General features: G+C 69.5%; 47 protein-coding genes and 1 pseudogene. 25 read left to right on the forward strand and 23 right to left on the reverse strand.

The features are described 5' to 3' along the window. Positions 1-256: 256 nt before the first annotated feature. The 5 genes from QH290_RS21750 to glf are packed head-to-tail and all read right to left on the reverse strand — an operon-like array spanning position 257 to position 7041. Entirely contained in the window at positions 257-2197 is a 1941-nt protein-coding gene (locus QH290_RS21750; RefSeq protein ID WP_280384846.1) for an arabinofuranosyltransferase AftB family protein, read from the reverse strand. Positions 2198-2249: 52 nt separating this feature from the next. Next, positions 2250-3179: a decaprenyl-phosphate phosphoribosyltransferase gene (locus QH290_RS21755; protein ID WP_280267774.1), complete on the reverse strand. Its 930-nt coding sequence runs from the start codon at positions 3177-3179 to the stop codon at positions 2250-2252. 1 nt (position 3180) lies between these two features. Further along, positions 3181-3780, reverse strand: a complete 600-nt coding sequence (locus tag QH290_RS21760; protein ID WP_280267773.1) for a phosphatase PAP2 family protein — start codon at positions 3778-3780, stop codon at positions 3181-3183. Further along, positions 3777-5831: a glycosyltransferase gene (locus QH290_RS21765; protein WP_280384806.1), complete on the reverse strand. Its 2055-nt coding sequence runs from the start codon at positions 5829-5831 to the stop codon at positions 3777-3779. The genes QH290_RS21760 and QH290_RS21765 overlap by 4 nt, the downstream gene beginning before the upstream one ends. A gap of 10 nt (positions 5832-5841) precedes the next feature. Further along, entirely contained in the window at positions 5842-7041 is a 1200-nt protein-coding gene (glf, locus tag QH290_RS21770; RefSeq protein WP_280267771.1) for a UDP-galactopyranose mutase, read from the reverse strand. 151 nt (positions 7042-7192) lie between these two features. Here glf and QH290_RS21775 point away from each other — a divergent pair, with 151 nt between their 5' ends. The 4 genes from QH290_RS21775 (at position 7193) to QH290_RS21790 (ending at position 9747) form a co-directional block, all read left to right on the forward strand. Further along, positions 7193-7597 carry a hypothetical protein gene (locus QH290_RS21775; RefSeq protein WP_280267770.1) on the forward strand — a complete coding sequence of 135 codons (405 nt, stop codon included), beginning with the start codon at positions 7193-7195 and terminating at the stop codon, positions 7595-7597. Then, complete coding sequence (locus QH290_RS21780; protein WP_280384807.1) at positions 7594-8526, forward strand: NAD-dependent epimerase/dehydratase family protein; 933 nt, start codon at positions 7594-7596, stop codon at positions 8524-8526. Before QH290_RS21775 ends, QH290_RS21780 begins: the two co-directional genes overlap by 4 nt. Before the next feature lie 4 nt (positions 8527-8530). Beyond that, complete coding sequence (locus QH290_RS21785) at positions 8531-9175, forward strand: DUF4304 domain-containing protein (protein ID WP_280267768.1); 645 nt, start codon at positions 8531-8533, stop codon at positions 9173-9175. 98 nt (positions 9176-9273) lie between these two features. Beyond that, on the forward strand, positions 9274-9747 hold the full coding sequence (locus QH290_RS21790; RefSeq protein WP_280384810.1) for a hypothetical protein: 474 nt from the start codon (positions 9274-9276) through the stop codon (positions 9745-9747). Positions 9748-9771: 24 nt separating this feature from the next. Here QH290_RS21790 and QH290_RS21795 read toward each other — a convergent pair whose 3' ends face one another. The 4 genes from QH290_RS21795 to QH290_RS21810 all read right to left on the reverse strand — a co-directional run bounded on the left by QH290_RS21795 (position 9772) and on the right by QH290_RS21810 (position 12946). Then, a complete protein-coding gene (locus tag QH290_RS21795; protein WP_280267766.1) occupies positions 9772-10323 on the reverse strand; it encodes a hypothetical protein in 552 nt (183 codons plus the stop codon). Positions 10324-10459: 136 nt separating this feature from the next. Then, positions 10460-11248 (reverse strand): MerR family transcriptional regulator, encoded by a 789-nt coding sequence (locus tag QH290_RS21800; RefSeq protein ID WP_280267765.1) that lies wholly within the window; start codon positions 11246-11248, stop codon positions 10460-10462. A gap of 73 nt (positions 11249-11321) precedes the next feature. Next, positions 11322-11966, reverse strand: coding sequence for an NAD(P)-dependent oxidoreductase (locus QH290_RS21805; protein WP_280384811.1), 645 nt, complete (start codon positions 11964-11966; stop codon positions 11322-11324). A gap of 50 nt (positions 11967-12016) precedes the next feature. Further along, a complete protein-coding gene (locus QH290_RS21810; RefSeq protein WP_280384814.1) occupies positions 12017-12946 on the reverse strand; it encodes an EamA family transporter in 930 nt (309 codons plus the stop codon). A 104-nt stretch (positions 12947-13050) separates the two neighbouring features. On the opposite strand from QH290_RS21810, the gene QH290_RS21815 reads away from it, so the two are divergent. Beyond that, positions 13051-13551 (forward strand): MarR family winged helix-turn-helix transcriptional regulator, encoded by a 501-nt coding sequence (locus tag QH290_RS21815; protein WP_280267762.1) that lies wholly within the window; start codon positions 13051-13053, stop codon positions 13549-13551. Here the strand turns inward: QH290_RS21815 and QH290_RS21820 are convergent. After that, on the reverse strand, positions 13544-15025 hold the full coding sequence (locus QH290_RS21820; protein ID WP_280384816.1) for a SpoIID/LytB domain-containing protein: 1482 nt from the start codon (positions 15023-15025) through the stop codon (positions 13544-13546). The two genes, QH290_RS21815 and QH290_RS21820, sit on opposite strands and share 8 nt — an antisense overlap. 209 nt (positions 15026-15234) lie before the next feature. Between QH290_RS21820 and QH290_RS21825 the strand changes: the two genes are divergently transcribed. Together QH290_RS21825 and QH290_RS38190 are read left to right on the forward strand one after the other, a co-directional pair. Then, positions 15235-17598 carry an N-acetylmuramoyl-L-alanine amidase gene (locus tag QH290_RS21825; protein ID WP_280267759.1) on the forward strand — a complete coding sequence of 788 codons (2364 nt, stop codon included), beginning with the start codon at positions 15235-15237 and terminating at the stop codon, positions 17596-17598. Between the two features lie 33 nt (positions 17599-17631). Next, a pseudogene (locus QH290_RS38190) lies at positions 17632-17706 on the forward strand (AAA family ATPase); the annotation flags it as partial. Between the two features lie 119 nt (positions 17707-17825). Here QH290_RS38190 and QH290_RS21835 read toward each other — a convergent pair. After that, the gene (locus QH290_RS21835; protein ID WP_280267776.1) at positions 17826-18626 is read right to left on the reverse strand and encodes an HAD family hydrolase; all 801 of its coding nucleotides are present in this window, start codon (positions 18624-18626) and stop codon (positions 17826-17828) included. A 271-nt stretch (positions 18627-18897) separates the two neighbouring features. Here QH290_RS21835 and QH290_RS21840 point away from each other — a divergent pair, with 271 nt between their 5' ends. Genes QH290_RS21840 through QH290_RS21865 form a run of 6 tightly spaced genes read left to right on the forward strand, consistent with a single transcriptional unit; the run spans position 18898 to position 26750 of the window. Further along, positions 18898-19878: an ABC transporter permease gene (locus tag QH290_RS21840; protein ID WP_280267758.1), complete on the forward strand. Its 981-nt coding sequence runs from the start codon at positions 18898-18900 to the stop codon at positions 19876-19878. Then, positions 19875-20834, forward strand: coding sequence for an ABC transporter permease (locus QH290_RS21845; protein ID WP_280267757.1), 960 nt, complete (start codon positions 19875-19877; stop codon positions 20832-20834). The genes QH290_RS21840 and QH290_RS21845 overlap by 4 nt, the downstream gene beginning before the upstream one ends. Continuing rightward, entirely contained in the window at positions 20831-22714 is a 1884-nt protein-coding gene (locus tag QH290_RS21850) for an ABC transporter ATP-binding protein (RefSeq protein ID WP_280267756.1), read from the forward strand. The genes QH290_RS21845 and QH290_RS21850 overlap by 4 nt, the downstream gene beginning before the upstream one ends. A 9-nt stretch (positions 22715-22723) precedes the next feature. Then, entirely contained in the window at positions 22724-24400 is a 1677-nt protein-coding gene (locus QH290_RS21855; RefSeq protein ID WP_280267775.1) for an ABC transporter family substrate-binding protein, read from the forward strand. A gap of 29 nt (positions 24401-24429) precedes the next feature. Then, positions 24430-26100 carry an ABC transporter family substrate-binding protein gene (locus QH290_RS21860; RefSeq protein ID WP_280384818.1) on the forward strand — a complete coding sequence of 557 codons (1671 nt, stop codon included), beginning with the start codon at positions 24430-24432 and terminating at the stop codon, positions 26098-26100. Next, positions 26097-26750, forward strand: a complete 654-nt coding sequence (locus QH290_RS21865; protein ID WP_280267754.1) for a hypothetical protein — start codon at positions 26097-26099, stop codon at positions 26748-26750. Before QH290_RS21860 ends, QH290_RS21865 begins: the two co-directional genes overlap by 4 nt. Before the next feature lie 81 nt (positions 26751-26831). Here QH290_RS21865 and QH290_RS21870 read toward each other — a convergent pair whose 3' ends face one another. Further along, positions 26832-27848: an agmatine deiminase family protein gene (locus tag QH290_RS21870; RefSeq protein WP_280267752.1), complete on the reverse strand. Its 1017-nt coding sequence runs from the start codon at positions 27846-27848 to the stop codon at positions 26832-26834. Between the two features lie 370 nt (positions 27849-28218). Further along, a complete protein-coding gene (locus QH290_RS21875; protein WP_280384820.1) occupies positions 28219-29088 on the reverse strand; it encodes an NAD(P)H-binding protein in 870 nt (289 codons plus the stop codon). An 87-nt stretch (positions 29089-29175) separates the two neighbouring features. Here QH290_RS21875 and QH290_RS21880 point away from each other — a divergent pair, with 87 nt between their 5' ends. Next, positions 29176-29979, forward strand: coding sequence for an AraC family transcriptional regulator (locus tag QH290_RS21880; protein WP_280384822.1), 804 nt, complete (start codon positions 29176-29178; stop codon positions 29977-29979). Positions 29980-29998: 19 nt separating this feature from the next. Here QH290_RS21880 and QH290_RS21885 read toward each other — a convergent pair whose 3' ends face one another. Beyond that, on the reverse strand, positions 29999-30598 hold the full coding sequence (locus QH290_RS21885; protein WP_280267749.1) for a TetR/AcrR family transcriptional regulator: 600 nt from the start codon (positions 30596-30598) through the stop codon (positions 29999-30001). Positions 30599-30740: 142 nt separating this feature from the next. Between QH290_RS21885 and QH290_RS21890 the strand changes: the two genes are divergently transcribed. Further along, positions 30741-32111, forward strand: coding sequence for an MFS transporter (locus tag QH290_RS21890; RefSeq protein ID WP_280384824.1), 1371 nt, complete (start codon positions 30741-30743; stop codon positions 32109-32111). A 22-nt stretch (positions 32112-32133) separates the two neighbouring features. Here the strand turns inward: QH290_RS21890 and QH290_RS21895 are convergent, their stop codons facing one another. After that, positions 32134-32886 (reverse strand): lysophospholipid acyltransferase family protein, encoded by a 753-nt coding sequence (locus QH290_RS21895; RefSeq protein ID WP_280384826.1) that lies wholly within the window; start codon positions 32884-32886, stop codon positions 32134-32136. Between the two features lie 35 nt (positions 32887-32921). Beyond that, the gene (locus QH290_RS21900) at positions 32922-33704 is read right to left on the reverse strand and encodes a lysophospholipid acyltransferase family protein (protein WP_280267746.1); all 783 of its coding nucleotides are present in this window, start codon (positions 33702-33704) and stop codon (positions 32922-32924) included. Between the two features lie 69 nt (positions 33705-33773). Between QH290_RS21900 and QH290_RS21905 the strand changes: the two genes are divergently transcribed. Then, the gene (locus tag QH290_RS21905; protein WP_280384828.1) at positions 33774-34643 is read left to right on the forward strand and encodes a hypothetical protein; all 870 of its coding nucleotides are present in this window, start codon (positions 33774-33776) and stop codon (positions 34641-34643) included. Positions 34644-34687: 44 nt separating this feature from the next. Then, entirely contained in the window at positions 34688-36226 is a 1539-nt protein-coding gene (locus QH290_RS21910; protein WP_280384830.1) for a Rieske 2Fe-2S domain-containing protein, read from the forward strand. 3 nt (positions 36227-36229) lie between these two features. Here the strand turns inward: QH290_RS21910 and QH290_RS21915 are convergent, their stop codons facing one another. From QH290_RS21915 to serS, 4 genes are all read right to left on the reverse strand, one after another. Beyond that, complete coding sequence (locus QH290_RS21915; protein WP_280384832.1) at positions 36230-37276, reverse strand: Gfo/Idh/MocA family protein; 1047 nt, start codon at positions 37274-37276, stop codon at positions 36230-36232. A 19-nt stretch (positions 37277-37295) separates the two neighbouring features. After that, positions 37296-38297, reverse strand: a complete 1002-nt coding sequence (locus tag QH290_RS21920; RefSeq protein ID WP_280384833.1) for a DMT family transporter — start codon at positions 38295-38297, stop codon at positions 37296-37298. Between the two features lie 3 nt (positions 38298-38300). Next, on the reverse strand, positions 38301-40091 hold the full coding sequence (locus tag QH290_RS21925; protein WP_280384834.1) for a putative bifunctional diguanylate cyclase/phosphodiesterase: 1791 nt from the start codon (positions 40089-40091) through the stop codon (positions 38301-38303). A 212-nt stretch (positions 40092-40303) separates the two neighbouring features. Continuing rightward, positions 40304-41566 carry a serine--tRNA ligase gene (gene serS, locus QH290_RS21930; RefSeq protein WP_280267740.1) on the reverse strand — a complete coding sequence of 421 codons (1263 nt, stop codon included), beginning with the start codon at positions 41564-41566 and terminating at the stop codon, positions 40304-40306. A 98-nt stretch (positions 41567-41664) separates the two neighbouring features. Here serS and QH290_RS21935 point away from each other — a divergent pair, with 98 nt between their 5' ends. From QH290_RS21935 to QH290_RS21960, 6 genes are all read left to right on the forward strand, one after another. Next, positions 41665-43419 carry an aldehyde dehydrogenase family protein gene (locus QH290_RS21935; protein WP_425303635.1) on the forward strand — a complete coding sequence of 585 codons (1755 nt, stop codon included), beginning with the start codon at positions 41665-41667 and terminating at the stop codon, positions 43417-43419. A gap of 119 nt (positions 43420-43538) precedes the next feature. Further along, positions 43539-44666, forward strand: coding sequence for a septum formation family protein (locus tag QH290_RS21940; RefSeq protein ID WP_280384838.1), 1128 nt, complete (start codon positions 43539-43541; stop codon positions 44664-44666). Between the two features lie 22 nt (positions 44667-44688). Next, complete coding sequence (locus QH290_RS21945; protein ID WP_280384840.1) at positions 44689-45042, forward strand: metallopeptidase family protein; 354 nt, start codon at positions 44689-44691, stop codon at positions 45040-45042. Positions 45043-45291: 249 nt separating this feature from the next. Further along, the gene (locus QH290_RS21950) at positions 45292-45606 is read left to right on the forward strand and encodes a PE family protein (protein ID WP_280267736.1); all 315 of its coding nucleotides are present in this window, start codon (positions 45292-45294) and stop codon (positions 45604-45606) included. Positions 45607-45650: 44 nt separating this feature from the next. Then, positions 45651-46817: a PPE domain-containing protein gene (locus tag QH290_RS21955; protein WP_280267735.1), complete on the forward strand. Its 1167-nt coding sequence runs from the start codon at positions 45651-45653 to the stop codon at positions 46815-46817. Next, positions 46814-47650 (forward strand): ESX secretion-associated protein EspG, encoded by an 837-nt coding sequence (locus QH290_RS21960; RefSeq protein WP_280384843.1) that lies wholly within the window; start codon positions 46814-46816, stop codon positions 47648-47650. The genes QH290_RS21955 and QH290_RS21960 overlap by 4 nt, the downstream gene beginning before the upstream one ends. A 24-nt stretch (positions 47651-47674) precedes the next feature. On the opposite strand, the gene QH290_RS21965 is transcribed toward QH290_RS21960, so the two are convergent. From QH290_RS21965 to QH290_RS21975, 3 genes are read right to left on the reverse strand one after another with little or no spacing between them, the layout of a single operon-like run. Beyond that, complete coding sequence (locus QH290_RS21965) at positions 47675-48367, reverse strand: histidine phosphatase family protein (RefSeq protein WP_280267733.1); 693 nt, start codon at positions 48365-48367, stop codon at positions 47675-47677. Then, positions 48364-49284 carry a prephenate dehydratase gene (gene pheA / locus QH290_RS21970; protein ID WP_280267732.1) on the reverse strand — a complete coding sequence of 307 codons (921 nt, stop codon included), beginning with the start codon at positions 49282-49284 and terminating at the stop codon, positions 48364-48366. Before pheA ends, QH290_RS21965 begins: the two co-directional genes overlap by 4 nt. A gap of 10 nt (positions 49285-49294) precedes the next feature. Then, a complete protein-coding gene (locus QH290_RS21975; protein ID WP_280384844.1) occupies positions 49295-49753 on the reverse strand; it encodes a hypothetical protein in 459 nt (152 codons plus the stop codon). A 100-nt stretch (positions 49754-49853) separates the two neighbouring features. Here QH290_RS21975 and QH290_RS21980 point away from each other — a divergent pair, with 100 nt between their 5' ends. Further along, the gene (locus QH290_RS21980; RefSeq protein ID WP_280267730.1) at positions 49854-50618 is read left to right on the forward strand and encodes a DUF2470 domain-containing protein; all 765 of its coding nucleotides are present in this window, start codon (positions 49854-49856) and stop codon (positions 50616-50618) included. A 27-nt stretch (positions 50619-50645) separates the two neighbouring features. Further along, positions 50646-51440: a CPBP family intramembrane glutamic endopeptidase gene (locus QH290_RS21985; protein ID WP_280267729.1), complete on the forward strand. Its 795-nt coding sequence runs from the start codon at positions 50646-50648 to the stop codon at positions 51438-51440. Positions 51441-51803 lie beyond the last annotated feature (363 nt).

A 51803-nucleotide genomic window follows, 5' to 3' on the forward strand; every position in this document is an offset into this window, starting at 1 on the left:
CCGGTACCGTCTCACCGGGGCCGGGACCCCCGGTTTTCCGCGCCCCCACCCCACTCCCACGCCTCCAATTTTGTGTCCGCTCTTCCCGTGGGGCGGCGGGCCCGGGCCGCTTCTTGCGGATCCCCGTCGCAACGCATGCGAACACACGCCCCCGACGGACGTACTCATGGGAGCCTATCGCTTCGACGATGCCTCCGCGTTACCAAATTGAGACAGAGTGGCGAAGACCGCAGGTTTTGCGGTGACGCACTCCTGCTTAATTCGGAACCGGGGGTGGGATCGGATCGACCAGATCGCAACGCTGGATCTCGTACTTGGGCACCCGCTCGATGCGGTACTTCGCGAAATCGAGCGACTGGATGATGTTGCTCTTGAACCGCTGGAACGTCAGCGGCGCGCGATAGGACGCGAGCAGGTCCTGGGTGGCCGGGCAGCTCAGCGCCGTGCGGGCCTGGATGACCCACTTCTCGTCCATGAACCAGGGCATCCAGGGGTGCCGGTCCACCATGCCGGTGTCCACGAGCACCCAGTCCGGGTAGAGGTTCTTGTCGTGCCCGATGCGCCCGTCGACCAGCCGGTCGGTGTGCGCGGCCAGCGGGTAGGCCAGGCCCTCCTGGTCGATCACGCGCACGCTCAGCGGGACGTTCATGCTCGTCATGCCGAGGTTCAGGAAGTACACCGTATGCCCGGCGCCGCCCTCGGGGATCGGCAGCGGCGGCGGGGCGACGTACCACATCATGAACGACGGCGAGTTGATCAGCAGCCCGCCGTCCGGGGTGTTCTCGATGGCCTGCACCATCGCGCGCATGCGGGGGTAGTCCAGGTAGTCCTCGGCCAGGATCGGATGGTCGTGACCGCTGTTGAGGACGTAGTAGATCCGCTCGTCGACGATGCCGGTGGCGCTGAGCTGGCTGCCGGAGGTATTGGCGACGGTGCCGGACACGTACAGGGCCCAGCCGACTGTGGCCACCCAGGCCGCCACGGGCACCGCGAACGACCAGTGCACCCACCGCGCGCCGCCCCGCGCGCGGTCGGGCAGCCGGATCGGCAGCACCGCCACCGGCAGCAGCAGGATGAACAGCTGGGGCAGCAGCATCCGCCCGTGCATGAAGTCGCCGCCGACGCGAATGTTGAACAGCACCAGCAGCAGTCCGCCGACCAGCATCAGGGTGACCACGGCAGCGGGCGTGCGCAGCCACCGCTGCAGGCGGCGCGACCGGCGCTCGATGCCGTTGTCGAGGTCGGAGGCACCCGTCGCACCGGCGGATCGCCGCGAGCGCACGAGCAGCACCGCCAGCACCGCCAGCACCAGCAGCGGCAGCCACAGGAAGTACGGGCCGACCAGATCCCAGAGGTAGGTGAAGCCCTGCGCCCACTTGGCGCCCCCGGCCTCCTTGGCCACGGCGGTATTCGGATAGGGCAGGCCGTAGTAGCCCATCCGCCAGATCTGATAGCCCACCGGCACGGCGCCGCCGATCGCCACCAGCAGGGCTCGAATCACGAGGGGCCGCAGGCGCTCCGGCAGCCACGCGTATCGCAGCGCGTCCGGCATCGGCGCGCAGAAGACCAGCAGCAGCGCCAGGCCGCCCAGGACGGTCATCTCCGGGCGGACCAGCCACGACAGCCCCGCCCAGAACACCAGCCCGAAATAGCTCGGCAGGCCGGGCCGCCCGGCCTGGCTCCAGCGGATCAGCAGGTACCACAGCACCCCGAGCCAGAAGATGACCAGGCAGTTCTCCAGCCCCGAACTCGCGTAGTCGCGGGCCGGGGGCACCGCGATGTAGACCAGGGCACCCGCAGGAACGAGCAGGTGGCCCGCGGAGCTGCCGCCCCACAGCCGGGCCGACCCCAGCATGGCGAACACGACCGCCAGCACCGACAGCACCAGCGCCACGGCGAGCACCACGTACTCGAGCCGGGCCTGGGTGAGCCAGCTGAAGAACCAGACGACGTAGGTCCAGGCGGCGCTGGTGTTGGTCTCCACCCGCTCGTCCGCGTTGAAGACCGGGCCGTTACCGGCCAGCAGGTTGCGCACGGTGCGCAGCACGATGAGCCCGTCGTCGGCGATCCAGCGGCGCTGCCAGGCGCCGGTCGCGAACAGGACCCCGGTGAGCACGATCCCACCGACGAAAGTGGCCCGGGACAACCGCGCGAAGCGGGAGGCGCTCGCCTCCCGCTCGTAGTCGCCGACCGCCAGCGTGCTGGTCGGCGGTCCGCCTTCGCGCTCTTCTCCCGCTACCAACCTCTCGTCAGGTGAGATAGACAGCGACACCTACCGCTCCGATCCAGGCGATGGCCAGTACTTGCAGTACGCGATCCCCCAGGGCGATCTCTTCGGGTTCACCGGCCTCGCCACCATCGACGTCGACCGCATAGCGCAGGATTGCGATAGTAAACGGGATCATCGAGATCGCGAACCACTGGTTGTCCTTGTGATCGGATTCGAAGGCCCACAATCCATAGAAGACGACCACCGCGGTGGCCGACAGGGTCCAGATGAAGCGCAGGTAGGTCGGCGTGTAGTACTGCAGCGACTTACGGATCTTCGCACCGGTGTCGAGCGCGATCTTCAGCTCCGCGTAGCGCTTTCCGGCCGCCATGAACAGCGAGCCGAACGCCATGATCAGCAGGAACCATTGCGACAGATGGATATTCGCGGCGGCACCGCCGGCGACCGCGCGCAGCAGGAAGCCCGACGACACGATGCAGATGTCGAGCACCGCCTGATGCTTGAGCCCGAAGCAGTAGGCCAGCTGGATGCCGATATAGATCGCCATCACCACGGCCAGCTGCCACGACGCCACGAACGACACCGCGATGGACCCGACCAGCAGCACCACCGACAGCGCGTACGCGATGTTCACCGGGAGGACCCCGGCGGCGATCGGCCGGTAGCGCTTGGTCGGGTGCGCCCGGTCCGCCTCCACGTCCAGCGCGTCGTTGATCAGGTAGATGCCCGAGGCCGCCATGCAGAACACGACGAACGCGATGCCGACGTGCCCGAGCACGGACGCGCTCGACACCGCATCCTTACCCGCCGCCAGCGGAGCCGCCAGCACCAGGACGTTCTTCACCCACTGACGCGGGCGGACGGCCTTGACGATGCCACCGGCCAGGGACTTCGGCGGTCCCTTGATGACGGCCTCGTCCAGGTCGACGCTGGTCGGCTCTTCACTCATATCAACGAGGGTTCTTTCCTGTGCGGTCACGGGCGGTTCTCTTTTCGGCGGCTAGCACGGCAGCTGCGGATACGGCGCCCAGCGCGGATCCGGCGAGCACGTCCGAGGGATAGTGCACCCCGAGCACGACCCGGGACAACAGCATCGGCGGCACGAGCACCGCAGGCAAGGGTAGCCCGGTGAGTCGCCCGAGCAATACCGCCGCCGCCGTCGTGGAGGTCGCGTGCGAGGACGGGAAGCTCAGCTTGCTCGGCGTCGACACGTTGACCTGCACCGACGGGTCGTGCGGGCGGGGGCGGCGCACAATGCGCTTGATGATCACCGACGCGGCGTGCGCACCGAAGGCGCCCACGGCGACACCGGCCCACTGGCGGCGGCGAGGCTTGTCCAGCAGCGCGCCGACGGCGCCGATGCCCATCCAGCCGAGCGAATGCTCGCCGAAATGCGACATGCCCCGCGCGGCCTTGATCACCGCGGGGTTGCCGCCGATGGTCCCCTGTACCGCATTGATGATCTTGACCTCGGCCGGTGATCCCGTTGCCGGTTCGGGGACGACGCGCAGGTGCGGGGCGTCGACCGGCTCGGGCGCGGGTGCTGTCATTGCTGGCTGTCTTTCTCGTCGAGGCGTCGGGCACCGATCCCGAAGGCGTTCTCCCAGGCCGCGGTGCTGGTCAGGCGCGGATGTGCGGCACGATACTGGTCGCGCAGCGCGGGGAAGCGGGCGGCCAGCTCGCGGCGCAGCCGCATCGCCTCCTTGAACAGCCCCCAGGCCTGGCGCGGATCGCGCTTGCGGTAGACCACGCCGCGGCCGTCGGCGGTGGTGACGGTGACGCCGTCCACCTGCGAGAGCAGGAACCAGCGCGCGTCGAGGGTCGGGACGTTGAGCTGCGGCCGCTCGTGGTGTTCGTTCTTGGCCGGGCGCAGGTTGTGCAGCACGCCCTTGCCGAGCCGGACGATCTTGGCGATCGGATTGCCCGGCTCGCCGACCGCGCCCACATCCGCGCCGCTGGCCAGCGGCAGCTCGGTGGACGAGGCCAGGGTCACCGCGTCCGGGAAGTCCTTGCGCATCTGCGCCACGCTGCCCAGCGCGGTCGGCAGCAGGTCGAACAGCCGGTCCGGTCCGGCCATGAAGTCGCGGATCGCCTGGTTCTGGATGGCGACCGTCGAATACTCCAGGCACAGCAGGTGTTTCAGCGTGGCCTTGATGGTGTTGAGCACCATCGGCCGGCCGTCGTTGGGCAGGTGCAGGGTGGCGACGACGAGACGGTTGCGCAGATGGAAGTACGCCTGCCAGTCGATGGCGTCGTCCTTGTCGCTCCACGCCATATGCCACACCGCCGCCCCGGGCAGCGTGACGGTCGGGTACCCGGCGGCGCGGGCGCGCAGGCCGTATTCGACGTCGTCCCACTTCAGGAACAGCGGCAGCGGCTGGCCGAGCTGCTCGGCGACCACGCGCGGGATGACGCAGGTCCACCAGCCGTTGAAGTCGACGTCGATGCGCCGGTGCAGCAGCTTGGAGTTGTCGCGGTCGCGCAGCGGATACTTCGAGAAGTCGTGGTCGTATTCGACATTGGGCGCCGCGGTCCACATCCAGATGCCGCGGTCGACCACCTCGCCCATGGTGTGCAGGTGCGAACGCTCCTGCAGGTTCAGCATCTGACCGCCGACCAGCGTCGGCGTGCGCGAGAACCGGGCGAAGGCCAGCGCGCGCAGGATGCAGTCGGGCTCGATCTCGATGTCGTCGTCCATGTAGACGATGTACTGGGCGTCGGTGGTCTTCAGCGCCTCGTACATGACCCGGCTGTAGCCGCCCGAGCCGCCCAGGTTGGGCTGGTTGTGAATGGCCAGCCGATCGCCCAGCACCGCCGCGGCCTCGGTGAAACCGGGCTCGTCGACCACCTTGCGGGTGCCCTGGTCGGGGATGATGACCGCGGTGATCTTCTCCAGCACCAGCGGGTCCGAGCCCAGGGCCGCAAGGGTGTTGACGCAGTCGGTCGGGCGGTTGAAGGTCGGCATGCCGACCGCGATGCTGCCCTCGCCGGGCGCCTCGAGCGGCGCGTACCAGCCGCCGCTGCGCAACTCGACATGCGAGTCGGAGGTGATGTCGAACCAGATCCACCCACCGTCCTCGAACGGACCGAGGTCCACCTCGAATTCGACATGAATTCCGGCCGAACCCGCGCCGGAACCGAGCGAGTCCGCCTCCCTGTCCCCGGCATCCCCACCCACATTCCCGGCAAACGCATCCCCACCCACATTCCCGGCATGCTTTCGGCCGGGATCCCCCGGACTGCTGAACTCATTGCCCTGCACGTGAATTCGCGAACCGTCGGCCTTGGACCGGTACACGTCCACGCGGCCGTGGCCGGACAGCTCCAGCCGCAACACCACCGACGGCAGGATCGTCCAGCGCCGCCAGTAGCTGGCGGGCACGGCGTTGAAGTAGGTGCAGAACGACACCTCGGATTCGGCGCCGATCGACAGCGACGTGCGCGAGGTCGCATGTGCGCGACGGGCATTGGTCGCCGACTCCTCCAGATAGAGGGTGCGCACGTCCAGCGGTTCACCCGGCCGCGGCAGGATGATGCGCTGCAGCAGGGATTTCGCGCGGGTCTCGGTGGTTGTCGTCATCTCTTCCAGCGTCGTCGTCATTCGGCCGCGCTCAGCCTTCCTGATCCGTCAGTGGCGCACCGGATTCCAGATGCGGGCGCAGCACGTTGTCGAACATGCTCAGCGCGCTGCCGATCGCCATATGCATGTCCAGGTACTGGTAGGTGCCCAGGCGGCCACCGAAAATCACCTTCGCCGCGGCGGTTTCGGCCTTGGCGCGATCTCGGTAGGCCAGTAGCTTCTCCCGGTCCTCGGGGGTGTTGATCGGGTAGTAGGGCTCGTCGCCGGTCTTCGCGAACCGCGAGAACTCGCGCTGGATCACGGTCTTGTCCGCCGGATAGTAATCGCGCTCGGGGTGGAAATGCCGCGGCTCGATGATGCGGGTGTAGGGCACATCCGCATCGTTGTAGTTCATCACCGACGTGCCTTGGAAGTCACCGGTTTCCAGCACCTCGGTCTCGAAATCGATGGTGCGCCAGCCTAGTTCGCCCTCGGCGTAGTCGAAGTAGCGGTCCAGCGGGCCGGTGTAGACGACCGGGGCGTCCGGGTTCTGCGCGCGGATCTCCTCGCGCACCTCGAACCAGTCGGTGTCCAGCCGGACCTCGATGAGGTCGGATTCGGCCATCCGCGACAGCCACGCGGTGTAGCCGTCCTTGGGCAGGCCCTCGTAGGTGTCGTTGAAGTAGCGGTTGTCGAAGGTGTAGCGGACCGGCAGGCGGGTGATGATGCTGCTGGGCAGGTCCTTCGGATCGGTCTGCCACTGCTTGGCGGTGTAGTCGCGGATGAACGCCTCGTAGAGCGGGCGGCCGATCAGCGAGACCGCCTTCTCCTCCAGGTTGGCCGCGCGCTGGGTGTCGACCTCGGACGACTGCTCGGCGATCAGACGGCGGGCTTCCTCCGGGCTGTAGTAGCGGCCGAAGAACTGCGAAATCAGGCCCAGGCCCATCGGCAGCGGGTACGCCTGACCCTTGTGCATGCCGAACACCCGGTGCTGGTACCCGGTGAACTCGGTGAACTGGTTGACGTAGTCCCACACCCGCTTGTTGGAGGTGTGGAACAGGTGGGCTCCGTATTTGTGCACCTCGATACCGGTCGCCGGATCGGCCTCCGAGTACGCGTTGCCGCCCAGGTGGTAGCGGCGCTCGACCACCAGCACCCGTTTGCCGAGCTGGTTGGCGGCGCGTTCGGCGATGGTCAGCCCGTAGAAGCCGGAGCCGACGATGATGAGATCGAAGGGGGATGCGACGGTCACGGGAGCCCAGCGTATCGGAAGTCTCCCGCGCCGCCGGGTGGAGTCGCGCAGTCCGGCGTTGTGCAGGTCACAGTCGCCGCCCGTCACGCGCACTCGCGCTCCCTCGTCTGTAGCTCGTAACCGCGTTTCATACCCGGCAAGGAGGCCACAGATGAATCGCTTCGTCACCGTCGTCACCCTCATCGCCGCCGCGTCGATGATCGGCATCGGAGCCTGGTGCCGCATCGACCCGAGTGGTTTCGCCGAATGGGCCAACTGGCCCGATCACGAGCACTTCCTGCACGACGCCGGGGTCTTCCAGATCGGCATCGGCCTGATGATGGTCGCCGCGCTGCTGTGGCGCGATGTGATCGCCGTGGTGCTGGGCGGCTTCCTGATCGCCAACACCCTGCACGCGTACAACCACGCCGTGGACCACGGCGGCGGACACGACTCCGATCCCTGGTCGCTGCTGGCGTTCTCGGCGCTCGCCCTCGCCGCCCTCGTCGTCCGGCTCCGCGTGCTGCGCGCACGCGCCGCCTCCCCCACCGCCGTCTCGGAGGTCCGAATCCCATGAGAATCCTGCTCGCCGGGGCCACCGGCACCATCAGTTCCGCCCTGATCCCCCAACTGATTTCGGCCGGGCACACCGTCTACGGGCTCACCCGCAACACCCGCGGCGCCCAGCGGCTCACCGAATCCGGTGTGCGGCCGGTGGTCGCGGACATGATGGACGCCGAAGCGCTGCTCACCGCCGTCGACGGGCTGCGTGCCGACGCGGTGGTGCACCAGGCCACGGCGTTGACCCGCACCCCGACCCGGCATCGCGACCTGTACGCCACCGACGCGCTGCGCGACGAGGGCACCGGCAACCTGCTGCGGGCGGCGAAAGCCCTGGGGGCACAACGGTTCGTGACCCAGTCGTTCTTCCTCGGCTACGGCTGGCGCGACCACGGCCCGGCGCCGCTCACCGAGGACCGGCCGTTCGCGCAGGTCGAGGGCGGGCCGTTCGACCCGCACCTGAGGTCGCTGCGGTCCAACGAGGATCAGGTGCTCGGCTTCGGCGGGATCGCCCTGCGCTACGGGCTGTTCTACGGTCCGGAGCCCGCCACGTTCGGCATGATGGACAGCCTGCGGCGGCGGAGGCTCCCGGTGCCGCGGCACGCCGCGACCCTGCATCCGATCCACATCGAGGATGCCGCGTCCGCGACCGTCGCCGCGCTGGAGCGCGGGCGCCCCGGCCGGGCGTACAACATCGCCGACGACGAACCGGCCGATATGGGCGACTACCTCGACACCCTCGCGGCCACCGCGGACGCCCCGCCCCCGCGCCGCATCCCCGGCTGGCTGCTGCGCACCACCCCGTACCTGCACGCCCTCCTGGTCCGCAGCCATATCCGCCTCGACACGACCATGGCCAGGCACGAACTCGGCTGGGCACCGAAGTACCCCACCTATCGCGAGGGTATGTCCGGGCTTCCCACTGCTGGCACAACAAGACAATGACCGGATGGAGTACTTCGATTGCCGCGCGGCGTACAGGGCGGCGCTGCGCGACCGAGTGCGGCCCCTGCTGCGGGCGCGAGGTTGGCGCGGAACCGCCCCGACCTGGACCTTCACGAACGAGGTCGGCAACAGGGCCATCGTGAATTTCCAGGCCAGCCGGTATTCGAATCGCTGGGATTACATGTTCATGGTCAATCTGATGGTCCAGCCCCGCCCTTGGATCGAGTATTGGAACGAGCAGCCCGGAGGTGAAGTGGGCACGGATTGGGGTCTGTGGGGGAGCCACCTGAGCGGCACCTGCGGGCTCAACCGCGGTCATTCCTCGATCGATTGGGGATTTCGGACCGAAGCCGAATCGGTCGCCTGCTTCGACGAGGTGATCGAGCGGCTCACCGACGAGGCACTGCCGACGCTCGACCGCATGCTCGACAACGACCACCTCCTCGACCACTTCCGCCGTACCAGCAGGAACGGGCTGAGTCACCCGCTGCTGCTCGCGGAATACGGTCCCAGCGAGGAACTCACCGCGGCATGCCGGGTATTGATCGACACACCGGAGGACGCCGACTGGCCGACGCCCTTCGCGGACTCGCTCCATGCCTGGATCATGGACAGGGTCGGTGGCTCACCTCACGAACGGCCTGCGTGACCCGAGAATTGCGGCCATGTGGGGAGCCTGCGATGTCGTTAGCCTGGTCCGAGATCGGTTTCGGCAGTTCGACGAGTTCGCCATCGAGAGGATCCGAGATGTCCTTCAGTTCGTTGTCACGCGCACTCGCCTGCGGTTTCGCCGGTGCCGCGGCACTTTTCGCGATCGCGCCGACCGCCGCGGCGGACCCGCCCGAATGGGAGGTCCCGAAATCCTGCTCCGGGACCTTCCCGACCAGCGATGGTGCGGCAGATGTGGAGTCCTGCCTCTACCTCTACGAGGGAGCGCTGCGCGCCTACGGAAGTCTCACCGCCGAGACCGGCGGATCGACCGTCGACAACTGCACGATGGTCGTGACGGTGATCGACAAGGACGCGTACGCGAGCGGGCTGCCCACCGAGATCATCGCGACCAGCAACGCCATGCCCTGCTTCAACGGCAGCTACCCTTCGCCCCCGTTGACGATCGGCAAGGACCGGGTAATGCCCGGCCACCGCTACACCAGCTTCACCGAAATCACCCACAACGGCCAGGGCGTAGCCCGCATCTACAGCCCCGAGCTGATCCCCTGATCCCGCGGCGGTCGCCGGATCCCCTCAGTAATAGGGGTAGGGCGGGTATTGAGGCTGACGCCCCTCGGCGCACCAGCGCTTGGTGGAACCGGCGAGGGTCAGGGCGAGCATCAGGACCGCCAGCAGGACGCCGACGGCGCCCGGGATCGCCGCCGCGGGAACCGGGGAGGTCAGCCCGGCCACCGTGCCGCCGAGCCCGCCGAGCAACCCGAGGCTCGACAGCGTGATCAGGATGACCCGACCGCCGTTCCTGCGGTTCATCAGCAGAATGCCCCCGATCAGCCACAGCAGGACGACCAGGCCCTCGATCCCGATCATCAGGAAGAACACGGCCGCGGTGCCGTCACCTCCGCCATACCGGTCGTCGTGTAGCTCGTTGGCCACACCGACCGTGGCGACGATCCCGAACACGCCGAGCAGTGACAGCAGAATCGCGAGAATCCCCGCCGTGATGGCGGCCCCACCGCTCGCCGGTGGTTGCGGCGGATAACCGGGGTACGGATAGCCCGCGCCGTACGCGGGCTGTTCCGGATAACCATAGGCCGGGTAGCCGGGCTGGCCGTACGGGTAATTCATTCGGGATCCCCCTCCTTGTCCGGGCGCGAACTCTACCGTGCGACCGCCGATTTCATCACGCCGAGCGTCGCGGTGCACGCTCGGCGACTTGGCGGCGGGATAACGCGGAGGCGTTCGCGATCGACCCGAATCCCGGTTACCGCAGGCGGGTTTCGGCGTAGGCGCGCATCGCGTCGCGGACGAACTCGGCGCCGCGCGTGCCCTCGCCGTAGTTGTAGTTGGCCGCGAAACGTGGGTCGGAGACGTACATTTCGCCGAGGCCGGTGAAGGCCTCCGCGGTGGGGCTCTTGCCGCCCCACCCGGCCTCGACCCAGTCGTAGTGCCGCTGCACGATGGCCTGCACCTCGGCGCTGTCGGGCGCCTGCCCGGCCTCGAACGCCGCGCCGTAGGCGGCTACGAGGTCGAGGTGGGTCTGCTTGAAGGCCTGTTTGTCGCCCTCGGTCAGCGAACCCCACCAGCGGTCGCTGCGCTCGTAGGCGTCGCGGCCCCAGCGCTCGATCACCTCGTCCCTGTACTGCGTGTGGTCGAACCCGTCGAATACTTCGTTCGCCATGAGTGGCTCACCTGCCTCCGTCTTGCGCAATGTTGTGTGCACCGACGCGATCCGGCGGGCGATCCGGTCCTGCTCCTGGCGCAGCAGCTCCAGATGCGTCCGCAATGCGCTCGCCGCGTCCTGTTCTCCGGCAAGCACTTCGGCGATGACCGGCAGGCCGAGGCCGAGCTCCCGCAGCAGCAGGATGCGCTGCAACCGCACGAGGGAGTCCTGGTCGTAGTACCGGTACCCGTTGGTCCCGATCCGGCTCGGCGGCAGCAGCCCCAGCTCGCCGTAGTGGCGCAGCGTGCGGCTGGTGGTACCGGCCGCCTTGGCCAGCTCCTGAATGGACCATTCGGCCCTGTCCTCGGGTCCGGATACCGCCCTGACCACCACCGCTCCTCTCGTTCGCGTCGATATGACCAGCATGCAAGTTGACGTTACGTAAAGGTCAAGCCCTCGATGGTCAGTATCCGACGGTGAACCGGATCCGATGGTGTTTCGGCCGCTCGGCCTCGTCGAGCAGGGCGACGGCGAGGTCCTCCATCGATATGAGCGACTTGCCCTCGGCGTCGACGACGAGTTCGTCGAGGCCCGTCCGGTAGCTGCCCAGCCGCTCGCCGGGCTGCAGGATCGACGGCGGGCTCAGGTACGCCCAGTCGACATCGGCGGGCGCGGCCGAGCGGAAGGTGTCCAGCTGCGCATGGCACGCGAGGGCGATCGGCTTCCAGTCGTCGGGGAAGTCCGGCATCTCGACCACGGTCTTCCCGGACGCACCGGGCACCGTCAGATTGCCCGCGCCGCCGACGACCAGCAGCCGCACGCCGGTCTCGCTCAGCCCCTTCAGCAGCCCCTCGGCCACCGCGGCCAGCTCGTACTCGCGGCCCGGCGCCGGGCGGGTGGCGCTGATGACCAGATCGCTGCCCGCGCTCAGATCGGCGACATCGTCGGGATCGGTGGCATCGCCCGCGCGCACCTCGACCTCCGACGGCAGCGTGAGCAACCGGGAAACTTCGCGCGTTACCGCGACGACCTGATGCCCGCGGTCGAGCGCCTCGGCCACCACCCGGCTGCCGACGCCGCCCGACGCTCCGAAAACGGTGATACGCATGGTTTTTCACTCCTCGAATTCAGAAACCGTTGGTGCGGAAGGTCGATGGGTCAGGCGGTTCGGACCAGCGGAAGCGGTTGCGGCGCAGGGCCTTCCCGCTTCGCCGCACGAGTGCCACCGGTCTGCCCGAGTACGGTGCCGCCGAGCGCGATCACGATGCCGAGCATCTGCAGCGGAGTCAGCGCCTGGCCGAGCCACACCCAGCCGATCACCGACGCCGACAGCGGGCTGAGCAGTCCGAGGAAGGCCACCGAGGTGGCGGGCACCCGCGCGAGGCCCCGGAACCACATCGCGTAGGCGGCCGCGGTGCCGATCACGCCCAGATACAGGTAGCCACCCACCGCGGTGCCGTCGAGGGCGGGCGGGGCACCCTCGGTCACGAGCGCCAGCGGTAGCAGCATCAGGCCGCCCGCCGTGAGCTGCCAGCCGGTGATCGCGAGCGGGCCGACGCCCTCGGGCCGACCCCAGCGGCCCGCCAGCACGGTGGCCGCGGCCATCGATCCCGCACCGAACAGCCCGGCGAGCACGCCGATCAGGTCGAGTGCCGCGGTGGCGCGCAGGACCACCAGGGACACACCGGCGATGCCGATCACGCCCGCGAGGAGTTTGCGTCCGCTCGGACGCTGCCGCAGCAGCAGGGCCGTGAAGACCACCGCGAACATCGGCGCGGCGGCGCCGAGCACGCCGGCGACGCCCCCCGGCAGCCGATACGCCGCGAGGAACAGCAGCGGGAAGAAGGCACCGAAGTTGAGCAGGCCGAGCACGGCCGTGCGCAGGATCCAGGCGCCACGCGGGAGTACCCGGGTCACGGCCAGCAGGGCCAGTCCGGCGGGCAGGGCGCGCATCAGGGCGGTGAACATCGGCCGGTCCGGGGGCAGGAATTCCGTGGTGACGGCGTAGGTGGAACCCCAGACGAGGGGCGCCAGGCCGGTCAGGGCGAGAGTTCCGACACGTGAGGTGGCTGTGTCCGTGGTTGTCATGCCGGTCTCTCCTGGTTCATAATCTCAACATTGAGATAAGACACCACGGCTCATCTTGATGTCAAGTATCTTAATGTTGAAACTTATCGGAGAGGAGAGCGAGCGTGGCCGATGCGGTGGACGAGGTGATCGCGGCCTGGGGCCGGGTGGAGCCGGACCTCGACGTGTGGCCGACGCAGGTGATCGGCCGCCTCAAGCGCCTGGCCCGTCTGATCGACCGCGAGATGAAGGACTTCTTCGCGGAATTCGGCCTGGAGAACTGGGAGTTCGACGTGCTGAGCACGCTGCGCCGATCCGGCGGCCCGGACGGGCTCACCGCGGGCGCGCTGATCAAGACCACGATGGTCACCTCGGGCGCCATCACCAACCGCATCGATCGGATCGAGGCCAAGGGCCTGGTGCGCCGTGCGGCCGACCCCAAGGACCGCCGCACGGTGCGAATCCAGTTGTCCGACAAGGGCCGAGAGCTCATCGACAAGCTCATGCCCCTGCACATCGACAACCAGCTCCGCATCCTCGGCGGCGTGGAACGCGAGAACCTCGACCAGTTGATCGTGCTACTGCGCGAGCTGTCGGAATCGCTCGGCGACACCTCCCTCAGCTGAAGTCCGGTACCGGCCCCTCGGCGGGTGGGTGCGGCGGTCCGGACCACGGTTCGGTGGGCGCATCCGGGGAGGTCGCGTCGAGCTGGGTCGTGGGCTGCGGCTGCGGAAGTGGTCCCGTCGGCGCCTCCGGGGGCGTCGTGGCGCGCGGGGTCGGCACGGTGGCGGTATTGGGTGCGATCGTGCCGCCCGGCAGCGCGGCCGCACCGTCGAGCGCCGCACCGGCCCGGGCCTCGGGTGCGTTCGCCGCCTCCGGCGCCACCTGCAGCAGCGTGCTGAAGTCGACGACCCGCGCACCGAGCGCCGGTGTCGCGATGATGACGCCGCCCGAGTACATCCGGTACGTCCCGATGCGGCCGGGCAGCAACGACTCCGGGCCCAGCGGGTCGCCGAGCGGCCCCTCCTGCCCGCCGGTTTCGGCGTACTTCGCCTCGATGACGGTATTCGCGCGCACCGACCGCTGGGCACTCTCGTCGGGCGGGGGCGCCGGGGCCGGGGCGAGTTCCGCCGGGGCCGGGCCGACCTCGAGGGTGCCGATGTCGATCGGCTGGCCGCCGCCCGGTGCGGCCGAGTACTCGGTGCGCAGAATCCGGCCGTCGCGCAACAGGACTCGGCCCGCGGTGGCGCGCACGGCCTCCGCGGCCCGCAGATCTTCCCGCTCGGTGCCCGGATAGGCCTGGCAGTCGGTGGTATCGCAGGTCTGGGCGTAGGGGTAGCGGTGCTCGGCCAAGGCGTAGGACCGGGCCGCGATCGCCTGCGCGCGCAGTGCCTCGGCGCCGCCCTGATCGGCCCAGTTGGCCTGCATCTCGGCGGGGACGACGCCCAGCAGGTAGTCGTCGACGTCGACCTCGTTGACGGTGCGGGGCTCGCCGTCCTCGAGGGTGACGCCGAGCGCGCCGCGATAGGTGCCGCCGCCGCACACCTTCAGGTGCTCCGCGGGCGGTCGGTTGGTTCCGGCGGCGATCGGGTAGGCCACCGGATCGTCGGTGGCGCCCTGCCAGAGCACCTCGCCGTCGCATCCGGTGGTGATCACGACATTGGCGCCGCCGTCGGGCATCGGGGTCAGATGGGCGGCCTGCCCGGGGACGACCCTGCGGCCCGCGACGGTCAGCCCGGCGTCGGCGAAGACGTCGAGGGGCTCGTTGTCGTCGGCCAGCAGCCGCACACGCACGGTGGTCGGCGCGATCGTGCCCAGCACGGCGCCCGGGTAGTAGTGCGCGAGAATTCCCTCCGCGGTCGCGCCGCCGGTCGCCTGATCGAAGGCGCCGACCTGGCTCATGCCGCGCCCGTGCCCGACACCGGCCAGCGGCCGATATCCGGTGTTCGAGCCGTCGGGCCAGGTCGTGGCCACCACGACCGCGCCACCCACCAGGGCGACCACGACCAGACCCACGCCCGCGGCGCGTCTGCGGTGACGGCGACGCAGCAGATCGCCCTGTCGCACCGTCGCAACCCATCGTCGTCCCGTGCTTGCCATGTGCACTCCCAAGGGTTTGCGCGGATGAGACTCGCCGGTACTTCCGTTCGGCATGTCCTGCCCGCTGCCTGGCTATTTGGAAGCTACATTCGAGCTATCTAACCTAACTCTCAAGTGAACCTTTAGATTTGTGACGATTGTGACTAGTGTGACCATTGTTCCGTCAGGAATCAACCCCGCTGCGCCACTGACGGTCACCTGAATGGGAGATGCTCGTGCCGTACCGCAGACCGAAACGCCCGTTTATCCTCCCGGTTGTCACGACTCTGGCGGTCACCGCGCCGCTCGCGGGGCTCGTCCTGCGCGACACGCCCGACTACCGTTCGGCGAACGAAAGCAATCTTGCCGCGATACCGGCGCAATTCGCCGAGGTCGCGCTCTCCTCGGCGCCCGATGTCGTATTGCCGCTGCGCGAGCTCACCGGCCTCAACCTCCCCGACCTGCGACTATCCGATCTGCGCAAGCTGCCGCTGCCGCGCTCGGTGCACGTGCCGCCCGGCCTGCCCCTGCCGCCCGGCGTGCAACTACCCAGCGAGATCCCACTACCCCAGTTCGGCGAAACCCGGCCCACCGCAGTACAACCGGCGCCCCGCCGCCCCAGCGCCGGTAACCCCGGATTCATCGCGGGGCCGCACGACGGCTCCCCCGCCGATCCCGGCACCGCACCTGTTCCCGCCGGTCCCGATCCGGCGCCCGGATCGGGATCCGCGCCGAAGCCTGCCGATGCCGGTTCTCCGTCGGCTCCCGCGGCTCCCGGTTCGGCCACCACCGACTCCGGGAAATTCCCGTCCGCCGATCCGGCACCGGGCACCGATCCCGCGGCCCCGGCGCTCACACCGGGCGGCGTCCCGCCCGAACTCGCCGACCAGTTGGGCGCGCAGGTCAAGGAACTCACCCGCGAGACCCCGTTCAGCATGGTCGCGCTCACGGCCCGGGATCTCTCCGGCACCAGCGCGATGATCCGGGCGCGCACGCCCGAGGGCACGTGGGGCCCTTGGTTTTCCACCGAACAGGTCGACACCCGCCGCAACGACCACGCCACCGCCGACCGCACCGGCACCGAACCCATCTACGTCGGCCGGACGAACGCAGTCCAGGTACTGACGACCCGGAAGGCCGCCGCGCCGATCCAGGCACCGGTAGAGGGCGAGACCGCCTCGGCGCCGGCTCAGGACGCTCCCACCCAAGGCGAGGCCGCCACAACGCCCGCCCAGGACGGAACCGCTCCCCTCCCGGGCGACACCGCCCCCACGCCAGCCCAGGACGGGACCGCTCCCGCGCAAGGCGAAGGCGCCACCGCGCCGCCCGCCGGTGGTCCCGCGCGGTCCGGCGATCCGGCGCAGATGACCGCGGCGGCGCTGTCGGCGGTGCTGATCGATCCGGGCCGCGGCGCCGCCGACGAGAATCTTTCCGCCGTGGCCGCGCCCGTATCCGGCGGCGGCCCCAAGGTGATCACGCGGGAGCAGTGGGGCGCCGACGAATCGCTGCGCACCGAATGCGGCGAACCGACGGTGTACGACGACGGCGTCGGCGGTATCACGGTGCACCACACCGCCGGACGCAACGACTACAGCCGCGCGGAGTCGGCGGGCATCGTCCGCGCCATCTACGCCTACCACGCCAAGACGCTGAACTGGTGCGACATCGGATACAACACCCTGGTCGACAAGTACGGGCAGATCTTCGAGGGCCGCTACGGCGGTCTGGACAAGGCCGTACAGGGCGCCCACGCGGGCGGATTCAACGAGAACACCTCCGGCGTGGCGCTGATGGGCGATTTCGAATCCGAACCGCCGACCGATGCCGCGATCCAGGCGGCCGGGCAGTTCATCGGCTGGCGCTCGCGGGTCGCGGGCCTCAACCCGATGGGCAAGACCACCATGTATTCGGAGGGCACCGAGTTCACCCCGTACGCCCAGGGTGAGGCCGTGCAGCTGCCGACCGTGTTCGCCCACCGCGACGTCGGCAACACCACCTGCCCGGGCGATGCCGCGTACGCGCTGATGGACCGCATCCGCGAGATCGCCGCGAGCAGCGGCGGATCCGTGGGCACCCGGGCCGGGAACAACACCTCCCCCCGGACCCAGCGCACCCAGACCGATCTGGCCGCGCTGGCGGATATGACCACGAAGCTGCTGGGGATGGTCGGCGAGAACGCCGTCGCCCGGTACTGGTCGACGCAGGGCGGTCCGGACGGGCACCTGGGCGCCCCCGCCTCCGAACCCCAGCCGACCAAGGACGGGGGGCAGTACGCCAAGTTCGCCAACGGCTACGTCTACGCCACCCCGGACGGGAAGGTCGTCGAGGTCGTCGGAAACATCCTGGACCGCTTCGTCCAACTCGGCGCCGAAACCGGCCTGCTCGGACTCCCCCTCGGCAACGCCTACCCCGTCCCCGACGGCCTACGCTCCGACTTCCAGTACGGCTCGCTGATCCTCAACCAGGTCACCGGCATAGTCACCACCCTCCTGAAGAACTCCCAACAACACCAGATGCGCACACCGACCCTCGGCCAGAACCCCGAGCCCCTACCCGGCCGCATCGCCGCCCCGAACCAGGCCCCCACCCCATAACCTGACGGGGTGACGTGTGTTCTGGTCACCGGGATGTCCGGGGTCGGGAAGTCGGCGCTGCTGACCGAGCTGGCCCGGCGCGGTCATCGGACGGTGGATACCGATTACGGCGACTATTTCGAGACCGTGGAGCCGCTGCTACGCGAGAGCGCCACGCTGGAGGTCGTGACGACCGTTCCCGTTGCCCGGGTGGCCGATATCGTGCTGGGACACGTGGTCTGATCGGGTCAGGTCCACCAGCGTTCGAGGACCTGGGCCACGCCGTCGGAGGAGTTGGTGTCGGTGATTTCGTCGGCGGCGGCGTGGGCCTCGGGGTGGCCGTTGGCCATGGCTACGCCGTGGCCCGCCATCCGGAGCATCGGGACGTCGTTGGGCATATCGCCGAAGGCGACGATGGTGGCGTGCTGGACGCCGAGCCGCTGCGCGACCGTCGCCAGGCCGGAGGCCTTGCTGACGCCGGGCGCCGACAGTTCGATCAGGCCGTTGTCGGTCGAATAGGTGACATCGGCGCGGCCGGTCAGCTCCGGTTCCAGGATCGCCCGCATATCGGCGCTGGCGGCGCCGCGCAACCGGATCAGCATCTTGATGGCCGGGGCCGCGATCACCTCACGGCGGGCGACCTGGGTATCGTCCGGATTCAGCCAGGCATGTTCGTACTCCGGCGAACTCACGAACTGGGGAGTGGCCGCGTCGTGCGCACTCGCCCCGACCCGCTCGGCGGCCAGGCCGCAACCGGGCAGCACCCGCTCGGCAAGATCGGCGATCCACGCCAGGCTCTCCACGTCGAGGGTGCTGGTGTGCAGGATGCGGTCGGCGGCACTGTCGTAGATCACCGCGCCGTTGCCGCAGACGCACAGCGGCGCGTAGCCCAGGCCGTCGATCACCGGATCGATCCAGCGCGGCGGGCGACCGGTGGCGAGCACGAACGGCACCCCGTCGGCGATCAGCGCGGCGACCGCGGCCCGCGTCCGTGGGGTGACCTGCTCGCGCTCATCGATCAGCGTGCCATCGACATCGGTGGCCACCATCTTCGGTGTGGGCAGGTGCAGGCGAGTCACCTATTCCATCCTGCCCGAAATCGGACGCTCGGTGTAATCACGATTCGGCGGTACGACTCCCGACACGCCGAAAGTCAACTCGTGATCAGCCCCCTTACCTGCGGTGCCGAACCACCACCGCAAGCCGTCACACTGGTGCACGATGAGCTGACGATCCGTGCTTGTCACTGACCCTCTATGACGCGCCCCGATCGCCACCTGTCCTTATGATCAGGGGCTAGCAACCGACCCGAGGGGACTGATGACCGGCTTTCTGCTACGACGCGCGCTCAACTATGTCGTGCTGCTGGTACTGGCGACCTTCCTGACCTTCAGCCTCGCGTCACTGACCTTCCGCCCCCTGGACAGCCTCGAGCAGCGCAATCCGCGCCCGCCACAGTCGGTGATCGATGCCAAGGCCGAGGAACTGCACCTGAACGAGCCGATACCGCAGCGCTATTGGACCTGGGTGAGCGGTATCGCGCACGGCGATTTCGGCAAGACCCTCGCCGGGCAGCCGGTCAGCGACGAACTGGGCCGGCGGGTCGGCGTCAGCCTGCGGCTGCTGATCGTGGGCTCACTGGTCGGCACCGTGCTGGGCGTGCTGATCGGCGCGGCCGGGGCAATCCGGCAGTACCGGTTCAGCGACTACTTCACGACCGTCGTATCGCTGCTGGTGCTGAGCACGCCGGTATTCCTGCTCGCCACCCTGTTGAAATACGGTGCGCTGGAGATCAATACGATCAGCGGCAAACAGATCTTCCTCTATACCGGCGAGACCTCGGCGACCGCCGTGCACGGGTTGTGGAATCAGATCGTCGACCGCGTCCAGCACATGGTGGTCCCCACCCTCGGCCTGGCCCTGGCCGGAATGGCCAGCTACAGCCGCTATCAGCGCAACGCCATGCTCGATGTGCTACAGAGCGATTTCATCCGCACCGCCCGCGCGAAGGGCCTCACCCGCAGCCGCGCGCTGTACAAGCACGGCCTGCGAACCGCGTTGATCCCGATGGCGACCCTGTTCGCCTACAGCCTGGGCGCGCTGATCACCGGCGCCACCTTCACCGAGAAGATCTTCGGCTGGCACGGCGTCGGCGAGTGGCTCGTCGACGGCATCAACGCCCAGGACCTCTACGTCGTGGCGACCGTCACGGCGTTCGCCGGATTGGTGGTGCTGGTATCGGGCCTGCTGTCCGATATCGCGTACGCGATCCTCGATCCCCGGGTGCGGGTGGGCTCATGACCGAAGCCGAGATCATCGTTCAGGGCGCGCCCGAGCCGCAGGCCGCCGGTCGCCGGAAACTGGTGTGGCGCAGGTTTCTTCGCAACAAGCCGGCGGTGGCCGGTGGCGTCGTGCTGCTGCTGATGCTGGTGCTGGCCTTCGTGCTGCCGTACTTCCTCCCCTACGACTACCAGGAACTGGACTACAAGGCGCTGCTGAAGCCGCCGAGCCCCCAGCATCCGTTCGGCACCAACCAGATCGGCCAGGACGTGCTGGCGCAGACCCTGCGCGGATTGCAGAAGTCACTGCTCATCGGGTTCAGCGTCGCGCTGATCGCGAGCGTCATCGCGGCCCTGGCCGGATCGGTCGCCGGGCTGCTGGGCGGCTGGACCGACCGCGCGATCATGTGGCTGGTGGATCTGCTGCTGGTGGTGCCGAGCTTCATCATCATCGCGATCTTCGCGCCGCGGATGAAGGGCAGCGGATCGATCCTGCTGCTGATCGCCCTGCTCGCCGTGTTCAGCTGGATGATCAGCGCGCGGATCGTACGCGGGCTGACGCTGAGCCTGAAGGAACGCGAATTCGTCCGCGCGGCACGCTATATGGGCGCCTCGACGTGGACCGTGATCACCACCCACATCGTTCCGAACATCGCGTCGATTCTGATCATCGACACCACGCTCGCGATCGGCGTGGCGATCATGTCCGAGACGGGGCTGAGCTTCCTGGGGTTCGGCGTGCAGCCGCCGGACGTATCGCTCGGCTCGCTGATCGCGGCCGGGACGAAGTCCGCGCTCACCTATCCGTGGCTGTTCCTGTTCGCCGGTGGCCTGCTGATCATCACCGTGCTGTGCGCCAACCTCGTCGGCGACGGCCTGCGCGATGCCTTCGACCCCAGCGCGAAACGGGCCCGGACACCACGCAAGAGGGCCGATCGGAAGGCGGCCGCTGCCACGGAACGGGAGACCACAGCATGACCGAGAACGACCGCGCCGTCGCAACCGCCGAGCCGCTGCGCACCACTACCGCACCGCTGCTGGAGGTTTCGGACCTGCACGTGTCGTTCCCCAGCGAGGAGGGCCGCATCGATGCGGTGCGCGGGGTGAGCTATTCGGTATCCGACGGTGAGGTGCTGGCCATCGTCGGCGAATCCGGGTCCGGCAAGTCGGTGTCGTCGCTCGCCGTGATCGGCCTGCTGCCCGAGCAGGCTCGGATCCGGGGTTCGATCCGGTTGCGGGGCAAGGAACTGCTGGGCATGAGCGATCGCCGGTTGTCGGCGCTGCGCGGCAGCCGGATCAGCATGGTCTTCCAGGATCCGCTCTCGGCGCTCACGCCGGTGTACAAGGTCGGCGATCAGATCGCGGAAGCCCTGCTGGCGCACAAGAAGATGAGCCGGGAGCAGGCCGCGGAGCGGGCGGTGGAACTGCTGGACCTGGTCGGCATCCCGGAACCGGCCCAGCGCGCCAAGGCTTTCCCGCACGAATTCTCGGGCGGCATGCGCCAGCGGGTGGTGATCGCGATGGCGATCGCCAACGACCCGGAGCTGATCATCTGCGACGAGCCGACCACCGCGCTCGACGTGACCGTGCAGAAACAGATCCTCGACCTACTGCGCAAGGCGCGCGATATCACCGGCGCCGGCGTCGTCATGATCACCCACGATATGGGTATCGCCGCCACCCTGGCGGATCGAGTGGCCGTCATGTACGCGGGGAAGATCGTCGAGACCGCCTCGGCCACCGAGCTTTTCAATGCTCCTCGGATGCCGTACACGGTCGGCCTGCTGGGTTCGATCCCGCGCATGGACGGCCCCGCGCGGCGGCCGCTGATTCCGATCGTCGGCGCCCCGCCCGCGATGCACGCCCTGCCGCCGGGCTGCCCGTTCACACCGCGCTGCCCGGTCTCCATCGATGAGTGCCGCGCCGCGGAACCGCCGCTGCAGGACACCGCGGCCGGTCACCGCGCCGCCTGCATCCGCACCGCCGAGGTCGGCACCGACGACCTGTTCACGGCCTACCGTCAGGAGATCAGCGAGCCGAGGCCCGAGACCGAGCCGGATTCGCGGGTGGTGCTCGCAGTGTCGGATCTGGTCAAGACCTTCCCGATCACCTCCGGCGTCGTGTTCAAGCGTCGCACCGGCGAGGTGCGTGCGGTCGACGGCATCAGCTTCGAGCTGCGCAGCGGGCGGACGCTGGCGCTGGTCGGCGAGTCCGGTTCCGGCAAGTCCACGACCTTGTCGCAGGTGATGGACCTGGTACAGCCCGAGGCGGGCACCATCGAGGTGCTCGGCACCGAGGTCTCCCGGCTCACCAAGGCGCAGCGGCGCGAGATCCGCCGCAAGATGCAGATCGTCTTCCAGGATCCGTCCGCCTCCCTCGACCCGCGCCTGCCGATCTCCGACGCGCTGGCCGAGCCGCTGCGCATCGACGGTCGCTCGCGCGAGGAGATCCGCAGGCGCGTACCGGAATTGCTGAAGCAGGTCGGGCTGCGCCCCGAGCACGCCGACCGCTACCCCGCCGACTTCTCCGGCGGTCAGAAGCAGCGCATCAATATCGCGCGCGCCCTGGCCCTCGACCCCGAACTGCTGGTGCTCGACGAACCGGTGTCCTCGCTCGACGTCTCCATCCAGGCGGGCGTGCTGAATCTGTTGCGAGACCTGCAGATCGAGCGGGGGCTGTCGTACCTGTTCGTCTCGCACGATCTCTCGGTGGTCCGTAACCTCGCACACGACATCGCCGTCATGTACCAGGGCAAGATCGTGGAATCCGGTCCGGCGGACCGGATCTTCCGGGAGCCGCAACACGAATACACCCGTGCCCTCATAGACGCCGTACCGGTTCCGGTCGTCGCGCGGTAGGAGCAGATGATGAGAGTCCGTGGGTTCGGCACCGTATGCGTCTGCGTCGTCGTCGCGATCGGCCTCGTCGGATGTGCCTCCGACAGCACGGCACCGCCCGAGGGTGCGGGCCGGGTCGGGACCACCAGTGACATCAACCCCAGGCCGCGCGAGGAGGTCCGCGACGGCGGCAATCTGCGGCTCGCTACCACCAGCTTCCCGGCGAACTGGAATGTCGTGTCCAACGACGGGAACGAGGTGGAGATCGCCGATATCGTCCGCCCGATGCTGCCGCGGGCCTTCGATGTCGACGCCGCCGGGCGGCTGTCGATCAACCACGACTACTTCACCGACATCCAGCTGACCGGCACCGATCCGCAGCAGGTCACCTACACGATCAACCCGAAGGCCGTGTGGAGCGACGGCACGCCGATCACCTGGGCGGACATCGCCTCGCAGGCCCATGCCCTCAGCGGCCGGGACAAGGGCTTCCTGATCGCCATGACCAGCGGATTCGACCGGGTCACGAAGGTCGAGCGGGGCGTGGACGACCGCCAGGCGGTCCTCACCTTCGACCGGCACTACGCGGAGTGGCGCGGCCAGTTCGCGGGCAACGCGATGCTGTATCCGAAGTCGGTCACGGCCACGCCGGAGTCGTTCAACAAGAGCCTGGTCGACGGCATCTCGCTCACGGCGGGGCCGTTCCTGGTGCAGTCGACCGATCGCACGCAGGGCCGGATCGTGCTGGCGCGCAACCCCGCATGGTGGGGCGAGGCGCCCAAGCTCGACACCATCACCTACTCCGTCCTCGACCGCTCGGCGTGGACGTCGGCCCTGCAGAACAACGAACTCGACGCGGTCCTGCTCTCCACCATCGACGATGTCCGGACGGTGCGCGGCACACCGGGCATGGTGATCCGGCGGGCGCCCGGTAATCGCTGGCGGCACTTGACCTTCAACGGTTCGCCCGGCTCGATTCTCGCCGACCCCGCACTGCGCGTGGCGATCTCGAAGGCGATCGACCGCGGGGCGATCGCCGCCGCCATTCAGAACGGCCTGGTCGATGACCCGAAACCGTTGAACAACCACGTGTATCTGCAAGGCCAGGAAGGGTATCGGGACAATTCCGCCCCGGTCGCCTACGACCCGGACGCCGCCGCGCGCATGCTCGACGAACTCGGCTGGCGGCCCAACGGCGCGGTCCGCGAGAAGGACGGCCGCAAGCTGACGATCCGCGATGTCATGTACAACGACGCCACCTGGGTGCAGGTCGCGCAGATCATCCAGCAGAATCTCGCCCGGGTCGGCGTCGAACTGACCATCGACACCCGTCCCGGGCAGGGCTATTTCACCGATGTGATCCAGCCCGGAGATTTCGACGCCACCCAGTTCACGTTCCAGGGCGACGCGTTCCCGCTCAGCAGCATGCCGCAGATCTATGCCTACAACCCGGGTGATCTGCAGGGCAACTACGGCCGCATCGGCTCGCCGGAGCTCAATGCCCTGATCGAGCGGACGATTTCCGAACTCGACCCGCAGCGCGCGATCGAACTGGCCAACGAGGTGGACCGGAAGGTCTTCGAGGAGGGTCACTCGCTGCCGCTGACCCAGCACGAGGGCAATTGGGGCCTGCGGGCGGACCTGGCCAACTACGGGGCACCCGGGCTGGCATCCTACGACTACACCAAGATCGGGTTCACCGAATGATCTACCGATCCCGACGGAAGGAGCGATCCATGCGGATCCGTTCGACAGTGTCTCGGCTCGCGATACCCGCGGTCGCCCTCGGAATGGTCCTGTCGGGATGCGCCGCCTCGGACGATGCCGGGACCGGAACCTCCGCGATCGGGGCCACCAACGACACCAATCCGCACGATGTCAGCGAGTTGCGGGACGGGGGCAATCTGCGGCTGTCGCTCTCGTCGTTCCCGGAGAACTGGAACGCGCTGCATATCGACAGCGATGCCGACGTCAGCAGTGTGGAGCGGCCGATGATGCCGCAGGCGTACCGGATCGACGCCGCCGGTGACCCGAGTCTGAATACCGACTACTTCACCAGCATCGAACTCACCAACACCACGCCGCAGCAGGTCGTCTACACGATCAACCCCAAGGCCACGTGGAGCGACGGCACCCCGATCACCTGGGAGGACATCGCCGCCCAGGCCCATGCGCTCAGCGGTAGGGACAAAGCCTTCCTGATCAGCAACAACCAGGGCTTCGATCGGGTCCAGAAGGTCGAACGCGGCGCCGACGACCGGCAGGCGGTCGTCACCTTCGACAAGCACTTCGCCGACTGGCGCGGACAGTTCGCGGGTAACAGCTTCCTGTATCCGAAATCGGTGACCGCGACCCCGGAGTCGTTCAACAACAGCCTCGTCAACGGGATCTCCGTGACCGCCGGGCCGTTCCAGGTGCAGTCCACCGATCGCGCGCAGGGCCGCATTGTTCTCGGCCGCAATCCGCAGTGGTGGGGGGCGACGCCGAAGCTCGACAACATCACCTTCAGCGTCCTGGACAACGCGGCACGCGTGCCCGCCCTGCAGAACAACGAGATCGACTCGGTGGGGATCGCGAGCCGCGACGAACTCAAGACCGCCCAGGGCGTCCCGGATATCGCGATTCGCCGCGCGCCCGCCAATCAATGGTCGCACCTGACCTTCAACGGCGCGCCGGGCTCGCTGCTGGCCGATCCCAAGGTGCGCGTTGCGATTTCGAAGGCGATCGATCGGCAGGGCATTGCCACCGCGATCGACAACGGACTCGTCGCCGATCCGAAGCCGCTCAACAATCACATCTACCTGGAGGGCCAGAAGGGCTATCGGGACAACAGTCTCGGCTTCGATCCGGACGCGGCCGCCCGCGAACTCGACGAGGCGGGCTGGAAGCTCAACGGCGATGTCCGCGAGAAGGACGGCCGCAAGCTCGAGATCCGCAACGTCATGTACAACCAGGACGTCTGGGTGCAGATCGCGCAGATCATGCAGCAGAACCTGGCGAGCATCGGCGTGAAGATGACCATCGACACCAAGCCCGGCACCGGCCTGTTCACCGATTACATCCAGCCCGGTGACTTCGATGTCGCGATGTGGAGCTGGGTCGGCGATCCGTTCCCGCTTGGGAGCATCTTCCAGATCTGGGGTTACAACCCGAACGATCTGCAGGGCAATTACGGGCGTATCGGCTCGCCGGAGTTGAATGCCCTCATCGAGCAGACGATCTCCGAATTGGACGCGAACAAGGCGATCGAGCTGGCGAATCAGGTGGACCGCGAGGTCTTCGAGGAGGGCCACTCGATTCCGCTGCTGCAGACACCGGGAATCGTCGCGGTGCGTGCCAATCTCGCCAATTACGGCGCGCGTGGCCTGGCCACCTACGACTGGACGAAAGTCGGCTTCCTGAAGTGATTTCCGGATCGGGCCATCCCCTGGCCTACCCGGTCCTGACCGCGTGCGGCGCCCTGGCGATATGCCTCGCCTGGGCGCCGTTCGCCGATCTGGAGCAGGTGAGCATGCTCGCCGCGGTGGCGCTGATCGTGGTGGGCTACACGGTGTTTCGGCTGGCCGTGGCGCTCGGCGGGGTGCCGGGGCGATCGGCGGGAACCGTGGAATGCAGGCGGGTTCGGCAGCAGTATCGGCTGCTCAGCCGCTCGTGGCTGGAATGGGAGTCCGGCGGGCGCAGGCATTGGCTGCCCATCTATTTCGATCCCGCGCTGGTGACCTTGCCAGCGTCGACAGTGCGAATGGCAGACGGCGCCATCCGGATCGGGGAGCTTCGCGTGTATCCCGCCGGGCGCCTGCGTGATTCGGAGCCGACGGGGAGGCTGATCGACAATCCGGCCCGCCCCGATCCGGACGGACCCGGGCATGCCGCACGGTCGGCCCGGTTCGTGCACAGACTGGTGCTGGACGCCCAATTCGCCGTTGCCGCACCGTTCGCCGCGCTGCTGTGGGTATATGTCGCGGGCGGCGGATTTCCCGCATTCGTCGGCGCCACAACCGTTGCCGCCGGTATCGCGACCTGGTTCGCGGCCATCCGAGGCTCGGATCCGAGCTGACCACCGGTGTGCCGGGCACCGAATATCGCGACCAGCACCGACATCAGCCGGGGCACCGAATATCCCGACCCAGCACCGACATCAGCCGGTGAACAGCGGTTGCTGCTGGGTTGAACAGTGGATCCCCCCGCCGCCCTCGACCACCGCGTTGTATTCCACGCGCACTACCTCCCGGCCGGGGAAGGCGTCGGCCAGAATTCCGGCGGCTCGGTCGTCGCCGTGACGGTCGCCGTAGGCGGGCATGTACACGGCGTCGTTACCGATGTAGAAGTTGGCGTAGGAGTACAGGAAGTCGGGGCCGCGCTCGCCGGTCAATTCGGCCGCGTCCGGTTGCGGGAGTTCGATGATCTCGAAGTGCCTGCCCGCGGCGTCGGTGGCCTCGCGCAGGATCTCCCGCGCCTGGACCGCGGCGCGGGCGAAGACATCCTCCGGATCCGGACGAACCGGCCAATCCACCAGGACCACACCGGGTGCGGCGAAACGGGCCACGGCGTCGACATGACAATCGGTGACGTCCTCACCCGCGACACCCTGCAACCACACCACTTTGGTGACGCCGAGCATTTCGCCCAGCGCCTTTTCGATCTCCTCGTGCGCGAGCCCGGGATTTCGGTTCGGATTGACCAATGCGCTCTCGGTCGTCAGCAGCGTGCCCTCGCCGTCCACCTCCAGTGCGCCGCCCTCGGTGACGATCGGCGCGATCACGCGAGGAATTCCCGCATGCTCGAGCACCTTTCGCGCCACCTTCGCGTCCATGTGGAATTCCGACTTCTGTCCCCAGCCGTTGAAGTTGAAGTCGATTCCGGCGGGACCGTCCGGTCCGGACACAAATGTCGGCCCGGTATCGCGAATCCACAGATCGTCGAGGGGCGCGGGGACGACCTCCACGGCCGGACCGCAGGCCGCGCGCGCGTCGTCGACGTGCTCGCGCCGGGCCAGCAGCGTGACCGGCTCGCGCTCGGCGATCGCGCGGGCCAGACGCGTGATATCCGCGCGCACCAGCGGTAGCAGCTCCTCCCACACCGACTCCTTGGCCGGCCAGGCCAGCCAGGTCCGGGCGTGTGGAGCGGTCTCCGCCGGCATCGCGTAGCGCGTCATGGGCACGACGCTACCGACTTTTCCGAGACGCACCAAAAACTTTCGCCATTCGAGTTTGCAGATGCGCTTTCGTGGCGCCCACCTGCGCTGTGGCCGCGCATTTCGGCCATCGATGAACAATTCGGCTGTCGCAATTCCGCACCTGAGACATAATTCCGTGGCCGATCCGCGCGGGCGTCGACCGACGACCGGTCTGTTGGAATTCCGTCGGGTGCGACACAATTCCGGTAGCCGCCCGGCTCGGCTCGACCGGTTCGCGGAAACCGTTGCGGGTCGCGGAGTTCCGGTATCGGCCGGGCGGCAATGCATCACCGACGGTCGGCGGGGAATGTGCGCACCCCGCGCGGATCGCAGTCGAGCAATACCGCCCTCAGGTGCGCGCCCCGATCGAACCGCCATCGAATTCCCGCAGGTGATCGGCGACCCACCGGGCGTAGGTGTGCGGCTCCCGCCCGAGCACCCGCCGCACATCCTCGGTGAGCACCTCGTTCCCACCGGCCCGGACATGCGCCGCTCCCTGCTGCGCACCGTCGATGAACGCGTCCGACAGACCGGCGGCACGCAACATGTCCCGCGCCGCCTCGTCGGAGAGTGCCGTGGTCCGCAGCTCCCGGCCCAGCGCCGCACCGAGAATCGCCGCCTGGTCCGGCTCGGAGAGCAGTTCGGGCCCGGTCGGCGTGTACACCCGGCCGGTGTGTTCGCCGGAGACGAGCGCCTCGACCGCCACCGCCGCCACATCGCGGGGATCGACCACACCCTGGCGGCCGTCACCCGTCCGCACCGGCACGACACCGGTCGCCCGGATCGGCTCGGCCCAGGACCGCGTGTTCGACGCAAAGGCGGTGGGGCGCAGGATCGTCCACTCCAGGCCGCTGGTGCGGACCGCCTCCTCACCGGGCAGATGCCACGTCCCGACCCCCGCCAGGTTCGCATCGCCGGTCCCGATCGCCGACAGCTTCACGACCCGGCGCACCCCGGCCGCCCGCGCCGCGGCGACCAGCTCGGCGTCGGTATTCGTGTCGTCCGGACCCAGCACGCCGACCAGGAAGGCCGCCTCGACACCCGCCATGGCCGCGCGCACCGCCGCCGAGGCGGAGTAGTCCCCCTGCGCCACGTGCACTCCCGGGGGAAAGCTCGCTTCCGGATTCCGCGTCAGCGCTCGGACCGGCGCACCCCGGTCGACCAGCTGCCGCACTATCTCGCTACCGATGGTGCCCGTCGCACCCGTCACCAGAATCATGAACGACAGCCTGCCGACCCGGCCAGCTGCGCCTATAGGAAATTTCGGCACGGCCACCCGGGCCCGGGCGCGCCTACAGTGGAGCCGGTGACCAGCACGCTGTCCCCGATCCGCACGGTCGAGCGCTTCACGCGCCCGATCCCGGTGCCCGCCGCCCTGCGGCCGTGGTTCGGCGCGGCCGACAGCATCGCGGACCACCCGGAGCCGACCGAGCCGTTCATCCACGTTCCCGAGGTGACCACCCGGCTGGTGCTGCGCGACTCGGCTAGCGGGCGGCGGGATGTGCTGGTGATCGGCCCGCTCACCCGCGCGACGTACAAGGCAACCGCCACACCCGCGTCCTGCCTGCGGCTCGGGCTGGCTCCGGGCGCGGCGCACACCCTGCTGGGCGTACCGGCGGCGGACCTGACCGATCGCGGCATACCGCTGGCCGAATTGCCCGGTCCCCTCGCCGGATTCGCCGACGAGCTGTCGCGCACCACGCCCGGGGAGATCCCGGCCTTGCTGGAAGCAGTACTGCCGCAGCGCATCCCGGACACCGATACCGCCCAGCGGGCCCTGCTGCGCGCGGCCACGGCGCTGTTGTCGACCACCACCGCGACGATCCCCGAGGTCGCCGCCCGGCTGGCGGTGAGCGAACGTCACCTGCGCAACCTGTTCGCGCTCGGAATCGGCGTCTCCCCCAAGCATTTCGCCCGGATCGATCGGCTGCGCCGGATGCTCCCCGCGGCCGCGCACACGCCGCTGGCCCGGCTCGCGGCGGAACAGGGCTACTACGACCAATCCCACATGACCGCCGACTTCAGAATTCTGATGGGCGTCCCACCGACCTCCTTCTTCGAAGGCAGGTTCCCGCCACCTACCCCCTGCTCGGTACGCCTGCGCCGGTGAAGCATGCTGCGCCGCAGGCTCAGTCGTCCGCTTCCGGGCCCAGTACGGAGTCCAGCAGCCGTCGCAGGGCCCACTCGAAATCGGCGACGGGGTCGGCCGCGGCGAGGTGCGGGCGGGCCGCGGTGAGGGCGGGATACGCGGCCGGGTCGACCTCGAATCCGGGATGGCCGAGGGGATGCTCGTTGACGACGTATCCGAGCAGCAGGTGCCAGACGGCGCGGTAGGTGCGCGCCGCGACCTGCGGACTGAGACCGGCGTCGAGCAGGGCACCGATCCCCGACTCCGCGAAGGGCAGCGCGGTGGCCGTCACCGAGGTGGCGTCGATGATCACCTTGGCGGCCCACGGATGGTCGAGCAGGACCCGATGCGCCCCGAGCCACTGCCGCACGATGCGCTCCCGCGGCCCGCCGTCCCGGACCACCGGAAACGCGCGGGCGAGGTCCTCGTTCAACAGGGCGAGCAGCTCACGACGATCGGCGATGTGCCGGTAGAGCGAGGCCTGACCGGTGTTCAGCTCGTGCGCCACCCGCCGCAGCGTAAGCGCGGCCAGACCTTCGTCATCGGCGATCCGACGCGCGGCGGCGACGATGGTGTCCCGGTTCAGCGGTTGTTCGCGCACCTCACTCCCTTCTGCCGTGGGTCCGAGCCTAAGCGGCGGCAGCAACGATCCGCGGACAGACCGCCGCCACCCCTTGCGAACATCGTTCGCATGTAGTTAGGTATGCCTAACGCGAACATCGTTCGCACTGGAAGGAGGCCGTGTGACCGCCCAGACCCTGACCACCCCGCCCGCGATCCGCCGCACCGCCGCGATGGTCGCCCTGGCCCTCGGCGTGCTGTCCTACGGGCTGATGCAGACCATGCTGGTGCCCGCGATCGGCGTGCTGCAGCACGCCCTGCACACCAGCGCGACCGGCGCGACCTGGGCCGTGATGAGCGCACCCCTACTCGCCAGCGCGATCCTGACGCCGCTGATCAGCCGGCTGGGCGATCGGTACGGGCGGCGGCGCATGCTGCTGATCGTGCTCGCGATCTACCTGGCCGCCACGCTGCTCGCGCTCGCCGCACCGACCATCGGCGTGCTCATCGCGGCACGGGCCGGGCAGGGCATCAGCCTCGCGGTGCTGCCGCTGGCCTTCGGCTCGGTGCCCGACATCCTGCCGCCCGAGCGGGTGCACGCCGGGCTGGGCCTGCTGTCGGGACTGGTGGGCGGGGCGGCGGGCATCGCGCTGGTGTGCGGCGGACTGATCGTCGACCATGCCTGCTGGCGCTGGCTGTTCGTGGTCGGGGCCGGATTGATCACGGCCGCACTGGTTCTCGGCTATGTCTCCGTGCCGGATGGTGCGGCGCGCGCCACGGGGCGGCTCGATATCGGCGGAACCGTGCTGCTCGCGGGCGGCCTCTGCGGAATCCTGCTGGCACTCACCGTCGGACCGACCAGCGGGTGGCTTGCCGTACCGACCCTGGCCCTGGCCGCCGCCGGGCTCGTGCTGCTGGTGATATTCGTCCGCCTGGAGCGGCGACTGCGGTACCCGCTCATCGATATGGACCTGGTGCTGCACCGGCCCGTCGGCATCGCGCATCTCGCGGCGCTCACCCTGGGAGCGATCCAGTTCATGTACTACGTGCTGGTGCCGAAGCTGGTGGAATTGCCCACGGCGGCAGCCGGATTCGGCGGCTCGGTCACCGCGGCCGGGCTCGTGATGCTGCCGTCCACGCTGGTGGTGCTGCCCGCGGGCAGCGTGGCGGGCCGGATCATCACCCGCCGGGGCCCACGCGGACCGCTGGTCGCCGGGCTGCTCCTGACCGCGGGCGGCGCGGCGCTGCTGGCGGTCGCGCACGGCGCATTGTGGCAGCTGGCGGCGTGCGCGCTACCGATCGGGCTCGGCACCGGCCTGGTGATGACCGCGCTGCCCTCGCAGCTGCATCGCGTCATCGATCCCGGGCGCGCGGCGACGGCCAACGGCATCAACACCGTATCCCGCACCGTCGGAGGCGCTGTGGGCAGTCAGCTGGGTGCCGCGCTGGTCGTCGGCTCGGTGACCAGCGGGTTCCCCCTCGCCTTCTGGATCGCCACCGCGGTCGGAATCGTCGGCGCGACACTGGTATTCGTCGCCGAACCCGCCAGGTGACGCGCGGGAACCCTTCTCCGGCTCAGGCGCCGCGGGCCTCTCGTTTCGCTCTCCGACGCGCCAGTTCCTCTTGCTCGAGGACGGCCGCTTGCTCCAGGGTCGGCGCGCCGCCGCCGAGGCGGGCGGGCACCCAGCGGGCACCTTCGGGCATCTCGTACCCCTGCTGCGCCTGGTCGAGCAGCCGCTCCATGCTAGAGCGCAATTCGGCCGTGAGCTCGTCGGCGGGCTCACGCGCCGGGATGGGCGCGCCGATGCGGATATTGATCGGAAAGTTGTGGCGGCCCAGCTGTTTCGGAATGTCCTTGGTCCACACGCGCTGCGCGCCCCAGATCGTCATCGGCACGATCGGCGCGCCGGATTCGATCGCCATCCGGGCCGCACCCGACTTGAATTCCTTGAGTTCGAAACTGCGGCTGATGGTCGCCTCGGGATAGACGACCACGATCTCGCCGTCGCGCAGCGCCGCCACCGCCCGCTCGAAGGATTCGGCACCGGCGGTGCGATCCACGCCGATCGCCTTGCAGTGCTTCATCAACCAGCCGACGATGCCGTGTTCCAGCTCGGCCTTCATCATGTAGCGCACATTGCGGCCCGATTTGCGGCCCACCAGACCGACTTCCATGAAATCCAGGTACGCGGTGTGATTCACGGCCAGTACCGCCCCGCCGATGCGCGGAATGTGTTCCTGCCCGGCGATATCGATGCGCAGGCCCTGCGCCCAGAACAGCGTGCGGACCAGACCGGTGAGGACGTCGAAGACGGGCTCTCGCGCCATACTCCCGAAAACTCCTGTACTTCCAGCCTTTTCGGCTACTGCGTGGCCTCACCCGCGGCCGAGCGCCGGGCGGCTTTCTCGGCGGCCTCCGCGGCATCCATCGCATCGGCCTCCTCCAGCGTCGGGGCGCTACCGCCGAGGCGGGCGGGCACCCAGTATGCGCCCGGTTCGTGCTCGTAGTCGCGCTGCAGGTCCCGCAGCATCTCCTGCATCGTCGAGCGCAGCTGCCGGGTCAGCTCGGCGGCGGGCTCGGCGATACTGCCCGATTCCACGACGGGCGGCCGGATGGGCTTGCCGACCGCGATGAAGATCGGAGTGTTGGTGCGTCCCAGCCGCTTCGGGAAACCCTTGGTCCAGACCCGCTGCGCGCCCCAGATGGTCATCGGAATCAACGGAACCCCCGCCTCGATCGCCATCCGCGCGGCGCCCGATTTGAATTCCTTGATCTCGAAACTGCGGCTGATGGTGGCCTCGGGATAGACACCCACCAGCTCTCCCCGCCGCAGATACTCGAGCGCGGCCTTGTAGGAATCCGCGCCCGCCGACCGGTCCACCGGAATGTGCTTGAGCGCTCGCATGATCGGTCCGGAGATCTTGTCATCGAAGACCTCCTTCTTCGCCATGAACCTGATGTAGCGCTTCGGCGTCCGCGCCGGAAGCCCCGCATACGTGAAGTCCATGTACCCGGTGTGATTGATCGCGATGACGGCACCACCGGTCGCGGGGATGTTCTCATCCCCCCTGACCTCGAATTTCAACCCCTGCACGAAGAAGACGGTGCGGGCCAGGCCGATGATCGTCCGGTAGACGGGTTCCACAATTCAGCTAGCGTAGTCGCAGTCACATTCGCGCCCTCCATCGCACGCGTAGGAAAGAGGTTTGCCGCAGTGAAATGCCCTCGACCAGCACGGCGTACCCGAAGCTCCCGGCCGCGCCGGGCGGCGCTATTCGCGGGACTCGCGCTGCTGGCCGCCGCGACCGCGGCCGGATGCGATTCGCGGGTCGGCATCGAGGGCACCGACTACGACACCGGGACCGGGTCCACCTCGACATCGGCCGCCCCCTCGTCCACACCACCGGCCGGGGAGGTGGCGGTCACCGTCTCGTTGGAGTCCCCGGATCCCGAGGCGGCCGATGCCCTCACCCGCTTCGCGATCGACCTGCAGGAGCTGCCGCGGCCGCAGCTGGTGGACAAGTGCTGGACGATGGCGCCGCGCAATGTGGAGACGATGTATGCGGACAAGCAGGCCGTCGTGCGGGCGCTGGCCCAGCCCGGCGTCGACGACGGCACCGCGATCACGTGGCAGGGGCCGCAGGTCCCCGGTCGCGCCGGGATCACCGTCGTCGCTCAGCGCGCCGATATCGCCACCGGCTACGCCTGCCCGCGGGTGTACCCGACCGGCGCCGAGACCTCCTACAACGATGCCGACGCCCGGCACACCGTGCGCCGCTACCTGGCCCGCAGCACCGGACGGCCGCTCGACCCGGCCGATCGGGAGGACACGCACCCGCTGATCTGCGATGCGGCCTGGGATCCCGCGGGCAGCGGCCGCACCGCCGCGGCGCCGCTGTCCACCAATCCGGGCAAGCTCACCGGCGTGCGGTCCTTCGTCGACCAGTCGATCACGTCCGCACCGCTGCGCGGGAACTATCTGTCGGTGTCGGCGCCGGTCACCACCGCCTCCGGGACCCAGGAGCAGACCTTCACCCTGCGGCTCACCGACCAGGGCTACTGCCTCGGCGACGTCTCCGGCTAGCGGCTACCCTGGGTGGCTGGCAACGGTTCAGGAGGGACTTCTTCGTGCAGATCACCAGCGTCGGACACGCCGGATTTCACATCCGTACCCCGGCCGGGACGATCCTCTGCGATCCGTGGGTCAACCCGGCGTACTTCGGTTCGTGGTTCCCGTTCCCGGACAACACCCGGCTCGACTGGGACGAGCTGGGCGACTGCGACTTCCTGTACGTCTCGCATCTGCACCGTGACCACTTCGACGCGAAGAACCTGACCGAGCACATCAACAAGGACGCCACCGTCCTGCTGCCCGACTACCCGGTGCCGGACCTGAAGCGCGAGCTGGAGAAGCTGGGTTTTCACAAGTTCTTCGAGACCGAGGATTCGGTCAAGCACACCGTGACCGGTCCGGGCGGCGATCTGGACGTCATGATCATCGCGTTGCGCGCGCCCGCCGACGGCCCGATCGGCGACTCCGGCCTGGTGGTCTCCGACGGCGAGACCGTGTGCTTCAACATGAACGACGCCCGCCCGGTCGATATGGACGTGCTGCACGAGCAGTTCGGCCACGTCGACATCCACCTGCTGCAGTACTCCGGCGCCATCTGGTACCCGATGGTCTACGACATCCCGACGCGGACGAAGGCCAAGTTCGGCCAGCAGAAGCGCCAGCGCGGAATGGACCGGGCGCGCAGCTACATCGAGCAGGTCGGCGCGACCTGGGTGGTGCCCTCGGCGGGTCCGCCGGTATTCCTGGACGACGAGCTGCGCTACCTCAACGACGACCACGGCGACGAGGGCAACATCTTCCCCGACCAGATGGTCTTCCTGGAGCAGATGCGCATCCACGGCAATGCCGGTGGGGTGCTGATGATTCCGGGTTCGGTCGCCGATGTGCGCGGGGCCGAGCTGGAGCTGACCCATCCGTTCGATCCGGCCGAGATCTACGACGACAAGGCCGCCTACATCGAACAGATGGCCCGGCGCATGGCGCCCGTGCTGGCGGCGGAGAAGGCGAGCTGGGCCACCGGCGAGGGCCCGCTGCTACCCCAGCTCAAGGAGCTGCTCGAGCCGATCATGGCGCAGAGCGACCTGATCTGCGACGGCATCGGCTACCCCGTCGGCCTGGTGCTGGGCGAGGAGACCGTGGTGCTCGACTTCCCCAAGCGCGTGGTGCGCGGCCCGATAGACGGAGAGGGCAAGTACCGCTACGGTTTCCGCATCGATCCGCAGCTGGTGCGCACGGTGCTGCGCGACGGCGAACCCGACTGGGTGAACACCATCTTCCTGTCCACGCGATTCGAGGCGTGGCGCATCGGCGGCTACAACGAGTACCTCTACACCTTCTTCAAATGCCTCACCGACGAGCGCATCGCCTACGCCGACGGCTGGTTCTCCGAGGCGCACGACGACTCGGCCTCCTGTGAGATCGCGGGCTGGGAGGTGCAGCGCCGCTGCCCGCACCTGAAGGCCGACCTGTCGAAATTCGGTGTGGTGGAAGGCAATACGCTCACCTGCAACCTGCACGGCTGGCAGTGGGATCTGGAGAGCGGGCGCTGCAAGACCTCCAAGGGACACGAGCTGCGCTCCCGCAAGCTCGCCTGAACACTAGCGAGTCGCGCCGTAGTGGGCCGCGACTCGGGCGCGCTCCAGGATGCGCAGGGCCGCGATGGCATCGCGGGGATCGACCGGGGGTGGGGCGTCGTCGAGCAGGGCGTCGGCGACGGCGGTGTAGAAGGCCGGGTAGTCGCCGGGCTCGGTCGGTGTGGGGTGGGTGTCGCCCTCTGTGCCCAGCAGTCCCCAGTGCTCGGGTTCCACTGTGCCCCAGGCGGTTCCCGTCGCCGGGCGGCGGCCGTCCCGGAGCGCGGATTCCTGCGGGTCCAAGCCGTAGGACGCGTAGCCGCTGCGCGAACCCAGTACGCGGAAGCGCGGGCCCAGCTGCGGGGCGACGGCACTCATCCACAGATGTGAGCGCACGCCGGAAACGTGCGTCAGCGCCACGAAGGCATCGTCGTCGGCCCGCACACCGGCGCGGCGCGTGTCGAGTTCGCAGTACACATCGGCCACCGGGCCGAACAGCGTCAGCGCCTGGTCGATCAGGTGACTGCCGAGGTCGTAGAGGATGCCCGCACCGTCGTCGACGCCCCCGGCCTCCCGCCATCCGCCCTTGGTGACCGGCCGCCACCGCTCGAAACGGGATTCGAAGCGGCGCACCTCGCCCAGGCTGCCGTCCGCGATCAACCGGCGGACCGTGCGAAAGTCGCTGTCCCAGCGCCGGTTCTGGAAGACGGTCAGCAACAGCCCGGCCCGCTCGGCCGCCGCGACGACCTGCTCCCCCTCGGCGGCGGTGAGCGTGAACGGTTTGTCGACGACCACCGGCAGTCCCGCCCCCAGCGCCCGCATCGCCAACGGCGCGTGGGTGCGATTGGGCGTCGCGACCACCACGAGATCGATGCCCGCCGCATCCGCGAACACCTCCTCGGCGTCGGGCGCCACCCGCACCCCGGGATGTTCGGCACGCGCCCGCTCGGCCCGCTCCCCGGAGGAGGTCACCACCGCCGCCACCCGCATCCGCGGCTCGGCGGCGATCAGCGGCGCATGAAACACCGACCCGGCCAGCCCGTACCCGATCACCGCGACACCCAGTTCCCGCATACCGCTCCTTCCTCCACCGTCACCACCGCACGTCATTGTCCGCCCCGCGCTGCCGCGGGACGCGGATCGCCCTCGGCCGACGCGCCGCGACGGCCACGGCCACCAGCGTCAGGACACAACCCGCCAGGGTGGCCGCGGACAATCCGGAACCCGTGGGCAGCGCCAGGTCGAGAACCACCGCGGCCAGCAGCTGCCCGGCCACCGATGTGAGGCCCAGCAGCAACACACCGATCCAGCGGACCACCGCCGCGGCCAGCGCGATGAAGACGACACCGATCACGCCACCGAGGTACAGCCACGGCTCGGAGGGGAACTCGGCGGGCCATCCGATGCGCGCGAGGACCACGGACTCGACGACGAGCAGCCCGGCAACCCCCGTCGCGAAATTGACCAGCGTGGCCGAATAGGGCCCGCCGACCACCCCGATCTGCCCGTTCATCGCCTGCTGCCAGGCCAGCCCGATCCCGGCCAGCGCCGGAAACGCGATCAGCGCCGCGGGCGGAATCGCACCCAGCAGATCGCCCGCCGCGGAGGCCGAGTGGCCCGCCCCCGACCCACCGGCGGCCGAGATCCCCACCGCGGCCAGCGCGAGCGCCGCGCCCGTGACGCGCAGGACCGTCACAGGTGTCCGCCCGCCCGGCCCCAGCCCGAGCCGGTCGACCACGAGGCTGCTCGTCAACTGCCCCGCCACGACCGCGACGGTGAACGCGGTAACCCCGATCGCCGCCACCGTAAGCCCTTGGCACGCAACGAACAACGCCCCGCAGAGCCCGCCGAGCAGCTGCCACCACCGCAGCCCGCCGCGCGCGACCGCCCGCCACACCGCCCGGACCCCCGCGCGCAACCGCCCGCTCAGCGCGAACGCCACGCCCAGCACCAGCAGCCCGGACCCGAAACTGACCACGGCCGCGGCGATCCCGTCCTGCAACCGCTCGCCCAGCGCACCGTTCACCCGCCCCTGCACGGCCACACCCGCGCCGATGCACAGGCCGCACCCCACCCCGAGTTCTCTGCGCAACAACCGTCAGTTCTTGCCGAGAGTGCCCGTGTCGTAACCGTTCTCGACCGGAACCCAGCCGTTGGCGGCGAAGTCCCGCTCCGTCGCCCCCGCGCCGACCAGCCCGCGCCGATCGTTGAGGTCGCCGAGCAACTCCGACACCGGATGCGAATCGCTGTAGTGATAGCCCTGGGCCAGCGCGAAACCCAGTTCGGTCAGCACGGCGGCCTGGTACTCGGTCTCCACGCCCTCGGCGATGACCTGCAGGTCCAGCGATTTGCTCAGTGCCGCAATGACACCCAGCAGCGGCGGCGCGGGCGTATCGGAACGGATGGCCGCCACGAACGACTGGTCCACCTTCAGGATGTCGCTGGGGATGGTCGCCAGGCGGCTCAGCGAGGAGTAGCCGGTACCGAAGTCGTCGATGGCGATGCGCACGCCCCGCTCCCGCAGCGTATGCAGATTCGCGATGGCGGTCTGCGATTCGGCGGCCAGTTCGCTCTCGGTGACCTCCAGCACCAGCTGGTCGGCGGGCCAGCCGGTGTCGGCCAGGATGCCCGCGACCCGGTCGGCGTAGGCGGATTCGGCCAGCTCCAACCCGCTGACATTGACATTCAGGGTGAGATCGAGCTGGGCGAAGGTCTCCTGCAGCCGGGCGGCGTCGGCACATGCGCGGCGCAGCACCAGCTCGTCCAGGTCCGAGATCAGGTCGTATTCCTCGGCCACCCGGATCAGGCCCTCGGTGGTGACATCCGGCTGCGCGTTCGACGTCCAGCGCAGCAGCGCCTCCACCCCGACGGCCTTGCCGCCGCCCTCGGTGAGGCTCACTATCGGCTGGTAATGCACGTCCAGCGCGCCCTTGTCGATGGCCTCGCGCAGCTCCACGGCCAGCGGCAGCTGCCGCGACGACTCCAGCACCGTGCGGTTGCGCCCGGCCTGCTTGGCCCGGTACAGGCCGACATCGGCCCGGCTGACCAGCAGCGATCCGGATTCACCGGGCTGCCAGGAAGTGACACCGGCCGAGCATCCCGTCGTCACCGCGGCCCGCAACTGCTCGGTGAGCAGGATCGCGGCCTGTTCGGTGGTGTCGGGCAGCAGCAGCGCGAAGGCATCGCCGCCGTAGCGGGCCAGCCGCTGGTCCGGTTCCAGCAGCTTCTGCCAGGTGTCGGCCACCCGCTGCAGGACGGCGTCGCCCGCGCGGTGCCCGAGATGGTCGTTGATCTTCTGGAAGCGGTCCAGATCCACCAGCACCAGCGCCAGACCCTGGCCGGTACGGGTGGCGTGCGCGATCGCGGAATTGAGCGCACGGTCGAAGCCGCGCCGGTTCAGCAGGCCGGTGAGCACGTCGATATCGGCGTCCGACGCCATCCGGGTCAGGATGCCGACCACGATGCCCGCGCCCACCGTCACCCCGGCCGGGATCATGCCCGACCACCACGGCAGTCCGCGCGAGGGCACCACCCACAGGCACAGCACCACGGCGAACAGCACATGTGCCGCAACCCATTGCCAGCCGAAGAAGATCGCGGCGTCGCAGGCGACGAACACGTAGAACGCGGCCAGGCTGATCCCGCCGACGGTATTGGGGAACCAGTGCACCGCGATCGTCACCAGGATCGTCGCCACCGCGACGTAGATGTGGTGCACCGAATGCGGCAGCCGCGGGCCCCAGATGAGCAGGCTGACCCCCAGCAGCAGGGCGACCGCCGCCGCGGCACCCACCAGCGGCCGATTTCCCTCGTCACCCGGGGCGATGGCGGTGATCAGCAGGCCGAGCACGCCACCCATCACGTAGAACGCACCGGTGGTCCGAGCCATCACCATTGCCGTTGCTAGCGCCGATGCCGTCCGCACCCGCGTGCGGGTATCGCCGCGAGACCCGATTCCTCGCACGCTGCCTAGCCTAGACACAGTTGTCCCGCGCAGTAGTCACATCGGCAGGAATCGACTGGCAAAGTCTTCGATTTCCGCGTTCCCGGCGCACGTGCCGGTGCACGTGCGCGATGTTGCACACTGTGGCGAATACCTGGTTACCGCAACGGTTCCAGGACTTCGCGGCCGACGAACGGCACCAGCGCGGACGGCACCCGGACCGAGCCGTCGGCCTGCTGATGGTTCTCCAGCAGCGCGACGATCCAGCGCGTGGTGGCCAGGGTCCCGTTCAGCGTCGCCGCGATCTGCGGCTTGCCGTTGTCGTCGCGGTAGCGCACCGACAGCCGGCGCGCCTGGAACGTCGTGCAGTTCGAGGTGGAGGTCAGCTCGCGGTAGGTCCGCTGGCTGGGTACCCATGCCTCGCAATCGAACTTGCGCGCCGCCGAGCTGCCCAGATCGCCCGCGGCGACGTCGATCACCCGGTACGGCACCTCGATCGCGGCCAGCATGTCCTGCTCCCAGCCCAGCAGCCGCCGGTGCTCGGCGTCGGCGTCCTCGGGCTTGCAATAGACGAACATCTCGACCTTGTCGAACTGGTGCACCCGGATGATGCCGCGGGTGTCCTTGCCGTAGCTGCCCGCCTCACGCCGGAAGCACGACGACCACCCGGCATAGCGCTTGGGCCCGTCCGCCAGGTCGAGGATCTCGCCCGAGTGGTAGCCCGCCAGCGGCACCTCCGAGGTGCCGACGAGGTACAGCTCGTCCTCTTCCAGGTGGTAGATCTCGGCGGCATGCTGGCCCAGGAACCCGGTGCCCGCCATGACCTCCGGGCGCACCAGCACCGGCGGGATCATCATGGTGAACCCGTTGGCGGTCGCGCGCTGCGCGGCCAGCTGCAACAGGCCCAGCTGCAGCAGGGCGCCGTAGCCGGTGAGGAAGTAGAACCGCGAGCCCGACACCTTGGCGCCGCGCTCCATATCGATCAGGCCGAGCGCTTCGCCCAGTTCCAGGTGGTCCTTGACCGCGAAGTCGAATTCGGTTGGCGTGCCGACGGTCTCGAGCAGGATGAAATCGTCCTCGCCACCGGCCGGGGCGCCCTCCTGCACGACGTTGGACAGGGCGCGCTGCGCGGTGTCCAGCTCGGCGTCGGCGGCATGCTCGGCGGCCTCGGCCTCCTTGACCTTGGCCGCCAGCTCCTGCCCGTGCGCCAGCAGCGCGGGCCGCTCCTGCGGGGAGGCCTTGCCGACCTTCTTGCCCAGCGCCTTCTGCTCGGCGCGCAGATTGTCGGCGGTCGCGACCGCGGCCCGGCGGGCGGCGTCGGCCTCGAGCAGGGCATCCACCAGCGCCGGATCCTCGCCGCGGGCCCGCTGCGAGGCGCGCACCGCGTCCGGATCGTCACGCAGGAATCGGAGGTCGATCATGGGCCAATCCTATGCAGCGACGCGAACCGTTTTCGCCGAGGGCGGCGGTGGGTCCGGGCGGGCCGCGGTGACCGGCCACCTGCGCCGCGCGATCTTCGATGCCCGAATCGCACCATTTCGCACCGCGGCCGCGTTCGCGCGCCCATAGTGGGATCGTGGGCACGACATTCGACACGTCCGTCATCGACGCCGCCCTCGCCGATCTGGGCGCCGGCGAAAAGAGCTGGGCGGAAACACCTTTACCACGGCGCCGCGCACTGCTGGCGGAACTGCACACCCGGGTCGGACGGCACGCGGCCGACTGGGTCACCGCCGCCCGCGCGATCAAACACCTGCCCGCCGACTCCCCGCTGCTCGGCGAGGAATGGATGTCGGGCCCGCTCGCCGTCCTGCAGGCCGCCGAGGCGCTGCAGCGGACCCTGGCGGTGCTCGAGGCCGGGTACAGCCCGCTCGACGGGCTCGCGCTGTCCGCGGCGCCGGGCGAGCGGGTCGCGGTGCCGATCCTGCCGTTCGGCAGCTACGACCGCTTGCTGCTCAACGGTTTTCGCGGCGAGGTCTGGCTGCGGCCGGGCATCGATGCCGCGACCGCGCGCCGCGATGCCGGTCTGGCGCAACGGGATCCGGGCGCCACCGCGGGGATCGGGGCGGTGCTCGGCGCGGGCAATATCACCTCGATCCCGCCGCTGGACGTGCTGACCGAGCTGTTCGCGCACAACCGGGTGGTGGCCCTGAAGCTCAATCCGATCACCGATCCGCTGTTGCCGGTGCTGGAGCAGGTCTTCGCCCCGTTCCTGGAGCTCGGCGCGCTGCGCATCCTGACCGGCGGGGCCGAGGCGGGCGAGTACCTGGTGCACCACCCCGCCGTCGCCCACGTCCACATGACCGGCAGCGCGCGCACCCACGACGCGGTCGTCTTCGGCGGCGGACCCGGCGGCGCGGCCCGCAAACAGGCGAAGGATCCCCTGCTGGACAAGCCGATCACCAGCGAACTCGGCGGGGTGTCCCCGGCGATCGTGGTGCCGGGCGAGTGGTCCGACGCCGACCTGCGCTACCAGGCCGGGCACATCGCGACCCAGCGCCTGCACAACGGCGGCTACAACTGCGTCGCCACCCAGGTGGTGGTGATCGGCGCGCACTGGCCGCAGAAGGACCGCTTTCTCGCCGAACTGCGCGACGCCCTCGACCGGGCGCCGGGCCGATCCGCCTACTACCCCGGCAGCGACGCCCGGGTGGCCGAGGCCCTGGCCGCCTATCCCGCCGCCGAACGCCGCGGCCCCGACCGCGGGCGGGTGCTGCTGGAATCGGCGACCGGACCGGCATTGCGCACCGAGTACTTCGCCCCGGTGCTCGGCATCGTCGAGCTGCCCCACGAGGGCGGCGAATTCCTGTATCGCGCGGTCGAATTCGCCAACAACGAACTCGCCGGGACGCTCGGCGCCAATGTCATCGTGCACCCGCGGACCAGGCGGCGGCTCGGGCTCGCGTTCACCGGGGCGATCGAGCGGCTGCGCTACGGCACCGTCGCGATCAACGCCTGGACCGCGCTGGCGTTCCTGGCGCCGCGCGCCACCTGGGGTGCGTTTCCCGGCCACACCCTCGACGACGTGCAGAGCGGAATCGGCGTCGTGCACAACGCGCTCCTGCTGGCCGACGTCGAGCGGACCGTCGTGTCGGGCCCGTTCCGACCGGCGCCCCGCGCGCTGTCGGCGGGCGAGTTCGCGCTCGCGCCCACGCCGCCCTGGTTCGTCGACAACCGCACCGCCACCGCGACCGCCCGCAGGCTCACCGAGTTCTACGCCGCGCCGAATCCGCGATTGCTGCCCGGCATCTTCGCCTCGGCGCTGCGCGGCTGAACGCCACCGGGAGGCGAGCCGCGAAATCGCCCGTACCAGCGGCGGCGGCAGCCCGCGTGGGCCGCGATTCGGCACAGGCTCGTGGCGACCGCGGGACGGCGCTGTCATGATGGAGCGCGATGTCCACCGAAGATGAGCCCCAGGCCCCCGGCACCGAACCGTCCGGTACCCCCGGCACCTCCGGGCGGGCGGCGCAGCGGGCGGCACGCAGCCGCGCCGGCGGAGTGCACCTGCCCGCGCACAAGCTGCGCTGGGGGCTGCTGGCGGTCGCGGTGGGCGCGGTGGTGGCCGCGCTGGTGACGATGTTCATCTCCGGCTTCCGCAGCTCCAACGGCCTCGAGGCGCACGATCCCGCGCGCCCGCACATCGGCGGGCGGGCCGACACCGCATTCGGCAGCGCGAAGCCGGGCGACTGCCTGACGTGGACCAACGCCAAGACGCTGGATCTGTCGAAGGTCAACTGCGCGGACAAGCACCTGTTCGAGGTCACCTCCGATATCGACCTGAGCCTGTATCCCGGCCGCGAATTCGGGCCCGGCTCCCGATTCCCGGACTCGCTGCGCTTCGCCGAGCTGCGCGACGAACACTGCACGCCCGCCGCGGCCGCCTATCTCGGCGGTCGCCTCGACCCGCGCGGCCGGTACGTCGTCGGCATGATCAACCCGGGCGAGCCCGGCTGGCGCAACGGGGACCGCACCATCCGCTGCGGGCTGCAGCTGGTCAGCGCCACCGGCAATGCCACCCAGCCGAGCGAGGGCCAGGTCCGCGACAGCGATCAGTCGCGGGCGTTCGAGTCGGGCACCTGCATCGGGATCAGCCAGGGGCTGCCCACCAACGAACCGGTCGATTGCGCCAAACCGCATGCCTACGAGGTGATGTCGGTGGTGGATCTGGGCACGCATTTCACCGGCGCCCCGCCGAACAACGCGGACCAGGACAAGTTCATGCAGGAGCAGTGCGCCCGCGCCGCCGACGACTACCTCGGCGGGCAGGACGCGCTGATCAACAAGACGCTCACCATCTTCTGGGACAACCTCGACACCCGCAGCTGGCTGGTCGGCAGCCACCGGCTGAGCTGCCTGGTCGGCAAGGGCACGCAGGACGGCTTCTCCACGATCACCGGATCGGTCAAGGGGGATGTACTCATCGACGGCCAGGCGCCGGTGCCCCCGCCGAACTCCGGCCGCTCCACCCCGTCGCCGCTCCCGGGCGCCCCGCCCGCGCCGATCCCGCCGCAGCCGCGATAGGTACCGGCTGGTGAGGCACTGAATGTCCGTTTCGATGTCCGACGACCGGTTCGAGGAGCTGGTCGGCGAAGCGCTCGACATGATCCCCACGGAGTTGGCACGCGCCATCGATAACGTGGTGGTGCTGATCGAGCCCCGCAACGCGGAGGATCCGCACCTGCTGGGTCTCTATCACGGCATCGCGCTGACCGAACGGATCGACAGTCAGTACGGCGGCGCGCTGCCGGACACGATCACGGTCTATCGCGAGGCCCTGCTCGACATGTGCGACAGCGAGGAGGAGGTGGTCGAGGAGGTGGCGGTCACGGTGATTCACGAAATCGCCCATTACTTCGGTATCGATGAGGACCGCCTGCATCAGCTGGGATGGGGCTGACCCGGAATCGATGTGATTCACAGGGGAGTTCGCTGCTCGGGGATTGACGAAGACCGCCTGCATCGGCTGGGATGGGGTTAATCTTGACCCGCGGAGTGGGTCAAGCCGCAAGAAACTTCGGATTCGAGGGAACCCGGCCGGGGGCCGTCGCGTCCTATCACTCGTAGGGGGAATTCTCGTGGTTCCACCGAAGGGCAGGCGTGTGCCGGCTCTACAGCTGTATAGACACCACTAGAAGGAGTTCGAGTCATGCTTCTCGTCTCACCTGAAGCCATCCTCGCGGCCTCGGTCGAACTCGATCTACTCGCCGAGCGGCTCGCCGCCGCCTCCAGCCTGACGGCCCCGGCAACCCATGTGATCCCCTCCGGCGTCGAAGAGGTCTCGCTGCTCGCCGCCGGTCACTTCAACCACGCCGCGGGCACGCACGACGGCGCGTCGGCCCAGGCGATCCTGGAGCTGCACCACGCCGCCAACACGCTCCGCATGCAGCTGGCGCAGTACATCGGCACCGACATGGTGCGTGCCGCCGGTCTGAATGCCGTCGGCGGCACGATCCAGGCCTGACCCGGACCACCACAGCGACTCGGACATACAGGGGAGACAGAACGATGGTTGCAGGGATCACCGGAGCGATATGGGGGCTCCGACCCGCCGAAGTCAATTGCGCCACACTCCATTCCGGCGCGCACGCGGTGCCGATCGTCGCGGCCAGCACCGCCTGGGGCGGGTTGTCGGCGGCCTGGGCCGAGGCGAGTGCCACCGTCACGCGAGTGATGGCCGAGCTCGGCATCGGCATGGAGGGCATCAACGGTGTCGCGGCGCTGAGCAAGCTGACCGGCTTCCTCGGCTGGGCGGGCCAGCAGACCACCATGGCGGCCACCATGAGCGCCAAGACGGCGGCCAATGCCACGGCCTACGGCGTCGCCGCACTGGTGATGCCGAGCCCGCCGGAGATCGCGGCCACCAACGCCGCCGTGGCCGCCGCGCACACCCCGCCGGGGGTCGTCTCGGGCAGCTTCGCCGCGGCCGAGGCCGCGCGCGTCGCGATGGACACCCGAGCCGCCCTGGTGATGGAGACGTACGAGGCCGCCACCACCGCGCTGGTCACCACGCCGGGCGAGTTCCTGACCCCGCCGCCGGTCGCGGCCGGCGCCGGAACCGCCCAGGGCGGTGAATCCGCGACGATGCAGGCCACGCCGAGCGACCCGCTGCAGGCCACCATCGCCGCCGCACAGGGGCTCGCGAGCAACCCCTCCGTGGTGAGCGCCGCCACCCAGGCCGCGCAGTCGGCGGTGTCCATGGCCGGTACCGGCGTCACGACCGCCGGAAACGTCGCCGGTTCCGCGATCTCCGCGGCGTTCAACGGCAGCAGCGGCGTGCCGAGCTTCGCGGGTCCGATGATGGCGTCGGTCGGCGCGGTCGGCGGCACCGCCGCGGCCACCCGCGCGGTCTCGTTCTCCGGCGGCTCGGTCGGCATCGGCAACAACGCGGGTTCGCTCAAGCTCCCCGACGGGTGGGGTGCGGGCGCGATCGGCGGCGGCCCGGCCGCGGCCACCGCGTCCGCGGAGGCGACGGCCGCAAGCCAGGCCGGCGCACCTGCGGCCCGCGCGAACAACGCCACGGGTAATCCGTTGCTCGGCAACCAGGCTCGCGACGACGAGGACGAGGACGAGCGCACCGGCAACGACTACCTGCGCGGGGAGCACTTCGCCGAGGGCGGTGTCATCGCGCCCGGCGTCATCGGTGCCGATGCGTCCGCGGAGAGCACTAGGTGACGGTGCTCGGCGCTGATCACGGCCCGTCCATGCTGGAGGCGGTCGTGCTGTCGTTTCACGAGTTCCAGTTGCTGCAGGAGCGGCTGGAACTCACCGACATCCCGGTGGTGCTGAGCGCGAACCGGTACTACGAGAACAACGTCACCTACGCCGAGGCCATGTCCGCCGCGGCCGAATCGCTGACCGAGCGCGGCCTGCTGCACGGCGACGCGGTCGCGCCGGAGCTCGCGGATCGCATGCGGGCGCTGGAGCGGCCGCACTGGGCCCTGGAGATGCGCTGGATCGTCGGCGACGCGGTGAATCGGCTGTGCGTGGCCAAGGGCGAGGGCCTGGAGGTCGTCGCCCTGCGCGGGCCCGATTCCTTCGTCATCGACCAGTGCGGCCCCGACCTGCCGGGGACGGTGATCGCCGCGCTCGGCTCGCCCCCGGCACTCGAGCTGTACGGGATGAACGCCCCGACCGAGGAGCTCGCCCCGATCCTGGGCGACACCGGCGACACCGCCGCCACGGCGCGGCGCCTGGCACAGGTCGGCAAGCCGGACCAGGACGCCACCACGCTCGCCGCGGCGCTGGTCGAGATCCAGTCCGCCGCGGAGATCGTCGGCGTCATCTACGGCGACGGCAGCCGGGATTTCTCGCCCAACCACGTGGCGGTCTTCGACACCCGCAACGGCCGATTCCTCTCGACCACGAGCGTCTCCGACGACGACGTGAAGTGGTCGTCACTGAGCAGCGGCACCCCTGCACGACTGCGAGCCGCGCTCGAGAACCTGATCGAATCCCTGCCGCTGCGCGAGGATTTCCGGCCGAACCCGGGAGTCCTGGGCGGCTGATCCCGAGGACAGCCGCGCCGCGCCTTAGCCCATCGGGTCGTCGGCGGTGGGTTCGGCGTCGTATTCGAAGGGTGGGGTGTAGCGGCCCCAGCGCACGCACTCCCAGCCGAGGAACTCCTGCCGGTCGGCCGGACCGCCGTAGCGCGGCAGCAGCTCGATGGTCTCGGTGTTGTCCAGGTGGTTGTTGGTGGTGAACGGCGGCGCCACCCCGCCGATCGCGCGCGCCACCAGACGCATGGCGGCACCGTGGCTGACGAGCAGAATGTCGCCGGACCGGGCGGCGCCGGGCGGCAGGAACTCCCGGCGCAGCCGCTCCAACTCGGGCAGATACCGGTCGAGCACCTCCTGGCCGGTCTCGCCGCCGGGTATCCGCACCTGCAGTTCGCCCAGATGCCAGGAGTGGTAGACATCCTGGAACATCCGGTGCGCCGCATCGGAATTCGCGCCCTCCAGGTCCCCGACCTGAACCTCGTAGAGCCCGTCGACCACCTCGGCGGGCACGCCCGTCACCGATTCGATGTGACCGGCGGTCTGGCGCGCCCGCAGCGCCGCCGAGCAGAACAGCCGCCGCGGCGGCGCCGCGAGGCTCGCCGCGAACGATTTCGCCTGCGCCACACCGCGTTCGGTCAGCGGCAGGCCCGGGACGCGGGTATCGAGGACCTTCGCGACATTGCCCTCGGTTTCGCCGTGCCGCACCAGGACGAGCTTGTCGGTCACAGGTCCGCCACCCCCTTCTTCAGGTCTTCCAGCCAGGCCGCCGCGGGCTCGTCCGGCGGCGGCGTACTGCCGCTCGGCGAACTCGCGGGCCACGAACCCAGGAAGCGGATCCGCCCGGCCGTGCGATGCAGCGCCTTGAGCGCCTCGGCGACCGCGGTGTCGTCGATATGCCCGACGCAATCGAGATAGAAGCGATAGGTGCCCATCCCGGTGCGGGTGGGCCGCGATTCGATGCGGGTGAGATCGACTCCGCGCGTGGCGAATTCGGCGAACACCCGCATCAGCGCACCCGGTTCGTTGGCCAGTTCCAGGACCACCAGCGAGGTCCGATCGGCGCCCGTGCGCGGCGGCGCCACCCGCGGCCTGGTCACCAGCACGAACCGGGTGACCGCCTGGTCGTGGTCGGCCACGCCGGAGGCCAGCACCGCCAGCCCGAGCCGCTCACCGGCCAGCGCGGTGGATACCGCCGCCTCGGCGTGCCCGCTCACCACGTCCTCGGCGGCGGCGGCATTGGACGACGAGGTGTACAGCCGCGCCTGCGGCATGTGCCGCGACAACCACATCCGCACCTGCGCCGCGGCGACCGGATAGGCGGCGAGGGTCTGCACCTCGTCCAGCGCGACACCCGGCCGGGCCACGATCGTGAACGCCACATCCAGCTCGGTCTCGGCCACGATCTGCAGGCGCGGGCCGACGGCGAGCGCGTCGAGCGTGGGCGAGATCGAGCCCTCCACCGAACTCTCGATGGGCACCACCGCGCCGTCGACCTCGTCGGCCCGGATCAGCTCGAGCGCGGCGCCCTGACTGGGTGCGGGGACGCGTTCGACCGGTCCGTCGAAGACGTTCGCGGACTCGAGCTTGACAAGGGCCATCTCGGTGAAGGTTCCCGACGGCCCGAAATAGGCGATACGCGGCACGGATACGACACTACCGAGGAGTCGGGTGCGGGCTGGAAGTTTGCACGATGTCAGGGGTCAGGACCGCGAGGGCTTGCGCTACCTCGTCCGGCCGGTCGGACTCCACGGCCAGCAATACCTCGCGCAGCGCCTGCACCGCGGGCGGTTTCAGCCCGCGCAGGAAGTCGATATCCGGATCGCGCAACGCCGCGGCGATATCGTCGCCGCACAGTGCCGCGGCCGTCGCGGCGAGCAGCGCCAGCGCCCGCTCCCCCGACGCGGCACGGGCCACGAATCCGGTATCGGCATGTGCCGCACCGGCCAGGAAGGCCGCGACCTGCGAATCGGGTGCCGCGCCGTCGAGCACCGGCGCCTGCGGCGCCGCGGAGATCGCGCGGACCAGATCCTCCACCAGGCCGACGGACGGTTTCGGGGGCACGCCGAGCGGCACCAGGACCGGGTCGGCGGGGGGATTCGAATCGTGCGGCACGTTTCCACCGTAGCGATCGCAACGCTTGCGCAAGCCCTCATCGTCACTTAGCTTAGGTTTACCTAATTACAGCGCCGGGTTCGGACATCTGGAGGTATGCATGCCGCGCACGACCACGACCGCCGCACCGTCCACGGCCGAGCGGGTGCGCAATGCCTGCGCACACGCCGAACAGGCGGTGCTCGCCCTGCCCGGGGCCGACCCCGTGCCGACGACCGTGCACCATCTGCGCGCATGCGGTGACGTGGTGATCGCCGTGGCGTCGGATTCCCCGGCGGTGACGGCGGCGTGGGGTCCGCTCGGCTCCCCCGCCGTGCTGGAACTGACCGATATGGCACCGCTGCCGCTGCGCGAACCGGTGCGGGCGCTGGTGTGGCTGCGCGGCCGGGTACGCGCGGTCCCGGCGCACGCCCAGCGCCTGCTGGCGGGCGAGGTCGCCAAGGAGCACGCCCACCCGGCGCTGCTCGACGTCGGCCACACCACCACACTGCTGCGCCTGGTGATCGACTCCGCCGTGGTGGCCGACTCCAGCGGCGCCGCCTCGGCCTGCCAGGAGCAGTTGCGCACCGCCCAGGCCGACCCGTTCTGGGAGCTGGAGGCGGCGTGGCTGCAGCACATGGATGCCGACCACGCCGATGTCGTCGCCCAGCTGGCCCGCCACCTGCCCGTCCGGTTGCGCGGCGGCGCGGTGCACCCGCTGGCCATCGACCGCTACGGCGTGACCCTGCGCGTGGAGAGCCCCGACGACGGCGACCACGACGTCCGCCTGCCGTTCGACTCGCCAGTCGACGACGTCCAATCCCTGAGCCGCGCCGTGCGCATCCTCGCCGGCTGCCCCTTCCTCAACGGCATGCGCCGCATCTGAGGTCCGCCCGCACATAGATTGGCGGGCATGGTGTCTTGGGCCGATTCCGTACCCGCCCGGCGCGAGCCCGCGAGCGGGCGCGAACGCACGGCGATCCGGATCGAGATCGCGATAGTCCTGGTGGTCACGTTCGGGCTGAGCGGGGCCAATGCGGCGCTGTCGCTGCTCGAGAGCGCGCTGGCGCCCGGTGGCGTCGGCGGGCAGACGGTGGCGCTGAATCCGTCGCGGGCGGCGCAGTCGGCCATCGATCTGATGTTCCAGTTGCTCGGTGTGCTGCGGCTGCTGGGCTGGGGCGCGCTCGGCCTGTATCTGCTGTGGCGCAGCGGGATCGGGCCGCGGCTGATCGGGCTCGCGCGCATCCGCTGGCGCGGCGACGTGCTGCCGGGGCTGGTGCTGGCGGCGGTGATCGGCCTGCCCGGGCTGGGGCTGTACCTGGCGGCCCACGCGCTGGGATTCAGCGTGACCATCGTGCCGAGTTCGCTCGGCGACCACTGGTGGCGGCTGCCGGTGCTGGTGCTGTCGGCGCTGGCGAACGCCGTGGCCGAGGAGATTCTGGTGGTGGCCTATCTCATCACCCGGCTGCGGGCGCTGGGCTGGACGGAGAACCGGTCGCTGCTGGCGTCGGCCCTGCTGCGCGGCAGCTACCACCTGTACCAGGGTCTCGGCGGCGGCCTCGGCAATCTGGTGATGGGCCTGGTGTTCGGCAGGTTCTGGCAGCGCACCGACCGGCTGTGGCCGCTGGTGCTGGCGCACGCGGCCATCGACACCGTCGCCTACGTCGGCTACGCCCTGCTGCGCGGGCACGTGTCCTGGCTGCCGTGAACCGTCACAGTCGCGAACTCGAAACCGTGAGGATCGTCATCGACTCGAGATGAACCCGCGGGCCCGCCGGATCAGTAGCATCTCGGTGATGAACGGCGACGACCCCCAGCAGTACGCGCGGACGCGCCGGGTGCCCCCCCCCGGGCCCCGCCGTCCCCCCCCCCCCCCCCCGCCGCGGGACCCCCGCGGCGGGCAGCCCCCGGCCCCGCCCCCGCCCCCCCCGGCGCCCCGGCCACGGCCGGGATCGTCGGGCTGCTCATGAACACCGTGCCGCTGCGGGTGCGCCTGTCGCCCACCGAGACCGGGCTCGATCTGGCCGCCCGGATCCAGGCCGGGCGCGCGGTACTGATGGAGCACGACCAC

Origin of the sequence: Nocardia wallacei (assembly GCF_029869545.1) — a bacterium.
GTDB lineage: Bacteria > Actinomycetota > Actinomycetes > Mycobacteriales > Mycobacteriaceae > Nocardia > Nocardia wallacei_A.

What these genes read in the sequence shown, in the direction of transcription:
- QH290_RS21755 (WP_280267774.1), bottom strand. Translation starts at nt 3,179, where the DNA reads ATGAGTGAAGAGCCGACCAGCGTCGACCTGGACGAGGCCGTCATCAAG.
- QH290_RS21760 (WP_280267773.1), bottom strand. Translation starts at nt 3,780, where the DNA reads ATGACAGCACCCGCGCCCGAGCCGGTCGACGCCCCGCACCTGCGCGTC.
- QH290_RS21765 (WP_280384806.1), bottom strand. Translation starts at nt 5,831, where the DNA reads ATGACGACGACGCTGGAAGAGATGACGACAACCACCGAGACCCGCGCG.
- QH290_RS21775 (WP_280267770.1), top strand. Translation starts at nt 7,193, where the DNA reads ATGAATCGCTTCGTCACCGTCGTCACCCTCATCGCCGCCGCGTCGATG.
- QH290_RS21780 (WP_280384807.1), top strand. Translation starts at nt 7,594, where the DNA reads ATGAGAATCCTGCTCGCCGGGGCCACCGGCACCATCAGTTCCGCCCTG.
- QH290_RS21785 (WP_280267768.1), top strand. Translation starts at nt 8,531, where the DNA reads ATGGAGTACTTCGATTGCCGCGCGGCGTACAGGGCGGCGCTGCGCGAC.
- QH290_RS21790 (WP_280384810.1), top strand. Translation starts at nt 9,274, where the DNA reads ATGTCCTTCAGTTCGTTGTCACGCGCACTCGCCTGCGGTTTCGCCGGT.
- QH290_RS21795 (WP_280267766.1), bottom strand. Translation starts at nt 10,323, where the DNA reads ATGAATTACCCGTACGGCCAGCCCGGCTACCCGGCCTATGGTTATCCG.
- QH290_RS21805 (WP_280384811.1), bottom strand. Translation starts at nt 11,966, where the DNA reads ATGCGTATCACCGTTTTCGGAGCGTCGGGCGGCGTCGGCAGCCGGGTG.
- QH290_RS21810 (WP_280384814.1), bottom strand. Translation starts at nt 12,946, where the DNA reads ATGACAACCACGGACACAGCCACCTCACGTGTCGGAACTCTCGCCCTG.
- QH290_RS21820 (WP_280384816.1), bottom strand. Translation starts at nt 15,025, where the DNA reads ATGGCAAGCACGGGACGACGATGGGTTGCGACGGTGCGACAGGGCGAT.
- QH290_RS21825 (WP_280267759.1), top strand. Translation starts at nt 15,235, where the DNA reads ATGCTCGTGCCGTACCGCAGACCGAAACGCCCGTTTATCCTCCCGGTT.
- QH290_RS21835 (WP_280267776.1), bottom strand. Translation starts at nt 18,626, where the DNA reads ATGGTGGCCACCGATGTCGATGGCACGCTGATCGATGAGCGCGAGCAG.
- QH290_RS21840 (WP_280267758.1), top strand. Translation starts at nt 18,898, where the DNA reads ATGACCGGCTTTCTGCTACGACGCGCGCTCAACTATGTCGTGCTGCTG.
- QH290_RS21845 (WP_280267757.1), top strand. Translation starts at nt 19,875, where the DNA reads ATGACCGAAGCCGAGATCATCGTTCAGGGCGCGCCCGAGCCGCAGGCC.
- QH290_RS21850 (WP_280267756.1), top strand. Translation starts at nt 20,831, where the DNA reads ATGACCGAGAACGACCGCGCCGTCGCAACCGCCGAGCCGCTGCGCACC.
- QH290_RS21855 (WP_280267775.1), top strand. Translation starts at nt 22,724, where the DNA reads ATGAGAGTCCGTGGGTTCGGCACCGTATGCGTCTGCGTCGTCGTCGCG.
- QH290_RS21860 (WP_280384818.1), top strand. Translation starts at nt 24,430, where the DNA reads ATGCGGATCCGTTCGACAGTGTCTCGGCTCGCGATACCCGCGGTCGCC.
- QH290_RS21870 (WP_280267752.1), bottom strand. Translation starts at nt 27,848, where the DNA reads ATGACGCGCTACGCGATGCCGGCGGAGACCGCTCCACACGCCCGGACC.
- QH290_RS21875 (WP_280384820.1), bottom strand. Translation starts at nt 29,088, where the DNA reads ATGATTCTGGTGACGGGTGCGACGGGCACCATCGGTAGCGAGATAGTG.
- QH290_RS21895 (WP_280384826.1), bottom strand. Translation starts at nt 32,886, where the DNA reads ATGGCGCGAGAGCCCGTCTTCGACGTCCTCACCGGTCTGGTCCGCACG.
- QH290_RS21915 (WP_280384832.1), bottom strand. Translation starts at nt 37,276, where the DNA reads ATGCGGGAACTGGGTGTCGCGGTGATCGGGTACGGGCTGGCCGGGTCG.
- QH290_RS21925 (WP_280384834.1), bottom strand. Translation starts at nt 40,091, where the DNA reads ATGGCTCGGACCACCGGTGCGTTCTACGTGATGGGTGGCGTGCTCGGC.
- serS (WP_280267740.1), bottom strand. Translation starts at nt 41,566, where the DNA reads ATGATCGACCTCCGATTCCTGCGTGACGATCCGGACGCGGTGCGCGCC.
- QH290_RS21935 (WP_425303635.1), top strand. Translation starts at nt 41,665, where the DNA reads ATGCCCGAATCGCACCATTTCGCACCGCGGCCGCGTTCGCGCGCCCAT.
- QH290_RS21940 (WP_280384838.1), top strand. Translation starts at nt 43,539, where the DNA reads ATGTCCACCGAAGATGAGCCCCAGGCCCCCGGCACCGAACCGTCCGGT.
- QH290_RS21945 (WP_280384840.1), top strand. Translation starts at nt 44,689, where the DNA reads ATGTCCGTTTCGATGTCCGACGACCGGTTCGAGGAGCTGGTCGGCGAA.
- QH290_RS21950 (WP_280267736.1), top strand. Translation starts at nt 45,292, where the DNA reads ATGCTTCTCGTCTCACCTGAAGCCATCCTCGCGGCCTCGGTCGAACTC.
- QH290_RS21955 (WP_280267735.1), top strand. Translation starts at nt 45,651, where the DNA reads ATGGTTGCAGGGATCACCGGAGCGATATGGGGGCTCCGACCCGCCGAA.
- QH290_RS21980 (WP_280267730.1), top strand. Translation starts at nt 49,854, where the DNA reads ATGCCGCGCACGACCACGACCGCCGCACCGTCCACGGCCGAGCGGGTG.
- QH290_RS21985 (WP_280267729.1), top strand. Translation starts at nt 50,646, where the DNA reads ATGGTGTCTTGGGCCGATTCCGTACCCGCCCGGCGCGAGCCCGCGAGC.